This is a genomic window from Chryseobacterium sp. BLS98 (genome assembly GCF_001045445.1).
GTDB lineage: Bacteria > Bacteroidota > Bacteroidia > Flavobacteriales > Weeksellaceae > Chryseobacterium.
The window spans coordinates 692,060-749,730 of sequence record NZ_LFNF01000003.1; the positions used below are offsets into that span (position 1 = coordinate 692,060).

Consider the following 57,671-nt stretch of genomic DNA (forward strand, 5'->3'; position numbering starts at 1 on the left):
AACTTATAGGATGAGAGTGGGAGACCGTTATTCAAGCCAGCCGGAGCCTTGTAATACAGCAGGTTATGGAGAAGCTCATGATTACACAGTAGTAATAGGAGCGGCACCAAGCTGTCTGTCGCCCAATAATTTATCTTCCAGCGCTGTTACCTCGAATTCCGCTTCTATTTCCTGGACAGCCCCAACAAGTACGGTTGGAGTAGGTTATGAATATTATTATTCTACAACCAACACAGCTCCGGTAAGTACTACAGCTGCAACAGGAAGTGTGGGAGCATCAACCTTATCCACCCCTTTAAATTCGTTAACTCCTGCAACTACCTACTACGTATGGGTAAGATCAGTATGCAGTGCTGCTGACAGAAGTGGATGGTCCTTAGGAACAACATTTACCACCGATTGTGCAGTTGTAGTACCTACAACCGCATACACCAATGATTTCTCCACATTCCCTGGAAATTGCTGGGAACAGGCTTCAGGCGGAGATGCAACTACCGGACCTAATGATACGGAAGAATTATGGTATGATGGTGATTTCCTTAATGCCGGAGATGGTAACAATTCTGCTAAAATAAACCTTTACTTTACCGGAACTGCAGCCTGGCTGAAAACCGTGCCGTTCAATCTGTCAGCGGGAGGATATAGAGTTAAATTTGATTATGGAGTTACAGAATTTTTCGAGACTACTCCTTCTGCTATGGGATCTGACGATGTGGTTCAGTTTTTAGTATCCGGTGACGGAGGAACTACATGGACGGTTCTGCAAACATGGAATGCAGCCAATACACCATCCAATGCCTCTACTACTTATTCTTATAATTTGACATCTTATACGGGAGCCAATACAGTCTTTGCATTTTATGCTTCCGACGGAACTGTGAATGATACCGAAGATTATGAATTCTTTATCGATAACTTTAAAGTAGAATCTGCTACACTGGCAACATCTGAAGTTACCAAAGCCAAAGAAGATATTAAGGCCTATCCGAATCCGTTCACTGATGTATTGAATATTTCAAAAGCAGATCTGGTAAAATCAGTATCCGTTTCTGATGTTTCAGGACGATTGGTAAAAACTATTGAAAGTCCCTCTTCTACTCTTCATTTAGGAGACCTGAAGCAAGGACTGTATTTTGTTACTTTAAATATGAAAGACGGATCCAAGCAGATGATCAAGGCAATCAAAAAATAATCAGAATAAATAATATTTAAGTAAAAAGACGGTACCAGCCGTCTTTTTTATATTACTCATTACTTATCATTTATCATTTATTGGGTACCGGTTGTATATCTCCTGTGGTCATATGCTCAAAGACAGCTGGGAAAAACATCACAAGTATAAAATAGATAATGATCATCAATGCAACTAAAGCAAAAAGGATAATGACCAAGCTGTTGGGTTTATTTTTCTTTTGTGGTTCCATGATTTTTGTGGTATTTGGTTAATAGATTAATATCAATACCAAATACTAAGCTAATTTCTTGCCACACTGTTTGCAGTACCTTGCATCATCATCTATATCTTCATTGCCGCATTGGTCACAGATCTTTTCCAGATTCTGTCTTTTGTTACGCATTTCTGCCGTTACAATTCCTGTGGGAACAGCAATAATAGAGTAACCGGCAAGCATTAAAATAACGGCAAAAAATTTACCCATCGGAGTGATGGGGGATACATCTCCGTAACCTACAGTAGTTACCGTTACCACAGCCCAATAAATGGCCTGGGGAATTGTTTCAAAGCCGGGTCTTCCACCTTCCACCATAAACATCAGCGAGCCTACGATTACCGAAAAAATAATGAGGAAGAGAAGGAAAATATAGATTTTTCTGGAGCTGTTCTTTAAAGCACGCACAATCAGGTAGCCGTCATTCATAAAATCCAGAAGATTGAAAATTCTAAAAATCCTCAGCATTCTCAGCATTCTGAAAATCAGGAAATATTTTGTAATAGGAAAAAAGAAACTCAGGTAGAAAGGGACAAGAGCCAGAAAATCAATAATTCCGAAAAAGCTGAAAATATAGTTTTTCTTGTTTTTTACTACACTGATCCGCATCCAATATTCAATCGTGAAAAAGATTGAAATGATCCATTCCAGGACCAGAAATGTATAATGGAATTTTTTGTCGAGCTGGGGAACACTTTCCATCATAATAATGGCAGTGCTTATCAGGATAAGAGATAGTAGAGTAATGTCGAATAGCTTTCCAAGCTTCGTATCGGCACGGTAGATAACCCTGTAAAGAAATCTTTTCCAAAGCTTGTCTTCAGGAACAAGATTATGTTCTCTTTCCATTTTTAATGTTTTTTAAAATTAACAAATTATCGTTATTTTCGTAGCAAACATACAGAATAAAATGACAATAAGCGAAGTAATTTCAAAAATAGAAACCCGTATTACCCTGCAGCAGGCAGAAGATTTTGACAATGTAGGATTGCTGTGCGGAGTTCCGCACCGGAATGTCAGCGGAATACTTGTATGTCATGATGCTTTGGAAAATGTTGTGGATGAGGCTATTCAGAAGAACTGTAACCTGATTGTATGTTTTCATCCCATTATTTTCTCAGGATTAAAATCCCTTACCGGGAAAAATTATGTGGAAAGGGCAGTACTGAAGGCTATTGAAAACAAAGTCGCCATTTATGCCATTCATACGGCATTTGACAATGATTTATTTGGGGTAAATCATGAAATTTGCCGTCGGCTGGGGTTAAAAGACCTGAAAATCCTTCAGCCTAAAAAAAATAACCTGAAACAGTTAAGTGTCTTTGTTCCGAAAGACCATTCTGAAAAGGTAAAAGAAGCACTTTTTGCAGCAGGAGCAGGAAATATAGGCTTTTATGACGAATGCAGCTTTACATTGAACGGAAAAGGAACGTTCAGACCTGTTGAAGGTTCAAATCCTTTCTCAGGGCAGCAGGATATCCGTGAAAATGCCGACGAGGATATGATCTCTGTTATTTTTGAAGACTACAAAAAGGGAAAGATTATTTCCGCCATGAAGGCTGCTCATCCGTATGAAGAGGTAGCCTATCAAATTTATCAGTTGGATAACGAGAATCAGCATTCCGGGCTTGGAATGTATGGTGAGCTTGATGATGAAATGGATGAACAGGATTTCTTAAGAATGGTAAAAGAAAAATTTGGTCTTGAAATCATTAAACATTCCGATTTTACCCATAAAAAAATAAAGAGGGTAGGAGTTTTGGGCGGGTCCGGAGCCAGTGGTATCAAAGCCGCTTTATCCCAAAAATGTGATGCATACCTGACGGGAGATATTAAATACCACGACTATTTTCAGGCAGAATCCAAAATGTTGATCTGTGACATAGGCCATTATGAATCCGAACAATTTGTAACTCAACAATTATTTGAAATTTTATCACAAAAATTTAGTACATTTGCAATTTCAAAATCTATTGAAAAAACAAACCCAGTAAATTATTTCATTTAAATATGGCAAAAACCAACGATATTTCAGTTGAAGAAAAATTAAGAGCTTTATACGATTTGCAGATCATTGATTCAAGATTGGATGAAATCCGAAATACCAGAGGAGAATTGCCAATTGAAGTTGAAGATCTTGAAATTGAGATTGAAGGACTTGAGAAGAGAGCTGAAAAATTTCATGCAGACATTAAAGATCAGGACGATCAGATCAAAACAAAGCATGAAGTGATTAACCATGCAAAAACTTTAATTGAAAAATACAAATCTCAGCAGGATAATGTAAGAAACAATAAAGAGTTTGAAGCATTAGGAAAAGAAATAGAATTCCAGGATCTGGAAATTCAGCTTGCTGAAAAAAGAATTAAAGAATTCGGGGCTAAAATTGCTCACAAAAATGAAACGTTAAGCGAGCTTAATGATAAGATCAGTAATCTAAAAAACCATTTAAAATTCAAAAAAGAAGAATTGGATGGCCTTATTTCTGAAACTCAGAAAGAAGAAGAATACTTAATAGAACAGTCTAAAGAGTTTGCCGGTAAAATTGATGAGAGACTGCTTTCTTCATACAACAGAATCAGAAAAAGCTCTATCAACGGATTAGCAGTTGTAGGTCTTGAGAGAGGAGCTCCGAAAGGATCATTCTTCACCATTCCTCCTCAAAAGCAGATGGAAATCGCTCAAAGAAAGAAAATCATTATTGATGAGCACTCAGGAAAAATCCTTGTAGATGACGAATTGGTAATGGAAGAAAATGAAAAAATGAAATCTGTAATTAAGTTCTAATTACAATTCAAAATATTAAAAAATGTGCTTCAGAAATGAGGCACATTTTTTTGTTTAATAGGCCGGGATGTTTTAATAAAATAGCAGCGGACTTAAGCCCGTTCAAATAAAGATAAACCGATTAACGGCTTTAGGCAAAACATTTAAGAATGGCAAAAAAAAGCTGCTTCATCAGAAGCAGCTCATTATGATTAGTCATGATGCTCGTACATTTTATTGTACAGATCCATGAATTTCTCTTTTATCGCTTTTCTCTTAAGCTTTAAAGTTGGTGTAAGAAGTCCTGTATCAATTGCCCATACTTCAGGGGTAAGTTCAATTTTTTTGATTTTTTCCCAGTTTCCGAGATGTTCATTAATCCCATCGATCTCTTTTTCGATTCTTGCTTTTAATTCAGGGCTTTTTGCAATTTCTGCAGGAGTGGAACCTATATTCAGGTTATTTCTCATAGCCCAGCTTTTGGCAAATTCAAAATCGGGCTGCACCAAAGCACACGGCATTTTTTCACCATCTCCCACGACCATAATCTGCTCAATGAATTTTGAAGCTTTAGCTTGGTTCTCAATGGTCTGAGGGGCAATGTATTTTCCGCCTGAGGTTTTAAACATTTCCTTTTTACGGTCGGTGATCTGCAGGAATCCTTCACTGTCTATATGCCCGATATCTCCTGTTTTAAAATAGCCATCCTCTGTAAAAGCCTCTTTGGTCATTTCTTCATTCTTAAAATAACCTTTGAAGACAGACGGTCCTTTCACCGTAATTTCACCATCTTCCTGAATCTTTACCTGAAGATTATCCAACGGTCTGCCGACTGTACCGATCTTCATTTTTTCAAAACTGTTTACGGAAATAACCGGAGAAGTTTCGGTTAAGCCATAACCTTCTAAAATAGGAATACCAGCATTCTGAAACATCAGATTTAACCTTGTGGACAGAGCTGCAGAACCGGAAACCAAAGTGATGATTTCTCCTCCCAGTCCTTCCCTCCATTTCGAAAATACAAGTTTATCCGCAATGATTCCCTGTAATCCGGAAGGTTTGGAAATATCTTTTTTCTTACTGATTAAATTTAAAGCCCAGAAAAATATCTTTGATTTAAGTCCACCAGCTGAAGAACCCGTGTTGTAGATCTTGTCATATACCTTTTCCACCAGTCTGGGTACCACACTCATATAATGTGGTTTTACTTCTTTTACATTTTCACCCATTTTATCAATGCTTTCAGCGAAATAAACCGAAAAACCATTGTATTGGAAAAGATAAAAAAGCATTCTTTCAAAAATATGACATATAGGAAGGAAGCTCAGAACTCTTGTATCCTTGTAATCCAGACTCTTTTTCTTAGGAATTCTCGGAACAGAACCTAAAACGTTGGAAACAATATTATGATGGGTCAGCATGACTCCTTTCGGCCTTCCTGTAGTACCTGAAGTGTAAATAATGGTAGCCAGATCCTCAGAATTAATGGCATTGGAAAGATCTTCTACCTCAATCTGGGTAGAATCATCCTCGCCTAGATCCAGGATTTCTTTCCAGTTGGCAGCTCCGCTTATATTATCGAAAGTAAAAATTCCCTGAAGTGAAGGGATATTATGCTTTACCTTCATTACTTTGGCAAGAAGTTCCTTATCGGATACAAAACAATACTGTATTTCAGCATTATTAAAAATAAATTCATAATCTTCAGCAGAAATACTCGGATAAACAGGTACCGAAACTACACCGATCTGGGATAGCCCGAAATCCATCACTGCCCATTCCGTACGGGAATTGGTAGTAATCAGAGCAATCTTGTCACCAGGTTTTATACCCAGTTTCAACAATCCCCTGGATATTTTATTTCCCTGGTTAATAAACTCCAGCGTTGAGGTTTTTTTCCATTCACCCTGGTATTTGGTTACAAACATATCCGTTTTAGGGAATTTTTCTAAAGCATAGTTCGGAATATCGAATAATCTTTTGATTGTCATGATTTTTTAAGCAATTTTTAAAGAATTTTAAATATAAGCATTTTTTTTAATTGTGATCATCACAAATCATCAATCGTGAATTAATTGAATGCCTGCCATAATAAACATAAAAATACAGATGTTAGTATACTATTATTTTAGTCCGTATTACCTTCCACTCCTTATCCCATAACCTAATCCCTGCAACCTTTTCCCTAATTTCCAATTCTATTTTCAGGTTTCGTTAAAAAGTGTAAATTTACGGCTATCTAATTATTATTTTTTATGGACTTTAATTTATCGGAAGAACAGCTGATGATTCAGCAGGCTGCAAGAGATTTTGCGCAAAATGAACTACTACCTGAAGTTATTGAAAGAGACCGTGATCAGAAGTTCCCTACGGAACAGGTAAAGAAAATGGGTGAAATGGGACTTCTGGGAATGATGGTAGATCCTAAATACGGAGGAGCAGGGATGGACAGCGTTTCTTACGTTCTGGCAATGGAGGAGATCGCAAAAATAGATGCTTCTGCAGCGGTTGTAATGTCCGTAAATAACTCTCTGGTTTGTGCAGGTCTTGAAAAATTTGCTTCCGAAGAACAAAAAGTGAAATACCTTACCCCTCTTGCGAGCGGAAAAGTAATAGGTGCTTTTGCATTATCCGAGCCTGAAGCAGGTTCTGATGCTACTTCCCAAAAAACAACAGCAGAAGATAAAGGAGATTATTATCTTCTAAATGGTATTAAAAACTGGATCACCAATGGAGGTACTGCTACTTACTATATTGTAATTGCTCAGACGGATCCTGAGAAAAAGCATAAAGGAATTAATGCCTTCATCGTTGAAAGAGGGTGGGAAGGTTTTGAAGTAGGCGTGAAAGAAGACAAACTGGGAATCAGAGGAAGCGACACGCACTCTTTGATTTTCAATAATGTAAAAGTACCGAAAGAAAACAGAATCGGGGAAGACGGATTCGGATTCAACTTTGCCATGGCAGTATTGAATGGAGGAAGAATCGGTATCGCTTCTCAGGCATTGGGTATTGCTTCAGGTGCTTATGAATTGGCTCTGAAATATGCTAAAACAAGAAAAGCGTTCAAAACTGAGATCATCAACCACCAGGCAGTGGCTTTTAAACTAGCGGATATGGCTACCCAGATCACGGCGGCAAGAATGTTGTGCTTCAAAGCAGCCTGTGAGAAAGATGCCGGTAAAGATATCTCTGAAAGCGGTGCAATGGCCAAATTATATGCTTCTCAGGTGGCTATGGATACTACTATTGAAGCCGTACAGATCCACGGTGGATACGGATATGTGAAAGAATACCACGTAGAAAGAATGATGAGAGATGCGAAGATCACGCAGATTTATGAAGGTACTTCTGAAATCCAGAAAATTGTGATTTCCAGAAGCATCGCAAAATAATAACTATAAAACACATTACTTATGAAAAAAACTTTGTGGATTGTCTTAGGAGTAGTACTTCTTCTGATCGGCGTTTTTGTATGGTATAAATACTATTTCGTCTTTGGGGAAGGAGTGAAATCCGGCTATCTGAATTATGCCATGAAAAAAGGCTATGTTTTCAAAACCTATGAAGGAAAACTGATCCAGGAAGGTTTTGGAAAAGGAAAAACCGGAACCATTACAAGCTATGAATTTGAATTTTCTGTAGAAGATCCTGAAATTTTCAAGCAATTGGAGAACAACAGCGGCAAAACTTTCGATCTTCATTACAAAGAATACAATGGTGCGCTTCCGTGGAGAGGGAACACAAAGTTTATTGTGGATAAAGTAGTGAATATGAAATAAGGAAAGGCTCCCATCGGGAGCCTTTCCATTTTACAAACCACTTTTATAATATACATTTAACCAAGGTAAAGTACGGTTGATTAAATTACATACTTATTTAAAATTAATATTATACAGCACAGCATTAACTGTGAATATAAAGATACAAAGAAACCATTCTACAGGAATTTGATTTTTATTAAAATAATATTAAAATCAAATTATTGAGGAGGGTTGCCGGTTGATTTATTATTTCTCTTCCTGAAAAAATAATATCCTATTCCACCGATGAGAAATAAAGGCCATAGCGGAAGAATGAAGAGAAATATGGAGGTGATCACATTCCAGCCGGAGGAAACTGCAGCCAGGGATTTTTCACCGAAAGTTTCAGGCATTTTTTCACGTTCAGATTGATCTGTAAGGGTTACGGTGATTGTGCATAGTGTATTTTCTGCGTAGCTGTTTCCGGAAACCTGTATGCTTTTGGTCTCAATATCGCCGATGTCACTCAGGTCATTCATTAAGCCGTCAAAATTCTGCATGGGAACTTTGATATCCATATAATATACCTTTTGAGTGTTTTCGGAATAAGAAGAATTTCTGTTGGACGGTTCTGAAGCAATATAGGAAAGCTCTTCACTTTTTATAAAACCGTTATTCTTTACCGTTTCTTCCTTTACCAGTTCCTTTACCGCTTCTGCATTGTCAGCTTTTACCGAAAGAATAGCTGTTTTCACCATCTTATTTTTGAGCTCATAGGCATCATTCTGAGGTTTATCCTTGTAAACAATTTTGGTTTCTTTGATTACCTTAGGAGCCGGGACATTCACCACAATTTTTTCAGCTTTTTTCTCTGCCGAATCCCTTTTCTCAATCTTTGATTCCAGTTTTATTGAGGAAATTTTATCAGATAAAGAGTCAACCATTTTGGAGGTATTTTCTATTTTCTGCTGAATTTCGCCTTTGGTATCATCAAAATCTTTTATTCTGACATTTGCTGAATCTAAAACTTTATCTGCAGTATTGCTTATGGAATTGATGGTTTCATTCACTGCAGCTGCTGTACTGTCTGCCGCATGAATAGTATCTTCTATCTGGGACTTTGTAGTTTCCGCCTTTTTACACATAATGAAAGTGCCAGATACAGCTACCAATAATATGAACTTTTTCATAACATTAATTTTTGATGAAGTAAAATTAGTAGTGGAACGGAAACCTACTTTTGTAAATAGAAAGTATTATTCTGGTAAAATTTTAATAAACTGAAAATCATTGTATTGAATTTGTTTTACAAAAGATTTACAAAAACAGAATGAATGAAAATTATCTTCAACAATAAGTTAAATGATTAATTTTTTATAATCATCAGGTTTAAAAAATAAATATTTATAAAAAATACGTAGAATAGAAATCTGTTTTTTTTATTATTTACTGGTATTTTTCCTAGTAAATAATGATAACGGTTTATTGTGTTTTGGGATTGTTTTATAATAATTTAACATTTTTTTTGAAAAATAACATTGAAATGCTGATTCTGAATATTATAATATTTACCTTTGCTTTTTAAGATTTTATAATGAAAGACGTGTATTTTGTTCTCGTTTTTAATACTACAATCGTCTACACTTGTTGATGATGAAATTATATTATTCAATATTAAAAAGATAAGCACAGTAATAATAAGTTTAAAAAAAAGAAAAACTATATGAAAAAACAAATACTTTTGATGGGGATATTTCTTATTTCCAATGTTTTTTTAGCACAAACGAGCCGGCTTTGGAAGGAAGTCTCTCAAAAAAATTCTTCTGAAATCTTTGAAAATAAGACCGGCCTTCTTCACCCCAAAATTTATAATCTTGATTTTGATAATTTAAAGAATGCTTTAGCGAAAGCACCTAAAAGATTTGCTGTTAAAGGAAAGTCTGATATTATTATTTCTTTCCCAAATTCCAATGGTCAGTTTGAAAATTTCAAAGTAAGAGAAAACTCCAATTTCGATCCTGAATTGGCAGCAAAATACCCAGATATTAAATCCTATGTTGGGGTAGGTGAAGATGATCCTGGTTCTACTATTTATTTCAGTACTTCACCATTGGGATTATCTTCAATGGAGATTTATGGAAACAAATCAGCGGTTTTTATCGAGCCCTATACTAAAGACCTTTCAACCTATGTCGTTTATAAAAAGTCAGACAAAAAAGAGAGTTTAGATAAGTTTGAATGTACTGTGCTTGATGTTGCTCAGAAAGGTCTGGATAATTCTGATCTTACTGCAAGACCCAATGCTGATGATGGAAAATTAAGAACTTTCAGATTAGCCTTATCCTGTACAGGTGAATATACCACCTATTTCGGAGGAACAGTAGCGGGTGCACTGGCAGCGATGAACAATACAATGACTCGTGTAAACGGGGTTTTTGAAAAAGATTTCTCTGCAAGAATGATCATTATTGCCAACAATAATGCTGTAATTTATACGAATGCAGCTACAGATCCTTATTCTCCTGCAGCCCAAATGAATAACTGGAATGCTGAGTTACAGAGTAATTTGACTGCAACGATTGGAGAAGCAAACTACGATATCGGCCATTTATTTGGAGCAACCGGTGGTGGTGGAAATGCTGGTTGTATTGGTTGTGTTTGTACCAATGGATCAAAAGGAAGCGGATATACTTCGCCGGCAGATGCTATTCCATCTGGTGATAATTTTGATATTGATTATGTTGCCCATGAAATGGGGCATCAGTTTGGGGGGAATCATACATTTTCTCATAATATTGAATCAGCAGGAGTAAATATGGAGCCCGGTTCAGGATCTACAATTATGGGATATGCAGGGATTACCAACCAGGATGTGCAACAACATTCAGATCCGTTTTTCCATGCTATAAGTATTCAGCAGATTACCAATAATATTAAAACAAAAACCTGCCCTGTAGTTACCAATACCGGAAATGCTATTCCTACAGCTGATGCAGGATTAGATTATATTATTCCGAAGGGCACTCCATTTGTGCTTACAGGAACGGGTACCGACGCAAATGGAGATACTCTGACCTATATTTGGGAGCAGATGGATAAAGCTGTTTCTGGACAAACCGGAGCAAATTCTGCGGCAACTGCATCAAAAGCTTCTGGTCCTACTTTCAGATCTTGGACTCCACAAACTGTTCCTGTCAGATATTTTCCAACAATGACTTCAGTATTGGCTGGAAGCACGACCACTCAAGGTTCAGAAATTGCTGTAGAAGCTTTATCAAATGTTGCGAGAACCTATAACTTCAGGTTTACCACTCGTGACAATAGAGCGGGAGGTTCAGGAAACAATTCTGATGATATGGTAGTTACAGTGAATGCAGCTGCAGGCCCGTTTACCGTAACTTCACAAAATACTACTGGAATTGTCTGGACTCAAGGTCAGTCGTATCCAATTACATGGGATGTTGCCAATACAACAGCGGCACCGATAAGCGCACCTAATGTAACCATCCTGTTGTCAAAAGACGGCGGTCTCACGTTCTCAACTGTTTTGGTGGCAAGCACTCCTAATACGGGTTCTTATAATTATACTGTTCCAGGCGGTCTTGGCACAATTACCAATAATGCAAGAATTATGGTGAAAGCTGCTAACAATATATTCTTTAACGTCAATTTAAAGAACTTTACAATTAATTCATCAGCGGTAGTAGATCCCGGACCAGATCCAAGAAATCCGGTAATACCTACAAGAGTATACCAGGGTCTGATGATATATCCGGTGCCTTCCAATGACGGTTATGTTTATATCAAAGCTGATTTCCCAAGACAGGTTCCCCTTCGTCCATACGTTATTACTTACGAATTATTTTCAATGGATGGAAAACTGATTGTTCCTAAAAAGACCAAATATATATTTGATGAACTTCTGGAGCAGATTAACTTAAAACATTTACCTAGCGAATCCTATATGATTCATGTTACCGTAGATGGAGAAAAGATTGTTAAAAAGCTAATGATGATCCCTAAATAATAAATCATCAAAATAAAAAATAAAAAAACCGTTCTGCCGAACGGTTTTTTTATTTTTTATTACAATTTAGCTTTGTTGAAATTCGCTTATAAAATGCAGTTTCACATTCGGGAACTTTTCCTGGGTCATATGAATAGTGAACGAAGAATCTGCAAGAAATACAAGCTGGTTATACTTATCTCTTGCAAGGAAACGCTGCTTTAGTCTTGCAAATTCCTTAAACTCTTCAGACTTTTCATCAGCTTCCACCCAACATGCTTTATGCATGGAAAGAGGCTCGTAGGTACATTTGGCGCCATATTCATGCTCCAGACGGTACTGGATAACCTCATACTGAAGCGCTCCAACCGTTCCGATGATTTTTCTGTTGTTCATTTCCAGGGTAAATAACTGGGCAACCCCTTCATCCATAAGCTGGTCAATACCTTTTGCCAGCTGCTTGGCTTTAAGAGGATCATTGTTGTTGATATAACGGAAATGTTCAGGTGAAAAACTTGGAACCCCTTTGAAGCTCAGTTTTTCCCCTCCCGTAAGCGTATCTCCGATTCTGAAACTTCCGGTATCATGTAAACCAACGATATCACCTGGGAAACTTTCTTCCACTACCTCTTTTTTATCAGCGAAGAAAGCATTAGGAGAAGAGAATTTCATTTTTTTGCCTTCCCTTACCAGTAAATAATTCTCGTTTCTCTTGAATGTTCCTGAAACAATCTTTACGAATGCAAGTCTGTCCCTGTGTTTAGGATCCATATTCGCATGGATTTTGAAAACGAACCCTGTGAAAGTACTTTCTTCAGGTTTTACCAGACGGGTATCACTTTCTTTAGGCTGTGGCATCGGAGCAATATCAATGAAAGCATCCAACAGTTCACGAACCCCAAAATTATTTAAGGCAGAACCGAAAAATACAGGCTGAAGATCCCCTTTCATATAATCTTCACGATTAAATTCGGGATAAACAGATTGAATCAGGTCCAGCTCTTCTCTTAAAGTTTTTGCAGCTTTTTCACCAATAACATCATCAATGGAAGTATCGTTGATATCATCAAACTTAATAGAGTCTCCAACTTTCTGTTTTTTCTCTTCTAAGAATAATTGAATATTATCTTCCCAAATATTATAAATTCCCTGGAAGTCACTTCCCATACCGATTGGTAAAGAAAGCGGGCAAACTGTTAATCCCAGTTTTTGTTCTACTTCATCCAGCAGATCGAAGGCATCTTTACCTTCACGGTCCAGTTTATTGATGAAAACAAGCATAGGAATATTTCTCATTCTACAAACCTGAACCAGTTTTTCCGTTTGTTCCTCAACCCCTTTTGCAACGTCGATCACAACGATTACAGAGTCTACGGCAGTTAATGTTCTGTAGGTGTCCTCAGCAAAGTCTTTGTGACCCGGTGTATCCAGAATGTTGATCTTGTGATCTCTGTATTCAAAGGCCAATACGGAAGTCGCTACAGAGATCCCTCTCTGTCTTTCGATTTCCATAAAGTCGGAGGTGGCTCCTTTTTTTATTTTATTGGACTTTACCGCACCGGCTTCCTGGATAGCACCCCCGAAAAGCAGTAATTTTTCCGTAAGGGTTGTTTTTCCGGCATCCGGGTGGGAAATAATCCCGAAAGTCTTTCTTTTTTGTATTTCTTTGATTAAGTCTGACATAGTGTATTTTGAAGTTGCAAAAATCGGGATTTTTTGTGAGGTTTCAAATAATTTGGGAGAATAAGTTGTAGGATTCGGGTTTGAATATGGGAGAGCGAGAGAGTTTGAGTGTTTGAGTTTGAGAATCGGGGAGTTTAGGGCTCAGAAATGTATAATCCCGTAAATAATGAATGAACGACAAATATTAGTTGGCTGAGGCTCTCGAAGCCAACGGCAATAAAGCAAAATTGAATAATTTATATTTCTATCAAAAACCCTCAAACCCTCAAACTCTCAAATACACCAGCATCCAAGAATTTCCCTTTTTAGTTGCTTAAGCCTTTCAAAAAAATTACCTTTGTTTTTATAAACTTTTTACAGAGAAAAGTATGGAAAATAGCAGGTATCCGAAGTTTACCTTTACATGGATAGGCGGTCTTGTTTTACTGGCAGGGTTATTTATAGGAACAATGGCTGTTTCTTTTTTCGGTAGCTTCTGGAAAATTGCTTTCAGGGAAAACCTCGAACTGAAAGAATGGTTTCTGATGGTGACCAATGCAGCCGGATTCTTAACTGCTATTGCCTTTTTTGATTTTTTTATCGTAAGGCCTTCCACCGGAAAAAAGCTGAACTTCAATTTTTCCCCGACAAATTTCTATACCTACCTCCTGATATTTCCTATGATGATCGGGATGATGTTTATTTCAGAATTTATCACTTCTCTCATACCAACTACAGGCCCGTTCTGGGGGAAATATTATGAGTTTTTCTCACAGCTTATGGAGCAGCTTACCTTTGAACCGGTAGTCATGATCATTATGACTGTGATTATGGCACCTATTTTTGAAGAAATTATCTTTAGGGGAATTATTCAAAAAGGATTAATCAATAAAGGAGTAGATCCGCGGAGGGCTATCTTATATGCCTCCGTTATTTTTGGACTCGTTCATGCCAATCCCTGGCAGTTTGTAGGGGCAGTATTACTGGGATGCGTACTGGGGCTGGTATATCAGAAAACAAAATCATTGTTGCTGCCCATACTGTTGCACGGATTTAATAATCTTTGTTCTTCATTACTTGTCACGTATACCAAGAACGAAAGCTTTGCAGATGCTTTTAAAATTTCCGAATGGATTATTTTGGGTGTTGGGATGGTGCTTTTTTTATCATTTTTTTATCTCTTTACGGTAAGGAACAAAGTTCATTATTCTGAAATATAATTTTTCATGACAAAGCAAATCGGTAACTTTTCAATTGAAGAAAATGAAGAAGAAGTTTCGTTGCATTATTCCCTGTCGAAAAAAGACTGGATTGATTTTGCAATTAAACTGGTCATTGCCATACTGCCTTTATCTATAGGTTCCCTGTTTCTGTACGGAGCTATTTATAAAAATACAATATTGGAGCTGGCTATAGGAATTGGGTTTCTGCTTGCAGGCTGTGTCTTTTCTATTGATGCTGCTTCTATGATTATCAGAGTAAGAAGGAATATTGTCAGGATTTTAAAAAAAGAGGAAATACTTATCCACAGAAAGACATTGTTTACATCAGATACCTATAAGCTGCAGGATATTAAAGCATTTATTGTATCCGGTAAAGATGAGCAGGTCCGTTTTAATAGAAAATCACCGCGAAGGCTTTATGGAACGCTAGAAATAAAACTTGGTAATGGTGTTTTAAAACCGATTCTGATCGTCAATCCGAGAAAGATTTTTCGGACCTTTGATGATATATCAGATAAAGCTGATCTGCGAAACGAGGCTAAAGATATAGTGAAAGAATTAAACAGGTGTATTAAAGCAGAGTATCAGGTTAAAGACTTTATAATAGAAAATTTTTAAAACAATGGAATTATTAGTTGCCACACATAACGAACACAAGAAAGAAGAGATCCAGCAGATCCTGGGAAATGATTTTACTGTAAAAAGCCTTACAGATTATGATATTCATGAAGAGATTGTAGAAGATGGTGATTCTTTCAATGCCAATGCCCTTATCAAAGCGAAATATTGTTTCGAAAAAACAGGAATTCCCAGTTTAGGAGACGACAGCGGCCTTGTTGTGGAAGCTCTGGATGGCAGGCCGGGAATTTTTTCTGCCCGTTATGCAGGAGACCATGATTTTGCTAAAAATATCGAAAAGGTTTTAAGCGAGCTGGAAGATCAGGAAAATAGAAAAGCCTATTTCATTACCGTTCTTTGCTATTATGACGAAAATGGTGCCCGGTATTTTGAAGGAAGAGTTCATGGAAATTTACTTACAGAAAATAAAGGACACAAAGGTTTCGGCTATGATCCTATTTTCGTTCCTGAAGGTTACGACAGAACTTTTGCAGAAATGAATCCCGAAGATAAAAACAAAATAAGTCACCGCAAACAGGCATTAGACCTGTTCCTAGACTTCTTAAAAGTAAAAGAATGATATTCTATGCTTTTTAGCATTTAAACTTGGATCTGAAATTTATGTTTAGATTTTCTGTCGTACATTTGTTACAATAAACTATTGATTTGAGTACTTATTTAACGATATTAGGCTTTAATTCGGCTATTCCTACCATTAACTCTTCACCTACGGCACAGCTGTTGGAAATGGAAGAAAGGTATTTTCTGATTGATTGTGGAGAGGGAACCCAGGTACAGCTGAGAAAAGCGAAAGCAAGATTTTCAAAGATCAATCATATCTTTATATCACATCTTCACGGGGATCACTGCTTTGGCCTTCCCGGGCTTATTGCCTCTTTCCGTTTGCTGGGAAGAGATAATCCCCTGCATGTTTATGGTCCGAAAGGAATCAAGAAAATGCTGGAAACCATCTTTACGATTACAGAAACACACCGTGGTTTTGAAGTGATTTATCATGAGCTTGATAAAGATTATTCTGAAAAGATCTATGAAGACAGCAGGGTAGAAGTATATACCATTCCATTGGATCACAGGATCTACTGCAACGGGTACCTTTTTAAAGAAAAACCTAAAGACAGGCACCTGAATATGAAGGAAATTGCCAAGTACAGCGAAATAGAAACCTGTGATTATCACAACATAAAAGCAGGAAAAGATGTTATTTTGAATGATGGTTATGTCCTTAAAAATGAAGTGCTGACCCTTGATCCTGCACCTCCTGTTTCCTATGCCTTTTGCAGCGATACCCGGTATCTTGAAACGGTGATCCCGATCATTAAAAATGTAACCGCCCTGTATCACGAATCCACCTTTCTTCATGACCTGAAAGAAATGGCAGACTACACCGGACATTCCACTGCATTGGAAGCCGCGATGATCGCCCAGAAAGCTGAAGTGGGAAAACTGATCCTGGGACATTTTTCAAACCGGTATGCAGATCTTACGGTGTTTACTGATGAGGCCAGAAATATTTTCCCCAATACCTTCCTGCCGAAAGCATTGGAAAGCGTAAAAATTTAAAAACGGTATGCTCAATTTTGAAGAATTAAAAAGCTTTTTGAATGAAAAAGCAGATCAGTACAACAGTCCTGATTTCATTGAAGATGATCCCATACAGATTCCGCACCGTCTCAGTTTAAAACAGGATATCGAAATTGCAGGTTTTCTGGCAGCCACTATTTCGTGGGGAAACCGGAAATCCATTATCCGTTCGGCAGATAAGATGCTGGATATTATGGGAAATTCTCCTTATGATTTCGTATTGAATCATTCCGAAAAAGATCTGAAAACGCTTCAGGACAAAAGTATTCACAGAACATTTAATGGTGAGGATTTTGCTTACTTCATCAGGCAGTTCCATAAAATCTATAAAGAAAATGAAAGCCTGGAAAATTTATTCATCGTCAAAGATCAGGAGACGAATTTCCAGCATGCTATTGAAAGATTCAGGAGCAGTTTCCTGGAAACAGAGAAACACAGAAGCCATAAACATATCAGCTCGCCTTATAAAAACTCTTCCTCCAAAAGAATCATCATGTTTTTGCGGTGGATGGTGAGAAAGGACAAACGTGGCGTGGATTTTGGTATTTGGGAGAATATCAACCAGAAACATCTTTCGATTCCGTTAGATGTGCATACGGGGAATATTTCCAGAAAACTGGGTCTTGTTTTCAGGACGCAGAATGACTGGAAAACAGTGGAGGAACTGGATGCTGCCATCAGGAAATTTGATGAAAACGATCCTGCTAAATATGATTTTGCCCTGTTTGGTCTTGGGGTAACCAAAGAACTTTTATAACACAGAAAAGATGAAAAAGGAAAAAGAAAAAACAGAAGCTTTAGAAAAAATAGCGAATGGTATTACGTGGTGGGTAGGGTCTATCCCTTCACTTATTGTTCATACCTTATTTTTTATCATATCCTTTCTTCTGCCCATGCTCAATATTGTTGAGTTTGATAAAATGCTTCTGATCCTTACAACGGTAGTTTCTTTAGAAGCAATTTATCTGGCAATTTTTATCCAGATGTCTGTCAACAAGAGCCATGAAAAGATCGAAGACATCCAGGAAGATATTGAGGAGATCAGTGAAGATATTGAAGATATCCAGGAAGATATAGAAGAGATCAGCGAAGACATTGAAGAGATCAGCGAGGATATTGAGGAGATTAATGAGGACATTGAAGATATCCAGGAAGACATCGAAGAAATCAATGAAGACGAAGATGATGAAGACCATAATGAGAGAGCTAAAAATGTGATTCTGAAAAGCAACGTGAGCTCAAACAAAAATGAGATCAAAGCCTTGAAAGATATTATCAGCCAGCTTCAGACAGAGATAGAGCAGCTGAAAAAAGAATAAATAATAAAAAAACAACTCACAACCGATTCTAAAATACAAGCAGTTATGCCCACTGGCAGGACTGCTTTTTTATGTTAATCCATCGTCAGAAGTAAATCCTACTATTTTTGTGGAATATGTAACTATAAAATGTATTTATTGTGAATAATTTGTTTGAATTTATTTTATATGCTGTATGAATGTGGTTTTTACTTATATTTTTGCTACATTTGAACAAATGATAATAAAATGTTCAATTATAGACTGAATAATTACTTTTTAGTTACCGTGTTTCTATTGGCTTCCATGTCTGTATTTTCTCAGAAAACAGGCAGAAAGCTGCAGCCTGAAAAATTTAGTGCCCAGAGTAAAAAAGCAGGAGCATTTATAGATGTCAATGTACCTACTTATGCCCCTTCAAGTTTTACCATAGAGCAGATTGTGAAAAATGTACTGATCTCAGGAGGATCGGTCTGTGCAGCACCCAATGTGAGCAATGTAACGATTTCCCCGAATCAGCCGGCAACAGATACAGAAAGAGCTTGGGGATATTTCCATAAGGGAACGACCAATTTTCCTTTTACCGATGGAGTGGTGCTTGTTTCCGGTAAAGCAAGAAGAGCAGGAAACGGATTAGAAGGCACATTAGGAGATGTTGTTCCCGGAGCGGGAATAAATGATCCTGATCTCGTAGCAGCTGTTAATCCGCCGGTGACCCTTAAAGATGTGGTGGCTTTAGAATTTGATTTTGTTCCGAACAGCAATCAGGTGAAATTTAATTATTTATTTGCTTCAGAAGAATATACCAGCGGATATCCTTGTGGTGATTTTGCCGATAGTTTTGCGCTCCTGCTTAAAAAAGTGGGCGATCCTACCTATGAAAATTTAGCAGTTCTGCCCAACGGAGACGGACCTGTAAGTGTTACCAATATTATTCCGCATGGAGTAGGATGTGACGGGGAAACTCATAATGAACAGTACTTCGCCGGATTGAATACATTGAATATAGAAACTAATTTCATAGGAAGAACCATACCGCTGACAGCTGTTGCTACTGTAGTTCCCGGCCAGACTTATCATTTTAAAATGGTTTTGGCGGATGCTTCAGATAACGGTTATGACTCTGCCGTATTTCTGCAGGGAGGCTCTTTTGATATCGGGATGACGATCGTGGATGGTAACGGAAATCCTCTGGGAGACACATTGAATATGTGTGATAATACACCGCAGACTTTAAAAGCAATGGTGACCACAGTTCCCGGAATGACCTACAAATGGTATAAAAACGGAGTTGTGATCCCTAATGCAACCAGTGCTGTGTATATAGCTACCTCACCGGGTGTATATGAAGTAAAAACTTTCGTGGGCGGGACAGAATGCCAGAAAGCAAGCATTACCATCATAGGCGGAACCTCTCCGGCGGCCCAGAATGCAACATTGAAACTTTGTGCCACTCCTGCCCTCAGTACTTTCAATTTAGAAGATGCAAAACCGCAGATCAGTACAACGGCAGGTGCAGTATTTCGTTTTTATGCCAATCAGGCAGATGCACAGGCTCAAAACAACAACTTTATTACAAACCTTACCAACTATAACGGAACTGACGGACAGGTAATTTACGTTGTCGTTTCCAACGGTGCATTCTGCAGCAAACTTGTCACCCTGACTTTAAAAAGAGAAGAAACACCTGTTGCTCAGCTTAATGCTCCAAGGTTAAGAATCTGTGAGGGAGAATCTCTGATACTGACTGCTTCCGGCGGTGTCACCTATCAATGGGGAGATACTGCTGCAACCGGAGGAGTAAGAACCGTAAGTCCGATCCAGACAACCACTTATACCGTATATGCTATCGGGGCACAGGGATGTAAATCCTTACAGCCCGCCACCATTACTATTGACGTGGTTCCTGCCATTGTTTCCTCACTGAAAGGAGGCCAGATCTGTGAAGGAGATATGATCCTTTTGGATGCCGGATCCGGACCGGGATATACCTATGAATGGAATACCGGGGAAACCACTCAGGCTATTACCGTAGGAACGCCAGGTGAATATACGGTGACGATCAGCAACGGAGTATGTTCCAAAGAATTTAAAACCCTCGTAATACAAGCTGGCATTCCGGAAATTATAAAAGTTGATTATAATGACAACGGAACAATGGTTCTTACAGCCACTAACCCCAGCAATGGTATCTTAGAATATTCCGTAGACAACGGTTTTACATGGCAGTCTTCCAATGTATTCTCCAATGTTCCTAAAAATACAGTCATATCTATAAGGGTTAAAGTGAAGGATACCAGCTGTATAGGCTTTTTGGAATACTTTACATTCGTCATGAAGAATGTGATCACCCCTAACGGAGATAATGTGAATGATATTATTGATTTCAGCGGGGTAAGCAGCTATAAAGACTTTAACGGTCTGGTTTTCGACCGCTATGGAAAAGAAGTATTCAAAGCCGGCAAAACCCGACCTTACTGGGATGGCTATTTCCAGGGGAAACGTCTGCCTACCGCCTCTTACTGGTATCAGGTAACCTATCAGGATCCTGCCAGTAAACAGATGGCAGTGAAAACGGGATGGATTCTTCTTAAAAATTTAGAATAATCATTATATAATTTATAGAAAGGCTGGCATTTTTGTCAGCCTTTCTTATTGTTTTCAAATAAAGCAAATTTATATTGCAGAATAAATAAACTTGTAGTAGTGATAATGTAAATTGTGTTAAATTAACTTTCAATCAAAAAAAATAGTATTTTTGTTCAAAATACTATAAAATGTTAAATAGGAGGATTGGAAATTTATTTTTGGCGTTATTTTTTGCACTTATCGGGAACTTTGTTTTTGCTCAGAACATAGACAGAGCAACGATTCCTGCAAAAAAAGCTAATGCAACCTCTATGAAAGCCGGTGTTTTTATAGATGTAAATACACCCAATTATCCGGAGTCCGGCTACAGCATTACACAGCTGGTAAAAGAAGTGCTGATCTCCGGAGGAGCCTGTTCTACTTCCAATGTGAGCAATGTAAGTGTTTCACCCAATTTAACAGTAAGTGATCCCAACCGTAGCTGGGGGTTCTTTAATAAAGGTACTACAGCTTTTCCATTTGCAAAAGGTATCGTTCTTTCTACAGGATATGCTGCCAGATCGGGGAATACTTTTCAGGGCGCTTTAAGTGATCCTTTGTTCACTCCGGGAGATATTGATCTTGCCAATGCTTTAGGTATTAATAATGCCGAATTATGGGATGCTACCTATATTGAGTTTGACTTTGTACCCGCATCTACAGAAATTTCATTCAGATATTTATTTGCGTCCAAAGAATATGCTCCCGGGTTCCAGTTTGCATGTACCAAATCAGACGGATTTGCTTTGTTGTTAAAAAAGGCAACAGATCCTACCTATACCAATCTGGCAGTGCTTCCCGGAGGCGCTGGACCTGTAAGTGTTACCAATATCCACCCGGCAATTCCCGGAGGTTGTGGCGCCGTTAACCCTTCTTATTTTGCAGGGATCAATAATCCAGTGGTTGAAACTAATTTTGACGGACGTACAATACCCTTGACTGCAAAAGCCACCGTAACTCCTGGTGTAACTTACCATTTTAAAATGGTTTTGGCAGATTTTAGCGACAGAAATTATGATTCAGCTGTATTTCTGGAAGCAGGATCATTTGATATCGGGGTGAAAATTTTAGACCCTGCAGGAGTTCAGCTTCCTGACACGGTTTATATGTGCGATAACGCTCCACAGACATTTACAGCCTCTGTACAGGTTCCTAACGTTACCTATCAGTGGTTTTTAAATAATAATCCTATTCCCGGCCAGACTGGTCCGAGCTATACTGCTACACAGCCTGGAGTATACAGTGTTCAGGTATTCATCCAGGGAAATACCTGTCCCGGAACAGGAACTATTACCGTGGTGGGCGGAACTTCCCCTACGGTACAGAATGCAACCCTGACAGCTTGTTATGCCGCAGGAAATGCAACCTTTAATCTGCCTTCCGCAAATGCTTCTATCAGTACAACACCCGGTGCAACGTTTTCATACTATTTAAACCAGGCAGATGCCAATGCAGGAAATGCAAATACAATTCCCAGCCCTGCCACTTATTCGAGTCCAGGTGGGCAAACCGTCTATGTTCTTGTCAAAAATGGTTTCTGCTCCAAAGTAGCTGAGTTGCAGCTGGTAAAAGCTCCTCAGATGACAGCATCAATTCTGCCACCGGCAGTATTAACCTGTGCCAGTTCACAGACAACTTTAGATGCTTCAGCTTCTGTTTATCCTGCAGGATCTACTTTTAACTGGACAACTACAGGAGGAAATATTGTTTCAGGAGGAACTACCTTAAATCCGGTTATCAATGCTCCGGGAACCTATACTTTAACCATATCGAAAACCTATCAGCCAGGAGGTGTAATCTGTACCACTACTGCTAGCGTTACAGTTACCGGAGACAGCGCTCCACCGGTTACAGGACTTACAGCAAGTAAAATACAGATATGCAGCGGTGAATCGGTAACCTTAACGGCATCAGGAGGTACTACCTATAACTGGACAGGCCTTCCCGGAACAGGAAATACTCAAACTGTATCACCTACTGCAACTACAACTTATACAGTAACAGCGGTAGGAGCTAATGGATGCGTGTCTCAAAATCCTGCCACCATCACTATTGAAGTTTCGCAGCCTATTACTGTACAGGATGCTGTATTGCATAAATGCTATGCGCCGGGACTTACCTATGACCTGACAACGGCTCAGAGCCAGATAACCTCTGCTGGAGCTGGTGTTACCTTCACTTATTATATTAATCAGGCTGATGCTCTTGCAGGTAATGCTAATTTTATTGCAACACCTACAACTTATTCACCCCCGGGAAATCAGACCATATACGTATTGGTGAAAAACGGAGGATGTCATTATGTGGTTTCTCTTCAGTTGCTGAGGACTGCTGAAACAACACTTACGATAGCAGCGCCGCAGCAGATAACCTGTACTACACCCCAGACTACATTAGATGCTTCTACATCTGTAGTGCCTGCAGGATCTACCATTGCATGGACAGCAGCTGGAGGTGGGAATATTGTTTCAGGTGCAAATACCCTTACCCCTGTAGTTAATGCAGGAGGAACCTATATCCTTACGGTTACCAATGTATCACAGCCGGGTAATTTAACCTGTACGTATACGGCAACCGTAACCGTAACCCAGAATACAACATTGCCAACAGCTACTGTGGTGTCCTCACAGCCCAGAATATGTGTAGGCGAGTCCGTAACTTTGACGGCCTCCGGTGGGGTTACCTATAACTGGGTGGGACTTCCCGGCAACGGAAATACACAGGTGGTTTCACCGACTTTAACTACGGTATATACTGTCTATGCAGTATCTGCCAACGGTTGTATTTCTGCAACCCCGGCAACGGTTACTGTTACCGTTGGGCCGCCAACAGCGGGAGTATCGGCGTCTAAAATAAAAATCTGTGCCGGAGAATCCGTTACACTTACTGCTACAGGTGGAGTTACCTATAATTGGGTAGGGCTTCCGGGGAACGGAAATACACAGGTGGTTTCCCCTACAATTACTACGGAATACTCAGTTTATGCACTTGGAGGTAATGGTTGTAGCTCAATAAACCCGGCGAAAGTAACGATTGAAGTTGTTCCTGCCATTGTTTCTACATTGGAAGATGTATACGTCTGTGAAGGAGATACAGGAATTTTAGATGCTGGTCCAGGTACAAATTATACCTACTTATGGAATACCGGAGCAACCACTCAAACCATATCTACTAATGTTCCCGGAACTTATACCGTTACCATCAGTAACGGAACGTGTTCCAAAACGTTTACTGGAAAACTGTTAAATCCGGATCTTCCTAAATTTACAAATATCGTATATGATAACCATGTGCTTACCCTTACGGCAAGCAATCCTACGGGAGGCGTTTTAGAATATTCGATAGACGGAGGGGTAGTATGGCAGCCATCCAATATATTCTATAATGTATTGAACAATACCAACTACCATCTGATGGTAAGGGTCGTGGATGCAAAATGTGGTACAACACTGGATTACTTCACTTTTGTAATCAGCAACGCTATTACACCTAATATGGATGGAATAAATGATACAATAGATTTCTCTGGAATCAGTGGTTATAATAATTTTGCAGCATCCATCTTTGACCGCTATGGTGCACAACTCTTCAAGGCCACTAAAACCGATGCAGTCTGGCGAGGCACTTTAAAAGGTCTTAATCTGGCTACAGGCACTTACTGGTATAAAGTACAATGGGAAAACCCGGCAAGTAAAAAGCTTGAACAGCGCTCCGGCTGGATATTGCTAAAAAATAGAAACTAATACGCAAACCTTCCATATTTGGAAGGTTTGTTTTTTTTATATTAAAAAATAGATAAAAAATATAGGATATATTTAGAAATAAATTAAATTTGTTGAAACAAAAGTATTATGCGAAGAAATCTACTATTCCTTTTATTTTTCTTAGTCGTATCGACATTTTTATATTCTCAAACAGACGGGCCCCGTAAGCCTCCCAAAAATCAACCTTCAGGATCAGCTACTCAGAAAGCGGGCACTTTTATTGATGTGAATGCTCCGGGATATACGGAATCCAGCTATTCCATTACACAGCTGGTGAAAGATGTCCTGATCTCTTCAGGTACAAATACCTGCGTAACACCTGCGGTATCCAATGTAAAAATTACTCCGAACCATGCCGTATCTGATGCTGACAGATCATGGGGGTATTTCCACAAAGGAACTACCAATTTCCCCTTCAAGGATGGGATTGTGCTTTCTACAGGGAAAGCCAGAAGAGCAGGTAACGGACCGGAAGGGAACCTGAGTGATAATAACGGTGGAGGAACGGATTCCGATCTTGCACAGGCCATCGGATCTACCGGAACACTGACGGATGCTGTTCTTTTGGAATTTGACTTTGTACCTACCACTTCACAGATTAAATTTAATTATATCCTGGCATCAGAAGAGTACTCCGGTTCATTTCCATGTCAGTATGCGGATGCTTTTGCTATTTTGCTAAGACCAACATCGGGTGGACCTTACCAGAACATGGCAATATTACCTGGCGGTGCCGGTCCTGTAAGCATTACGAATATTCACCCGTTAATTTCCGGTGGCGGAGGATGCCCTGCTGTTAACGAACAGTTTTTTGGAGGCTATAATACCGGTAATGTTGAAACGAATTTTGAAGGAAGAACAATTCCTCTTACTGCAACTGCGACTGTAATGGCAGGGCAGCAATATCACTTTAAAATGGTTGTTGCAGACTATTCACCGGGAAGTTATGAAGATCATGGCTGGGACTCTGCTGTATTTTTAGAAGGAGGATCATTTAACATTGGTGTTGAGCTTTTAGACCCTAGTGGTGCCACTTTGCCTTCTGATATCAATGTATGTGATAATGAACCTCAATTAATTACTGCTTCGGTAAGCGACCCTAATTTATTGTACCAATGGTATCTGAACGGCGCTCCTATAACTGGGGCAACTACTAATACCATTACGGCTGTTCAACCGGGAACTTATACTATTGAGGTAAGTGTTCCGGGGAATCCTTGTCCGGGTAAAGCGACTATACAGATTCATGGAGGAACTACTCCACAGGCACAGGATGCTACGCTTCTGCTATGTTCCACGCCGGATATTACCACCTTTGACCTGACTGATGCTATGCCTTCAATAAGCCCGACTCCGGGAGCAGTATTCAAATTTTATGTCAATCAGGCTGATGCTGTGGCTCAGAATGGTAATTATATTCAGAATATTTTAAACTATAACGGTACAGATGGACAGATCCTGTATGTTGTAGTATCAAACGGAGGGTTCTGCAGCAAAATGATAGAGCTGACCCTGCAAAAAGAAACCACACCAAAAGCAGGTATTAAATCTTCCAGAATAAAAATATGTCCGGGAGAGTCAGTAACCCTAACTGCTGATGGAGGCGTAACCTACCAGTGGGGTAATTTCCCTGGTACCGGAAATACCCAAACTGTAACTTTATACCAAACTACGACATTTACAGTGTATGCAGTCGGGACAAAAGGTTGTCGTTCATTAAACCCTGCTTCCATAACAGTAGAGGTAACCCCTGAGATTACCTCACCTTTAAAAGATGTAGAAATGTGTTTGGGTGACCGTATTACATTAGATGCTGGTGCCGGTCCGAATTATAAATATTTATGGAGTACGGGAGCGACTACTCAGACTATTACTGCAGACAGCTGGGGTATTTACACCGTAGAAGTCGATAACGGATTCTGTAAAAAGATTTTCACGGCGAAAGTAGGAGGTGCAGCCACTCCTTTTGTGACAGCAGTTCAGTATGAAAGTGCTAAGAAAACCGTGACAATTATTGCTGAAAATCCTATGATGAACAATACGCCAAGTACTTTGGAATATTCCCTGGATAATGGAATTACATGGCAGCAGTCCAATATTTTCACCAACCTTTTAGACAATACCAACTATACTGTATTGATCAGAAGAGTAGGGACTCATTGTGTTGGAACTTTTGATTTCTATACACTTCAGATCAATAATATCATTACACCGAATAATGATGGGGTGAATGATGTATTGGATCTTAAAGCATTGGGTGAATTCAAAAATTTCACAGGATCTATATTTGACAGATATGGCGTTGAAATGTTCAGGTTCTCTAAAGAAAAACCGGTCTGGGACGGAACAGTGGGAGGAAAAAAACTTCCTACAGCGACTTATTGGTATAAGTTTAATTTCGAATACCCTAAGTCAAAAGCTCAGATGAACTGGTCCGGATGGATCATGCTTAAGAATCGTGAATAAAAGACAAAGGATACAGAAGAGCCTTTCAAGAAAACTTGAAAGGCTTTTTTATTTTTGAACTGTCTTTATTGATTCTGTTTCCAGAGATTGGCAAAACCGATAAAATCTGAAACACTGAGCTCTTCTGCTCTTTTATCTAAGAATTCATGAGTTTTTAAAGCTTCAGGAATATTCAGGATTTTCAGGGAATTTGAAAGCTTTTTTCTTCTCTGGTTAAACCCTGCTTTTACGATCTGTTTGAAAAGAACTTCATTTCCTGCCAGGCCTTCTTTTGGATTCCTTGTCAGCCGGATAACGCCTGATTTTACTTTAGGAGGCGGATTAAATACATTTTCGTGAACCGTGAACAGATAAGAGACATCGTAATATGCCTGGATCAGGACAGAAAGAATACCATAATCTTTAGTTCTGGGTACGGCTGCCGTTCGCTCGGCCACTTCTTTCTGGAACATTCCTACCATTTCAGGAATCTGCTGATAATAATCAACAATCTTGAAAAGAATCTGGGAGGAGATGTTGTATGGAAAATTACCGATGATCGCAATCTGCTCTCCATTGATAAAATGGAAATCCTGCTTCAGGAAATCTCCCACAAAAGTATTTTCCGTAATCTTAGGATAGTTGTTTTTCAGGTATTCTATAGATTCGGTATCAATCTCTGCCAGATAGACCGTCTGATCTTTTTCCAGCAGGTATTTGGTAAGAACGCCCATTCCGGGACCTACTTCCATGACGTTTTTATAGCCTTCAAAACTAAGACCTTCCACGATTTTTCTCGCGATATTTTCATCTGTCAGAAAGTGCTGTCCAAGATGTTTTTTTGCTTTTACACTCAAAGTTTTTTATGATTTTATTAACAATGATTTTCTTTATTTCGTCCCAAATTTCGGAAGATTTTTTCTATTTTAGCCAAAAATTTTAATATTAATGGCTAAATCTGTTGATGAGTTTAATAAGAAAAGGCTTCGGTCAAGCAATATTACAGTAGTAATAAGTATCGCATTAGTGCTATTTTTGTTAGGATTAATGGGGCTTATTTTAATCAATGCCCAGAAGTATTCTGATTACATAAAAGAACAGCTTGTGGTAAATGCTTATTTTGATGAAAATTTTGATGTAAAAGATTCTGTAAAAATTGCAAAACTAGAAGAAGAAACTTTTAAAAAGGTACAGACATTAGCTCCTGTAAAAAAAGCGACCTATATTTCAAGAGATATGGCGGCTAAAGAAGCCAAGAAAACGATGGGAATAGACAGTGATGCGCTTTTTGAGGAAAATATTTTTCCTTCATCTATCGAGGTGGCATTAAAACCTGAATATGTGGATCCGGCTAAAATTGATGAAGCCATTAAAGTGATTAAAGCCGTTCCGGGGATTGTAGATGTTAAAAATGACAGTACTCTGATGGTGGATGTTTATAATAACCTGAGCAGAATCCTGAAATGGATCCTGGGTTTTTCTGTTTTATTCCTGATCCTGGCAGTTGTTTTAATTAACAATTCAATCCGTCTGAAAATATTCTCCAAGAGATTTATTATCAAAACCATGCAGCTGGTAGGGGCTAAAAGAAGGTTTATCCTTAAGCCGTTTATCATTGAGGCAATTATTCTGGGAGCTATAGGATCCTTGATCGGGCTTCTGGCACTGGGGGGTGTATGGTATTACTTTACAAGCCAGATTGGTTCAGCTTTCGTACAGGATACCAACCAATATTTCTGGCTGGTTATCTTAGTGCTTGGCGTAGGAATTTTTATATCTGTCCTAAGTACCATTTTCGCTACATGGAGATTCTTAAAATCAAACGTTGACGATTTATATTACTCTTAATAATGAGCAAAAAAACAAATAAACTGACCGCTTCAGAGTTTGGCAAAGAAACCGAAGTACCACAGGAAAACACCTTTTATTTCGGGCAGCAGAACTTCAAGTGGATGCTGATAGGTCTGGCCTTTATCGTAGTAGGCTTTCTACTGATGATGGGACCGGATGCTAACACGGTAGATGGTAAATTTGATCCCAATGCATGGAATGACGGTATTTTTTCCATCCGCAGGATCAGAATTGCGCCGCTGTTTGTAGTGATAGGCTTTGCAATAGAAGTTTACGCTATTTTAAAAAGAAAATAAATTATACATTCTTTATTTAGAGATTAAAAGGTGAACGGATTTAGATAAACTTTCTAAATTCAGCATCTTTTAATCTTTAAACTTTTATATACACAAAATATGGATTTAATTAAAGCAATCATTATTGCTATTATTGAAGGGCTTACAGAGTATCTTCCTATTTCTTCTACCGCACACATGGGATTTGCAGCCAATATTATGGGTCTGCAGGAAGATGAATTTCTGAAAATGTTCCAGGTGTCTATTCAGTTTGGGGCTATTCTATCCGTTGTGGTGGCCTATTGGAAAAAGTTTTTTGATCTGAAAAATCTTCAGTTTTACTATAAGCTTGCTTTTGCTGTAGTTCCGGCATTGGTGCTGGGCTATTTATTTGATGATAAAATTGAAGCTGTTCTGGGAAACCAGATTGCTATTTCTTCAGTTTTGGTATTGGGAGGAATCGTTCTGCTTTTTGCGGACAAATGGTTCAGAAATCCTGTAATTGATGATGAAAAGGGAATTACCATCAGAAAAGCAATTACCATAGGTTTTTGGCAGTGTCTGGCGATGATGCCGGGAACCAGCCGAAGTGCTGCTTCTATCATTGGAGGGATGTCACAAGGGCTTACAAGAAAAGCTGCGGCGGAATTTTCATTTTTCCTGGCAGTTCCAACTATGCTGGCAGTAACCGTATATTCCGTTTTCCTGAAAACATGGGGTAAAGAATCCGGAAACCCTCAAAAAGGATATGAAATGATCATGGCATCTCAGGATCATATTATGATCTTTGTGATAGGAAATATTGTGGCATTTATCGTCGCATTGATCGCTATTAAAGCTTTCATCGGGGTATTGAACAAATATGGTTTCAGACCCTGGGGATGGTACCGTATCTTTGTGGGAATCGCCCTGCTAATCTATTTCTATTTCTTTAAATAAGTTTATGAAGATTAATATTATTTTAAAGCTATTGGTATTTTCCGGTTTAATTGTTTCCTGTACGCCTGCCCATACGCTGTTCGTAAAAAATAACACTGGTGAAAGAACAGAATTCTTTGTTGAACTCAAAGAAAAAAACACAGCTGAAGATGTATTAATCTGCAAAGAGCTTGTACCAGATGAAAAGCTGGACCATAAACCTTTTATGGAATATAGCAAAGGAGGAAAATGTTACCGTCAGAAAATTACATCTGTCAGTAAAACAAGCTATAAGTTCAATTTACCGGAACATTATACAGTGAATATTGCCCCTAATAATTCCGTGTATCCTTTTAAGAATATTTATTACTTCATTGGAGATAAAAAATGCTTTGTTAATGTAGAAAACGGCCCTGAATGCAGGCAGAAAGTCAATAAACTGCCAAGTTTAGTAAGTATCACCGAAATTTTAGAATAATGACTGCTGAAGAATTGCAATCAGGATATGTTTTTTTATTGGACAAACCTTTGGACTGGACTTCTTTCCAGGCTGTCAATAAAATGAAATACAAACTCAAAAGAGAGTTTAATCTTCCCAAGAAATTTAAAATAGGCCACGCCGGAACCCTTGATCCAAGAGCAACAGGCCTGCTTATTGTCTGCTGTGGGAAATTCACAAAGAAAATTCCTGAAATTCAGGATGCTCCTAAAGAATACTGGACCGAAATTAAAATAGGTGTACAGACAGAATCTTATGATACGGAAAAACCTGAAATACTTCATCAGGATATAGCCCACATTACCGAAGAACAGATAAAAGAAGTTCTTGAAAAATTTGTAGGGGAAATAGAACAGAAACCGCCGGTATATTCAGCAATAAAAGTTGACGGACAAAGAGCCTATAACCTGGCCAGAGCAGGAGAGGAAGTAGAGATGAAATCAAGGAAAACAACCATTTTCTACATTAATGATATTAAAATCAACCTTCCTTTGGTCGGCTTTACAGTAGGCTGTTCAAAAGGAACGTATATCAGAAGCCTGGCTCATGATATTGGGCAGGAATTGGGAGTAGGCGCCTACCTTACTCAACTCAGACGTACTAAAATAGGTGATTATACCATTGAAAATGCTACAACAGATTTCCTGGACAACGAATACAGATTTGAAAATTTATAATTAAAAGTCGTATTTTTACTTATCCCGGGAAATTAAAATTATACAGGTTACGGAGAAGACTAATGGAAAAAACGCGTATCAATAAATATTTATCAGAAGTCGGTTATTGCTCAAGAAGAGCAGCGGATAAGCTTTTGGAAGAGGGAAGGATAACCATTAACGGAAAAGTTCCGGAAATGGGGACCAAAGTTTCGGATGAAGATCTTGTAGAAGTAGATGGAAAACCGATCCGTGAACCTCAGGATAAGCCTGTTTACATTGCTTTTAATAAACCTGTGGGCATCGTCTGTACTACAGACACCAAACGTGAGAAAAACAATATCGTAGATTATATTAACCACCCGAAAAGAATTTTCCCCATTGGAAGGTTGGATAAGCCCAGTGAAGGCCTTATTCTGCTTACCAGCGACGGAGATATCGTTAATAAAATCCTGAGGGCAAGAAACAACCACGAAAAAGAATATATTGTACGTGTAGACAAACCCATTTCTCCTAAATTCCTTGAAAAAATGAGAAACGGAGTCCCGATTCTGGACACAGTCACTAAAAAATGTGAAGTAGAAAAGATCGATGATATGACTTTCCGGATTATCCTTACCCAGGGACTGAACAGGCAGATCCGCAGAATGTGTGAATTCCTTGGTTACGAAGTAAAGAAGCTGAAACGTATCCGTATCATGAACATTAAGCTGGATCTTCCGGTAGGGAAATGGCGCGATCTTACAGAAGAAGAATTTAATACACTCAGCAATCTCCTTTCTGATTCTGTCAAAACAATCGATTAAGTTGAGATCATTAATATAAAAAGTAAGCAGGGAAATATTTTCCTGCTTACTTTTTTATATCTGTTATTTTGTAAACGATCATAATAGGAAATATTAAAATGTTATTATTCAATAATATTCACACATTGGTGTAATATTTTTAGTTTGTTAGTGAAAATATATTATATTTATAAAGTAACTATTAAAACTAAAAAACCATGAAATTAAAATTTAATTTACTCTCCCTTATTATTTTAACAATATTTTCTAATTGTCAAAATGATAACCATAATCCGGATCTTCCGCATGATACTTCTTTTTATATTGACTATAGAAGTTTGGAAGGATTGTCGGATGGTATAGCTGTAATTGAGCTTGATCCTGAAGCCCCAAATTTCGGACATATCAGCAGCAAACTTGAACTGGGCGTTGGTGTTCTGCCTCACCATCTCTATTATAATCAGGGCGCAAATAAATTGTATACCACTGCTTTAGGAGGCAATTATCTCTACCAGATACAAACGGAAAAAGACAAAAACGGACAGCCAAAATTAGTGAATGCTACCCCTATTGATACTGGAGAGAATACCGTAGGAGAAAATTTATTTTTTACCAATGATGGAAGATATTTTATGACTTTTATGGGCGGGGCAGGAGGACCAAAAGATGGTAGTATAGGTGTTTTCAATGCCAGTAATAACCAGCTTATTAAAACAATTAAAGCTCCCATTCAAACCAATCCAAATCAATTTATTATGTACCCGCATGGTATTTCTGTTAATGAGGAAAAGGGATTAATGATGGTCACTTCAACCATTCACCCGGATCTTACTACCGGAATGGGAAATACCTGTACCTTATTAGATATGAATACTTATGAATTAAAAGAGACCTACCTGGTAGCAGACTCACAAACAGATATGTCCAGTCCGGTCGAGGTTCTGCTGCTGCGTGGAAAATTTCCACAATTTGCCCTTGCAACGACAATGCTGGGTGGCGATATCTGGATTGCTCCATACAATACCACCACCAAAAAGTATGATGCTTTTAGTAAAATATTTGACGGAAGTACACAGGGATTAGGTTGGACACTCGAAATGTACATCGATGATAACAGCAGGCTCTATGTAAGTTTTGCAGATCCTGGAAAAGTTTTGGTTTTTGATATAAGTAACCTCCCTCAGCTAAAGCTTTTAAAAACCCTTACCGCAGATAAAGGAGCACATCATATGGTTTTCTTTAAAACCAAAAAAGGAAAAGAAGTGGTAGCAGTACAAAATAACCTGCTGGATATTCCAAACTTAAATTCCGGAACCATCAGTGTTATTGAGATCGAAACGGGAAAAACATTAGGGACCATCGATTTACGTAACAAATATGGAATACTGCCTGAATCAATTGAAGGAACCAATGGTCCCAGCAGCTATATGCATCACTAAACTTAAAATAATACGCCAAATTAAAAACTATCCAAAATAGCAGAAGTTGTTTTGGGTAGTTTTTACTATGGGATTCCAGTTATTTTAGATATAATTTCATTCTTTCTTCATATTCAGGTTTTAATTTTAAAAGCTTCAGAATTTTCTTATCATCCGTGTAGGTCGTCCTGTAGAATATGATTTTATCAGCAGAATATTTGAAGTAGGGATGATCTTTCAGCCATTCTTCAGGGGCTTCCGTTAAAGTATATTTAGGAACATTTGAAATATCTAGCGAGGCAATAGAAATTAATTTTTGAACCAGATTTTTATCAATGTTATAGGTTTCTAAAATTTGTTGTTTATTGACAAAACCTCTCAGTTTTTTTCTAAAGCCGATCATGGATCCGGCACTTTTTTCATCCAAACCAAATTCCAGCAACTGCTTGAAAGTGATCAGATTTAAATCAACTTTTGAAAAATCAGTTTCCTGTTTTTGAATCAGATTGGTTGTTGGGGTAAGCTTAATATAAGGTTTTAGCTCCTGAAATTTTTCATCAGAAATAACAAAACACTTCTGTATATCTTCAAGAGATTTAAAACTTCCCCTGAGATTTCTGTCACGGTAATTAACAATTGTGCCTGCCTGCTTTTCAGAGAATCCCAGGGCCTTCCATCCATTAAGATCTAAAACGTTGGGATCAAATGTATGATACCGGATATCAGATTTTATAGCGTACTGATTCCCGGACTTTTTAAAATGATCAGGTGTTTGTGCCGGAAGCAGTAAATAGGGCTCAAGCTTGCTGTAATTTTCCGATGAAATGATAAAACATTCTTTGAATTTTTCCTTACTTACAAAACTTCCGCCCAGGTAATTTTTGTATTTTAAAATGGCTTCGGCCTGCTTTTCGCTAAAACCCATCTTCATCCACTCTGAAGAAGAAAGCCTGTCAGGATTGAATTTTTTCGAAACAACAATCTCTCTTTTCTCATTAGTGAATTTTTCAAAATGTCCCCCTTTTGCAGTTTCCGGAAGGAGGATGAAAGATTCCAGTTCGGTGAATTTTTCAGGAGAAATTGCGTAGCATTTTTTAAGCTGCTCTTTTGATGTAAACTCACCTCCTACGATTTTTTTGTAATTGAGAATAGTAGAAACCTGCTTCTCTGAAAATCCTAAATGTTTCCATTGCATTTCATCCAGGTTATTAGGATCGAAATCAGTCAGATTTGGAGAAACAGGATGCTCAATAATGAATTTAATCTCCGGAAAATTTTCTTTTTCCCTGCTGGTATACTTTTGGAAAGCCAGCAGAACGATCAGCAGCATTCCCATGAATGCAAGCTTATGGTAATAGTTTTTTCTCATCATAAAGTAAACTTATCAATAAAAATAAGTTGAAGCAATGAGGAGATACAAAAAGGACAGTTTTGTACAATAAATTCATTTAAATGATTTTTAAATTAAACCTGTGTACATAGTTGTATAGAATTATTTGAAGAAATACCGATAGAAATATTCTTTGAAAATCTCTAAAATAATTTAAAATAAGCCATTGATTTTAATACGGATGAATGTCTAGAACTTTAACTACAAATTTTACAAATTTGCACAAGTGATTGCACTTAACTATTAACAATTTAAATAAAGTCTAACCTAAATATTCGTGCAAATCAGTGAAATCTGTGGCAAATAAATTTTACTTCTTTAGAAAGAACGATAGCATAAAATTATTCAGAATCTCTGTCTGCTAGCGAAGCTTTCAGTTTCTGAAGCTCAGCTTTTATAAATTCAAGACGGTCAATGATGGTAACTGTTTCTGAAATTTTGCTGTTGGTGGTTAAAGCAATTCTTGCTCCATCCAGTGTATACCCCTTTTCTTTCACCAGATGGTAGATCATCTGCAGGTTCTTGATATCTTCAGGAGTAAAGTAACGGTTGCCTTTTTTATTTTTTTTAGGCTTAATGATAGGGAATTCCTGCTCCCAATACCGTATCAGCGAAGTGTTTACATCAAAAGCCTTGGCCACTTCTCCTATGGAATAATACAGTTTGTCAGGTAAATTTATTTTCATTTTACAAATCCTAAAAGCCAAAGATAAAAATTTTTTAAACTCGGATGCAAATATGCACCGGTATTATCTCTGTAAATGTTCTGTATAAAGGTATTCTTTTTCATTGGCTTATTCTTTTTCAGGTTGTGTTCTATCTCTTTTTACTGTAATTTTACCATCTATCCACGATCGTTTATAAACAGCAATGAATCCTATCTCCGTTCTTCATATTGAACTTTTCCAGTCCGGCAGGAATACCTCGGATTTTTATTTCAATACGATGAAGGAGCATCTGGTGGTGGGGCACCGGCATATTGAAAAGCCGCACCGGCATGATTTTTACGCTGCTGTTCTTTTTACCAGAGGAAAAGGAATTCACGAAATCGATTTTCAGAAGTATGATGTTTCAGAAGGGAGTCTGTTTTTCCTTTCTCCCGGGCAGATCCACAGCTGGGAGCTTTCGGAAGATATTGACGGATATATTTTCTTTTGCTCACAGGAATTTTATGAAATGCATTATGTCAACCAGAAACTGAGAAATTTTCCGTTTTTCGGTTCTGTGTCATTTCCCAGGAAATTACAGCTGGATATTGATGAATTGGAAAAAATAAATCGGCTGTTTCAGGAATTGGGGCAAGAGTTCCATTCCCAGAATTTGATGAAGGAAGGATTGAGTCTTTCCCTGATGTCCCAAATTTTCATCAATGCGGTAAGGCTCTTTTCAAAAGATCACGATATACACGCTTCTTCTGCCAGCCTTTCTTATTTTAAACATTACCAGGACTTTGAAAACCTGATAGAACAATATTTTTCCAGCCAGAAATCAATTTCCTATTACGCATCTTTACTGGGAATTACTCCAAAACACCTCAACCGGATTACCCAGTCCGTTGTTCAGAAAACTGCCACCGATATCATTACCGAAAGGGTAGTGCTGGAAGCCAAAAGGATGCTGATGTACCTCGATGAAAGCCTTGTGGAAATTGCTTTCCGGCTTGGCTATGAAGAATATTCCTACTTTGTAAGAGTATTCCGGAAAAGCTCCGGAATGACTCCTACGCAGTTTATGAGAAAATACAAGGTTTAAAAGTTTAAAGTTCAATATTCAAGGTTTAAGAATAGTAGAGAAAAATTTTTGACTTGGTAAGTATTGTTCTGATCCCATAACCGCATCCCGGATCACAGCAAAAGCTTAAAAGGCCCCTCAAACGTAGTTTCAAACGAATCCATCATTTCTCCTTTTTCATCAAAAACGCCAATCACCATATTCTGTTTGGAAAACTTAATGTCTTCTTCAGGAAAAGTAATGTTGATATTTCCTTTCAGGATCTGGTCGCCTTTCAGAATGATTTTTTCTGAACCGAAATAGGTAATTTCCGCATTGGCCGGAGTCATGACTTTGATGGTAAGAACCTTTTTTTCATTAGATTTATTTAAAAGAGTATAAATAAAAGTATTGGTGATTTTGCCATCTTTAATGAAAAATGTGGAACCTGCCGGTTTGATGAATTTAGCCTCCATGGAACCGCGGTCATACATCAGGAATCCCAAAAATCCGATTAATAAAGCCAGGAATACCGTTGTAGCCTTCATTCTTGAGGTAAACCTGAACGGCTCCTGGTTTTCAATTTCTGCTTCTGTGGCGTAGCGGATTAATCCTTTAGGGAGACCTACCTTATCCATGACTTCATCACAGGCATCGATGCAGGCTGTACAGTTGACACATTCCAGCTGCTGTCCGTTTCGAATATCAATACCGGTAGGACATACAACCACACACTGATGACAGTCGATGCAGTCTCCCTTTCCTGCCGTTTTTCTGGCTTCATTATTTCGCCATTTCGAACGGTTTTCGCCTCTTTTGAAATCATAATACACATTAATGGTCTGCTTGTCGATCAATACACCCTGAAGCCTTCCGTATGGGCATACCAAAGTACAAACCTGTTCTCGTAGCCATGCAAAGACAAAATAAAAGGTCATGGTGAAGAATATCATAACAAGGAATTTGACCGAATTGGCTTCCGGCCCTTCCTTCATAATCCGGAATACTTCTTCATATCCCACAATATACATGAACATGAAGTGAGCAATAAGTAATGATATGAATGCAAAAGCAGACCACTTCAGGATTCTTTTTCTGATTTTTTCAGCGTCCCATTCCTGTCTGTCTAATTTCATCTGCTTATTTCTGTCTCCTTCTATCCAGTATTCTATTTTACGGAATACCATTTCCATAAAAAGTGTTTGAGGGCACAGCCATCCGCAGAATATTCTCCCGAAAACTACGGTAAACAGCATGACGAAAATGACTGAAGTTACTGCCCCCAGCGCAAGAATAAAGAAATCCTGAAGGTAAAAGGGCTGTCCAAGGATAAAAAATCTTCTGTCTATTACATTGATCAGGAGAAACGGATTACCATTGATCTTTACAAATGGCAGCCCGAAAAATATACCCAGCATGAGATAACTTGCATAATTTCTGTAGTTGGTATATTTTCCTTTTGGCTTTCTGGGAAAGACCCATTTCCGTTTTCCCGTTTCATCCATGGTTCCTACCGAATTTCTGAATGTTTCATTTTCGGTTTCTATCAATTTATCGCTGCTTGATTCTACACTCATTGTGTTACTTTGTTAGTTTGAAAAAGTATTAAGGGGATATTTGAGGCCGGATCAAAACGATTTTTCAGTCAGTTTTAAAAAGGGAAAAAAATATTGATCTTACCGTAGCAAAGGTCTTAATAAAAGTATTTTTGAACTAATACCATCTGCTTCAAAAATAGGACGATTAGGACATTTGATGTTTTAATTTTATTATATCAAAATGAGTAAATGTATTTGAATCTTATGGCTGATGTTGTAACTTGCAGTTTTTAAACAAGGGAGTAATGAAAAAGATACGCAGTCTGGGTATAATTGGTTTGGTTTTCGCATTGATAAACTGTCAATCAGTAAATACGAGCAAAATGTTTTATGGAGATGTACAGCCGGAGAAGATTTCGGAACAATTCAGTTTTACGGAAGGACCGTCTTCAGATAAGCATGGAAATGTTTATTTTACTGACCAGCCTAATGATAAAATCTATTACTGGGACTGGAAAACCAATAAAATTATAGAGTTTTTAGGCAAAACGGGCAGGGCCAACGGAACTCATTTTGATAAAGACGGAAATCTTATCACCTGTTCCGATGATCAGGGTGAGATCTGGAAAATTTCAAAAGACAAGAAGATAGAAGTTGTTCTGAAAGGTTTCCAGGGAAAAAGACTGAACGGACCTAATGATATCTGGAATGATGCAGCAGGAGGAATGTATTTTACAGACCCTTTATATGAAAGAGATTATTGGGTGGGTTTTAAGCAGGAAATTCCTCATAAAAGTCTTTATTACAGAACAAAAGAAGGCAAAACCGTTAAACTGGAAACCTTTATGCAGCCTAACGGCATTGTAGGAAGTGAAAAGTTTAAAAAGCTTTATATTTCAGATATTGATGCAGGAAAAACCTATGTATACGATATCCTGGGAGAAGGAAAATTGTCAGAGAAAAGACTCTTCTGTGAAATGGGCTCAGACGGAATGACACTGGACAAGCATGGAAATCTTTATTTAACAGGAAAAGGAGTCCATGTTTTTGACCGTCATGGAAAGAAAATTTATCATATTCCTATCCAGGAAGACTGGACGTCTAATGTAACCTTTGGAGGGGAAAATAATGATGTACTCTTCATCACCGCCTCAAAATCTGTTTACACACTGCCGACTAAGGTGAAAGGGGTGAAGTAATTTCTGAATTTTAGGATGAATAGTTAATCGGTAGCCTGATCAATTTCACCGTTCAGGAATATCACAGCATTACTTCTGATTATTGTTTGATCTCCTTTTAATTCTACCTCCATGCTTCCCGTACGTTCAGAGCATTGGAAAGCTTTGAGGATCTTTTTATCAAGCTTCAAAGACCAGTATTTGCATAAAAAGCTTTGTACGCCTCCTGTCACAGGATCTTCATTGGAGCCTGACCATGGCCAGAAGTAACGGTATTCAAAGTCATAACCGGTTTTTGCAGACTGTGCAGTTACCAGAACCCCGCTGATTGTTGTTTTGATCTGTTTTAACGTGGCAAAATCCGGGCTTAGTTCTTCCAGCTGTTTGCTGCTTTCTATCTCCACCATCAGGATATTGTGGTCTTTATTATATTCACAATTGATAATGTCCTGTATCCCGATGGCATTTTTTAAATCATCAGGAAACGGAGATTTCTCGGTTTCATGTACAGGAAACACCATTTCAATCTGGTTATTGTTCTTTCTCAGTTCAAGAATATGCCCGAACTGGGTTTTGAATGTTAAGGTATCAAGATCCGGATATTCCGAAAACAAAACTTTCGCAGAGGCCATTGTAGCATGCCCGCATAATGGAATTTCAGTAACCGGAGAAAAGTAACGGATAGAAAAATCGGCAGTTCCTTTTTGAATGACGAATGCCGATTCCGAAAAGCCGAATTCTTTAGCAACCTGAATCATGTTTTCTTCGGGAATAGCCTCTTTTAAAATACATACAGCTGCAGGATTTCCTTTAAATAATTTATCGGTAAAAGCGTCTGCAATGAATGTTTTAATTTTCATATCTGAATTTTGTTTAATTTGATGTTCTTTAATTAATAAGCAATTTCCATTTTCACTTTCTTGCCCTTCAGCTTTTCAGTGCTTAATTTCTTTAAAACAGCAACTGTTTTATTTCTGGCAACTGCTACATAAGAAGTAGTATCCTTCACTTCAATGATACCGATGTCTTCTTTCTGCAGCTCTCCTTTTTTAATAAGATAGCCTACGATATCCACCTTGTTTACTTTATCCTTTTTCCCGGCACTGATGTAGATGGTCTGGAAAGGAGTCCTCTCCGGAACTTTATTAAAGCCGGCCACACTTTCTTCCGGAGTATTGCTTTTAATGAACGGGAAATTTTCATCCTCGGTCATGATCAGGTAAGCAAAACCTTTGGCATTCATCCTTGCGGTACGGCCGTTTCTGTGAATGAAAGCATCTTCTTTGGGAGGAAGCTGGTAATGGACAATAGATTCCACTTCAGGAACATCTAGCCCGCGGGAGGCGAGATCTGTAGTGATTAAAATCCTTGCAGAATCATTCCTGAATTTCAGAAGAGCACGTTCCCTTTCATCCTGTTCCATTCCTCCGTGGAAAGTTTCCCTCGCAATTCCTTTTTCTCTTAAAAGCTCGGAAATACGGTCTACAGCTTCACGGTGGTTGCAGAAGATGAGTGTTCTTTTGTTTCCTATTTTACATATTAAATGAAAAAGAGTATCCAGTTTTTCCTCAGGGATGGTCATTACCTTTCGCAGCTGGATATCAGGTTTTACATCATTCAGTTTCAGGAAATTAATGATTTTCTCATTTTTTAAACCTGTAAATGCAGGAATTTCATCCATAGCTGTTGCTGAGGTTAAAATTCTCTGGGAAAGACCTTTTAGTGATCCGGTAATGAATTCCATATCTTCATGAAAACCCAATTCCAAAGCTTTGTCAAATTCATCAAGAACCAATGTTTGAATGGTTTCAGGATCAAAATTATTGTTTCTTAAATGATAAACTACACGTCCCGGGGTTCCGATCAGAACTGCCGGAGCTTCAATTAAATTATTGACTTCAATTTTCTTATCATGGCCACCATAACATACGGAAACCTTAAAATCCGTTCCCATCGACTTGAAAACCTGCTCAATCTGCAATGCAAGCTCTCTTGCCGGAACTAAAATCAGAGCCTGGATTCCGGAAGCATCTTTTTTAAGGTTACGGAGAACGGGAAATAAAAAAGCGAGCGTTTTACCTGAACCAGTAGGGGAGAGCAAAACCACATCTGTATTGTTTTCTGTTGTTTTATAGGTGGATTTCTGCATCTGATTCATGTCCTGAATCTGCAGTTTTTGATAAATTGATTGTAGTTCCATGGTGCAAAGGTAGTGAATTTAGGTTGGTAGATAGTAGTTGATAGGGATTAGGGATGTAGTTGTCGTTTATATGAGGAAATATGAATTTGCTCCAGTCTTTTAATTTTTAATCTTTGGATCTTTTAATAATATTAAATCCTGACATTCAGTAATTTAATGAATAATTAAGCAAATCGAAAAGCTTTGTTAATTTCAAATAAAATCCTTATCTTTGCACCCACTTTTGTGGCGAAAAGGTTTGAAGAGTAAATTACTTATAATTAATTACTTCCGTATTTTTTAATCCGCATTTATTCAGACCATTAAAAAAGAAGGAATACAAATTTTATTAGAAAATGTCAAAAGAGACAAATTCAGCAGAGGTTTTATTAAACCAAAACGTAGCACCAGAACAATTTGATTGGGATTCATTCGAATCAGGTCTTGATGCAGATGCGAGAAAAGAAAAAAGCGATTTAGAAGAAATCTACAACGGATCTCTAAGCAGCCTGAACGATAATGACGTTATCATCGGTAAAGTTGTAAGATTGACTGATAAAGAAGCTATCGTTGACATCGATTTCAAATCTGAAGGTGTTATTTCTCTTAACGAATTCCGTTACAACCCAGGATTGAAAGTTGGTGATGATGTAGAAGTAATGGTTGACAGAAGAGAAGACAAAACTGGTCAATTACAATTATCTCACAGAAAAGCTAGAACACTTAAAGCTTGGGATAGAGTAAACGAGCTTCACGAAACTGGAGAAATCGTTAACGGTTTTGTTAAGTCTAGAACTAAAGGAGGTATGATCGTTGACGTACACGGAATCGAAGCATTCTTACCAGGTTCTCAGATTGATGTTAAGCCAATCAAAGATTACGATCAGTTCGTAGGTAAAACTATGGAGTTCAAAGTTGTGAAAATCAACCCTGAGTTCAAAAACGTAGTGGTATCTCACAAAGCATTGATCGAAGCAGATATCGAAGGTCAGAAAAAAGAAATCATCGCTCAGCTTGAAAAAGGTCAGGTTCTTGAAGGAACTGTGAAGAACATCACTTCTTACGGTGTATTCATTGACTTAGGAGGTGTAGATGGATTGATCCACATTACAGACCTTTCTTGGTCTAGAGTGAACCACCCATCTGAAATCCTTGAGGACGGACAGACTGTGAAAGTGGTTATCCTTGATTTCGATGATGAGAAAACAAGAATCCAGTTAGGTATGAAGCAATTAGAGGCTCATCCTTGGGATGCTCTTTCTGCTGACATGAAAGTTGGTGACAAAGTAAAAGGAAAAGTAGTAGTTCTTGCTGACTATGGTGCATTCGTAGAAATTGCTCCAGGTGTAGAAGGATTGATCCACGTTTCTGAAATGTCTTGGTCTACTCACTTAAGATCTGCAGGAGACTTCGTGAAGGTAGGGGATGAAGTAGAAGCTGAAGTATTAACACTAGACAGAGAAGAAAGAAAAATTTCTCTTGGTATCAAGCAATTGTCTAAAGATCCATGGGAAAATATCGAAGCTAAGTATCCGGTAGGATCTCAGCATGTAGGAACGGTAAGAAACTTCACTAACTTTGGTGTATTCGTAGAGTTAGAAGAAGGTATCGACGGATTAATCTACATCTCTGATCTTTCTTGGACTAAGAAAATCAAGCACCCATCTGAGTTCTGTGCAGTTGGTGATAAATTAGATGTTGTAGTTCTAGAACTTGACATCCAGGCTAGAAGATTATCTCTAGGTCACAAACAACTTCAGGAAAACCCTTGGGATAAATTCGAAACTAAATATGCTGAAGGTACTATCCACGCTGGTAAAGCTGTAGAAGTTCACGATAAAGGAGCTTCTGTACAGTTTGAAGACGTTGAAGTAGAAGCTTTCTGCCCTTCAAGATTATTAGAGAAAGAAGATGGATCTAAAATCAAGAAAGGTGAAGAGGCTAACTTCAAAGTAATTGAATTCAACAAAGAATTCAAGAGAGTAGTAGTATCTCATACTGGTATTTTTAGAGATGAAGAGAAGAAAAACGTAAGAGAATCTTCTAACAACAGATCTAATAATACATCTTCTTCTTCAAACAACGAAGAAAGATCAACTCTTGGAGATATCGACGCATTAGCAGAATTGAAAAGAAAAATGGAAGAAGGTAAATAATCTTTGAACCATTGATAATATGAAGCCGCTCAAATGAGCGGCTTTTTTTATGACATATTCTCTGAAATTGTCATTTTGCCGTTTATGTTTATAAATAATTGACTCAGCTGTCTTTAAGATAATCTTCTATGAAAAAGCCTATTGAAGGCTTATTGCGGAAATGATAAAAATCCTTATAATGAGAGTTTTTATATTGAAATAATTTATTTTTTAAAATAATAATTAAAAAATCTTATTAATTGTGAATTATTTGTAAATTAGCGACTTTATTAATATATATGAAAAAAGTAGCTTTACCCCTTTTATTTGCAGTATCTGCAATATTCCCTTCCATTGTTTTTGGACAAGATAATGAGAGATTAATTAAAGATTATATTTCTCAAAATAAGATTAGAGAATATAAGAAGTCTGATCTTGCGAACTTTATCATTGATAATGTTGATGAATCACAGTCGTTAAATGGAAATGTTGTAAAATTCCAACAAACATTTAACGGACTTCCTGTGTACAATGCAGGAGGGACAATGCTTGTAAGAGATAATAAAATTATTTATTATACAGATACTTTTTTAAAAGATTATAAATCGGCTGCGCCTTCTGCCGCTTCTGTAACTAAAGCTGCTGCTTTAAAGAAAATTGCACAGAATCTGGAGAAATTGCAAATTGAAAATTATCCTGTTCTTGGTTTTAGCGATGCTGATCCTGCAGATGGGAAATTTGCCAAGCAGAGACTGGTCTATGTAGAAGACGCTGGAAATCTGAAACTGGCTTATGAATTTTCTGTTCCGGAACCAGCTTCTCCAAATTACTGGAATATTCTTGTTGATGCTTCTAATGGAGAAATCTTACATAAGCAGGATTTAAATTTATCTTGCAATTTCCATAATGATGCATATTCTCATGACCATTCTTATGCACATAATGCATTCGTGGGACCTCTTAATAGAACTTCGCAGTCTGCAGTTTCTTTCTTAACGCCTGATAATGCTTCGTATAATGTTTTCCCTTTACCTATTGAAGCACCTACTTTCGGATCAAGATCTATCGTGAATAATCCATGGACTCTTCAGGCATCTCCTGAAGGATGGCATTATGACGGTACTACAAGATATACTACTACCAGAGGTAATAATGTTTATGCATATGAAGACACAGCAGCAGCAAATATTGCTGGATTATCTCCTGATGCTGGATCTTCCAGAAATTTTGATTATCCTTTTAGTATTAATGCAGATCAGTTCAGTAATCAGAATGCATCGATTACCAACTTATTTTATGTAAACAATAAAGTACACGATATTTTCTATAAGTTCGGCTTTACTCCGGCTGCCAAAAATTTTCAGAATACAAACTTTGGATTAGGTGGTACAGGAAACGATTATGTACAGGCCGAAGCACAGGATGGCGGAGGAACTAATAATGCAAACTTCTCTACGCCGTCAGATGGATCTAAGCCAAGAATGCAAATGTTTATGTGGAGTACAGTGAATAGAGTATTCTTCTATAATGCACCAAGCTCAGCTATACCACGACAGCCGGCTGCAGGAACTGCCCAATTTGGCAGTCCTTTAAATGCTACGGGTGTGACTGGGAATGTTCAATTATCGTCCGTATTAGATGGTTGTACTGCTATACCTGCAGGCTCGCTTACCGGAAAAATCGGATTAGTCGAAAGAGGTAACTGTAATTTTACTGTGAAGGTTAAAAATGCTCAGAATGCAGGAGCTAATGCTGTTATTATTTACAATAATACTCTTAATGGTAATACTATTGGTGGAATGTCCGGAGATGATACTACCATTACAATTCCTTCCGTTCTAATTACAAATGCCGAAGGAGAATATATTAAGAGTCAGCTGGCCAGCACAACAGTAAATGTAACCTTAAAAGATGATCCTGCTACTGCTATAACACCAGATGGAAGCTTTGATAATGGCATTGTAATTCATGAATACGGACATGGAATTTCTACCCGTCTTACCGGAACCAGTGTTGGGTGTCTTAACTCTTCATCAGATAAAGAGCAGATGGGAGAAGGGTGGTCAGACTTTTTTGCCATAATGTTGACAAACAAGGCAGGAGATAATGCCTCTGTTCCAAGAGGTACCGGGACATATGCGGTAGGGCAGCCAATTAGCGGAGGAGGAATCAGACCTGCAAAATATTCTCCTGATTTTACTATCAATGATTATACATACACAGATACCAATGGAATGGAATATACAAATTCTAGCGGACAGATTGTTCCGGATGTTCACTCTATTGGGTTTATATGGGCAACCATGCTTTGGGATCTTCACTGGCAATATGTTGCTAAATACGGATATTCTTCGGATGTAACTGCAAATACTACGAATGGAAGCTCGAAAGTACTTCAATTGGTAACAGATGCTTTGAAACTACAGCCATGTTATCCTACTTTTGTTGATGGCCGAGATGCTATTCTTGCAGCAGATCAGGCTACAACACAAGGAGCAGACAGATGCATGATCTGGCGAACTTTTGCTAAAAGAGGCTTGGGAGTGAATGCAAATGCAGGTTCCAAAACAAATATCAATGATCAGACTGAAGACTTCACTGTTCCTGCCGATTGTGTATTGGCTACGAATGAAGTAAAAACGGTTAAAAACAAGATTTCGATCTATCCGAATCCTGCTAAAGATGAATTCTTCATCAACTTCCCAAGCAGTACTATCGGAAAAGTGAGCCTGGAAATCTATGATATGTCCGGAAAACTGGTTTCTTCGGAAGATAAAATTTCACCGGATGCTAAAAAAGCAGTTTCTACAAGTAACCTGGTAAACGGAACCTATATGGTGAAAGTTAAAGGCCTTGGTATTGATGCTACTTCCAAGGTAATCGTTAAGAAATAATAATTTACATAATCTCTATCAGAGAGTCGCCGCAAGCTTTGCTTGCGGCGATTTTATTTATCTATCATATTGACGTCTCCGGTAATTTTAATTATTATGTTGTAACTTTGCGGGCTGTTAAAAAAATTATGAAGAAGAAAAATATACTCAAGGGAGTTTTATTCGTAGGGATCGGGGCCAGCATATACGGAATGCTGGCGACATTTGTGAAAATGGCTTATCATGACGGTTTTACAACATCAGAAGTCACTACTTCACAGTTTTTACTGGGGCTTGTAGGTCTTTTGATCCTGAATTTCATCCAGACTATAACCTCAAAGCAGAAACTTTCGTCGCCAAGCGCCAAAGAAGTAAGAATGCTGTTGCTTGCCGGAACATCTTTAGGTTGCACCAGTCTTTTCTATTATATTGCCGTTCAGTATATTAATGTTTCTATAGCCATTGTACTGCTGATGCAGTCCGTTTGGTTCAGTGTGGTGGTGGAAAGTATAAAAGAAAAAAAATTACCCAATGCGAGAAAAGTAATTTCTGTAATTATTGTGCTTGTAGGAACTATATTAGCTACAAATCTGATTAACATGGATATTGAGCTCGACTGGCACGGCGTTTTTTGGGGATTAATGGCTGCAGCTTCCTATACAATGACTATGTTTACATCCAATACGCTGGCTACACATCTTCCTGTGTTCAGAAAAAGTATTATTATGCTTTGCGGGGGAGCGGTCGTAGTTATGGCATTCCTGTTTTTTGCCCAGATCGGACCTTTATATTCAGAGGGATTAAAATCAGTATACCTTAATTTTACAGAGAATACGGAACATATCCATTCATTTAATTACTCAATATTCTGGACATACGGATTTGTGCTGGCCTTATTTGGAACCATCATTCCACCTATTTTGTTTAATATAGGCTTCCCGAATGCAGGACTTGGATTGGGAAGTATTGTTTCATCTCTGGAACTTCCGGTGTCTGTAACCATGGCTTTTGTTTTATTGGGTGAAAAAGTTTTATGGGTGCAGTGGATAGGGATTGCCCTGATTCTTTTTGCCATTGTTTTAATGAATCTGCCATCCAAAAAGGAACTGAAAGTAGTGGAAATTGCTTAAATAATTAACTAAACATTATAATGTAAAACCGTTTCTTTTGAAGCGGTTTTTTTAATTTTATTACTTTAAATAAAACGTCATATGAAATATTTCAGAAAGATAACATCAGGTATTATGCTTGTCGCGGCGCCGGCTTTTTTATTTTCACAGATAAAACCTCTGGATGCCATGTTGTCCGAATATAAATATCCTTACGAAGTTCATTTTCTCGATCTTAAGTCGCAGGACAATGTACTTAAAATGGCTTATATGGATGTTCAGCCGCAGAAACCCAATGGAAAAACAATCATGCTTCTTCATGGAAAGAATTTTAACGGGGCCTATTGGGAAAAGACGGCAAAAGACCTCTCGGATAAAGGATTCAGAGTAATTATTCCTGATCAGATCGGCTTTGGAAAGTCTTCAAAACCTAAAAGCTATCAGTTTTCTTTTTCCCAGCTTGCTGAAAACACAAAAGCGATACTGGATAAGCTGGGGATTGATAAAACAATAGTCTTGGGACATTCAATGGGAGGAATGGTCGCTGCAAGATTTACCCTTCTTTATCCTGAAAAGGTTCAGAAGTTGATTCTAGAGAATCCGATTGGTCTGGAAGATTATAAAACATTTGCTGCCTATCAGACTATTGACCAGGCGTATCAGTCCGAGTTGAAAAATACTGCTGAAACCTATAAAGCCTATCAGCTAAAATTCTACTATGATAACAAATGGAAAGAAGAATACCAGCCGTGGCTGGATCTTATTGCAGGATGGACCCTACATAAAGATTATCCGCAGGTGGCCTGGGATGCGGCTTTGACTTCAGATATGATCTACAATCAGCCTGTCTGCTATGAATTTAGAAATATCAGAACGCCCACACTTCTGATTATCGGAACAAGGGACAGAACGGCAATAGGAAAGGACAGAGCACCTAAAGATATGCAGCCTAAAATGGGACAATATCAGGAATTAGGAAAAAAGACTCAGCAGGAGATTCCCGGTTCAAAGCTGGTGGAACTTGAAAATGTAGGGCATCTTCCGCATATAGAAGTGTATCCGAAGTTTTTTAATGCGTTATATGATTTTATTAAATAGGCTTGGATGACTTAAACGTAAGATGGTCCGCCTCCTTAATCGAATCAATGTTAATTGATTCCTCCTTAGCTTCCTTAAATATGCTTTGCTGTAACTAAACTTTGCGTCAAAAACTCACAACAGCTTATTACTTTAAGGTTTTATAAAATAAAAAGAGACTATCTGCTTCAGATAGTCTCTTTTTGTATGTATTGTTGTCTGAATTACTTTTTCTTGTAAGCAGCATCTTTGATTCTAGCTTTTTTACCTCTAAGGTCTCTGAAGTAATAAATTCTAGATCTTCTAACTCTACCTCTTCTGTCAACTTCAATTTTCTGAAGTGCAGGCATGTTGATCGGGAATACTCTTTCCACACCTACATCACCACTCATTTTTCTGATGGTAAATGTTTTTGTAGCTCCTGTACCTCTTAATTGGATAACGGTACCTTTGAAGAACTGAGTTCTTGTCTTCTGTCCTTCTTTAATTTCGTAATACACAGTAATTGTGTCTCCTGCTTTGAATTCAGGGAAATCTTTTTTAGTAATGTACTGATCTTGTACGTACTTTAATAAATCCATTTTTTAATAAAATAAAATGTTAAAGCTAAGCAACTTACACGTTCTTCGTCAGAGGTTGAATAACAGGCTGCAAATATACAAAATAGTTTTTGGTTCCACCAAATAATTAATGTGCTAAAAACTATAATTTTTTCATTCCGAATCAGTCATAAACTTAACAGTTCTTTCAAATTCCCATCAGGCACAGTTTATATAGGATCTATACTTTTGCCCGAAATTGAAAAGATCAGTAATTATTTTCATAATTATCTGATTTACAAATCGAAATAAAACTATATCAAAAGTAAACTATTATGAAACATTATTTCTTCTTTTTCTGTTTTGCCGTCCAGATGGCATTCGGGCAGGCATTGTTTCCTTACCTGCAGAATCCGACGCCGAACTCAATGATTGTCAATTGGAAAACGGCCTCCAACAATGAGACAACCGTGATCTACGGAACATCTCCAACCAGTCTGAATGTGACCGTTACAGGAACAACCAATATTTTTTCCGATACAGGCTATAATAACAACTATTATTATCACACCGCAAAAATCACCAGCTTACAACCGAATACAAAATACTATTATAAAATAAAAACAGGAACCAGCGAGTCAGCAATTTATAATTTCAGAACTCTGCCTTTGCCGGGACAGGCTGCTACTGCAGATGGTAAAATACGTTTCCTGATCATGGGTGACAACCAGATTAAAGCAGAGCCGAGATATGATTCACTGACTTTAAATGCATACAAAAAGCTGAAACAGAAATTTGGGATAAATTCCGATCCTTCGGATAATGTTGCACTTACCTTTATGGTAGGGGACCAAGTGGATGTGGGGACATTGGATCATTATGAAAATGTTCACTTTAAAAAGAACATCAAATTATCTCCTTATCTTCCTATCCAGACAACGGTAGGAAATCACGAAACCTACGGAACTCTCGGGATGAATTCTTATTACGCCCATTTCTATATCGATGAAATAAAATACAAAAATATCAGCTCAGGAAATGAGAACTACTATGCCCAACAGGCAGGAAACGTTCTGTTTATAAGTTTAAGTTCAGAGCATACGGGAACTGCACAGCAGACATGGCTTTCACAGATATTAAATGAAGCCAATGCAGATCCTACGGTAGACTGGATTATTTCCCTGAGCCACAGGCCATACCAGGCAGAGCAGTATGTGGGAGATATTTCCACATGGGTGAGAAACAATGCGGTACCGTTACTGACAACTTCAAATAAATATTTAATGCACGTTGGAGCCCACCATCATTTATACCATAGAGGCCAGCTGAAAGATACCCCTAATTATCAGATTATTTCTGGAGGAACAGCGTGGGACCAGTACTGGGGAATGTCGAATGAGCAGGATTTTGATGATGTGCAGAAAACGTTGACAGACTGGACTTACCAGATTGTGGAAGTAGATGTACAGACCGGAAAAGTAGATATTGAATGCTATTCCATAGGAGGAGTTTATAACAGAAAATACAATGAGCTGGTGGATACTTTCCATAGGTATAAAAATCAGCCAAAACCTTCAAAACCATCGGTTACCAACACTTTTTCTGCACCGGTAACCTTACCTTTGACGTTGGATGGAAGCGCATTTGCCTCTTCAAATGGTGAATTGCTGAATACAACACAGTTTTTAATCAGTAAAGCATCCAATTTTTCGGTCATTGAAAAGGAATTTTACCGTGATTATGAAAACTGGTTCGGAAAAGATGGAAATGGAACACCGGACAGAACTAAAAACTTAAATGCCGGAGTTGATATTACAAAAGCTACCATTGCTGCGAACTCTATCTCAAACGGAATCTATTACGTAAAAGTTCGTTACAGGGACAGAAACCTGGAGTGGAGTGACTGGAGTGATGTAAAGCAGTTTGAAGTGTCAGGAAGTGTCGTTTCCAATCCTACATTTGCATTAGATAAAACTGAATATACTCAAAATGAAGCGATAACTGCCACTTATACCGGAGGGCCGGGAAATCAGCAGGATTGGGTAGGGATTTACAAGAAAGGGCAGACACCGGCAACAACAACTTCCCAAGGTTTTCTTTATACAAACGGCCAGACGGCAGGAACAGCTGTTTTTCCGAATGGTCTTTCCAATAAAGGTCAGTATTTTGCAGGATTTTTTGCAAACAACGGCTATACAGAAATTACCCCAAGAAAAAGCTTTTATGTAGGCCCGAAAGTAGTACTGCAGACTACAGCTGATACTTATCCTGTAGGAGGAACAGTAGTTATTAACTATAGCAACGGACCGAATCTGGTAAAAGACTGGATCGGAATTTATAAGATGGGACAGACGCCGGGAACGAATCCGTCTATTAAATGGAGCTATGTTTCTACGCCTTCAGGAACACTGAATTTTACAGGTCTTCCGAAAGGATACTACTATGCACAGTACCTGCTTGAAGACGGATATACCGGAATCGGGGATAAAGTATTCTTTAAAGTAGGGGATATTGTTACAGAACTATGGATCAACAAGCCTGTTTATACGTTGGGCGAAAACATCACTGCTTCCTGGACAGATTCTCCGGGAATTATCAAAGACTGGCTGGGAATTTATCCTCAGAGTATCCAGACTCCGGACGATAATTTTGTTTCCTATACCTATTTTGATGGAGTTACCCAGGGGACAAAAACAATCCAGGGAACAGCGCTTCCCGCAACACCGGGGAATTACTATATGGTCATGTTTACCAATGATTCTTATACCGAAGTATCCAACAGAAAGGAATTTCAGGTGATCGCCGGAACGCTGGGAACGGAAGAAGTGAAAAGTACAGAGAAAAATGTAATTCTATACCCAAATCCTACTAAACCGGGCGAACCTACATTCATCAAAAGTGATTATCCTATTGAAAAAATTGAACTGGTTTCAGCATCGGGACAATTATTATACGAATCCAAAAACATCAACAACCAGCGTTTCTCTCTGGTGAATGAAAATCTTCCGAAAGGAGTGTATTTTGTAAAAGTTCACTCAAGAAAATTATTTACTTTGAAACTGATTATACAGTAATAATAAAATATAAAAAACAAAAGAAAAGCAGGAAATACAATTTCCTGCTTTTATATTATTTGAAAAGGGCTTCTATAGAGAATCATCAAGCAAGGCATTTTCCCGTATGGTAGTTGGAGTAAAATCGTGAGGATCCGGAGTGATATCATTTGCCAGAATTTTTGAATCCTGAATAAGCTTTCCTTTAGCATCATAAAGTTTTAATAAAATCCATTTTCCGCTGCGTTCCAGCTCCTTTGTCTCGGACACGTCTTGAAGCTTAACTTTTCCGCTGATAAGAACACCGTTTTTTACACTGGATGTATAAGTAGCTTTACCGTTAATATACTGTACAATTTCGGCCGTAAAATCTAAAGTTTTCTCCTTAGGTTGTATGTAAGTGTAAATAAGGCCTCCTTTTTTATCATAAACAGAGCATTCATAGGTGTTTTGTTTTATATTGAGCTTTTTCTCTGACTTTAATTTGCTATTATCACTAAAAGACTTAGAATGCACAACCACGCCGTCTGCATAAGTTAATTCACTGTAGTCATCATACAAAATACCATTATAAGGTATATCATCTTTATAAGTTAGGGTTGATTTTAAGCTTCCATTCGCATTATAAAATTTCATTTCCTGAATGACTTGGTCTTTCAGTGTTTTTTCTGTAGCTAATTTTCCGTTTTCATCAAAAGATTTACAAAGTACAACTGAACCGTTTTTGTAAACATCGATAGTAGAAATATGAGTGTAATCCATATTGTATTCATAATCTTCACCATCCTGAGGCTTTAGCAAATGAGAATTTTTGCCAGTCTGATAGATCAGAGTTCCGATTTTTTTCCCAGAATCATCATATGTTATTTTATAGCCATCATTTTTATTTCTTTTCTCCTCCTGCAGTATCTTTCCGTTTTCTCTGAAAATAGTACCTTCCTTGATGGTACCATCACTTTTATATTTTAGAATTTTAAAAACCCTCATAGGATTAGGGTAGTACCCTACTTGTATGGAGTCCGTAGTTTCGTATTCTTTTGCCAAATTAGTATTGTTTCCAATATATTTCCCTTTATCACCATAATATTCTGTCTTGGAATTTCCCTCCTGATCAACACTTATTTCGTATCGAGTTCCTTTGATATCTTCATCATAAACCACTTTCTTATAGACGGAAGGACTTTCATAGGTCGTAATTATATTGTAATACAATTTATTTTGCAAGTCTTTATATTCATATGATTTTCCACGGTAATCACCGTTTGCACTATAGATAAAATCATTAATAAGCCTTCCTTTTTTATCGAAAATCTTAGAAGGCCCGGACGGATGAACTTCCGGATAATCTATAAGATTAGCAACTTTGCCCTCCGGTGTATACCAAGTAACTCTTCCTTGAAAAATTTCGTTACCCGGACTAGTATCAGAGGCAAGACCTTCCATCTGAAGGGTTCCATTTTTATAATAGTCTTTAATTAAAGTGAGATTACCTTTGGGTTCGGTTACGCGATAAAATTCCATTTTATCAGGAGTTGTTTTCTCCCAGTTCTTGTCAAAGTAGATTTTTTGCTGTGCATGTCCTGTAATGAAGACTAACATTGCAAAAAGTACAGGTATAAATAATTTTTTCATGATTTTTAATTGATCTTACTATAGAATTTGTGTTTTATTTTATTGATTTCAAATATAAATCAATTTAGCAATACGGATATGAAAAAAATGAGCAGGTTTTAAGAACTTGATTTAGTAACTCGGATGAATATTTTAAAAACAAAAAAGCAGAATATTTAACCGAAAAATCCTTATTATCGTAAATTTGAGAAAAATGATTAAATTTAGCCGACAGAAAAATCTAATATTTCATGATAGATAAAAGAGTAAAAAGTGCAAAGGAAGCTATAGAAGGCATTCAGGACGGAATGACTTTAATGCTGGGCGGATTCGGTCTTTGCGGTATCCCTGAAAATTCCATTAATGCTTTGGTAGAAAGCGATGTAAAAGACTTAACGTGTATTTCCAATAATGCCGGAGTTGATGATTTTGGATTAGGATTACTGCTCCATAAAAGACAAATTAAGAAGATGATCTCTTCCTATGTAGGCGAAAATGCAGAATTTGAAAGACAGATGCTTTCGGGAGAATTAGATGTTGAGCTTACTCCACAAGGAACTTTAGCAGAAAAATGCAGAGCGGCGCAGGCTGGAATACCTGCCTTTTATACTCCGGCAGGATACGGAACAGAAATCGCCGAAGGTAAAGAAGTAAAAGATTTCGACGGAAAACCTCACATTCTGGAACATGCTTACAAAGCAGACTTTTCGATTGTGAAAGCATGGAAAGGAGACCATGCCGGAAACCTTATTTTTAAAGGGTCTGCAAGGAATTTTAATCATCCTATGGCAGGTGCTGCAAAAATTACCATTGCCGAGGTAGAAGAACTGGTAGAACCGGGAGAATTAGATCCCAACCAGGTTCATATTCCGGGAATCATGATCCAGAGAATATTTCAGGGTGAAAAATTTGAAAAAAGAATAGAGCAGAGAACCGTTAGGAGTAAAGAATAATTCCTGATCATAATAATAAAAAAGCGCTGAAATTATTTTCAGCGCTTTATTTTTATGCTTGCGGGTTGAGCATTTTTCTTTCCCCGATCTGTTGTCGCCACATGGCATAATATAATCCTTTTTCAGCAATTAAACTATCATGAGAGCCCATTTCTATTACCTGTCCGCGTTCAAGAACATAAATTCTGTCGGCATGCATGATCGTACTTAAACGGTGCGCAATCAGAACTGTAATTTGTTCTCTTTCTTTCGAAATGCTTTTTATAGTAGAAGTGATTTCTTCTTCTGTAATACTGTCCAATGCAGAAGTTGCTTCATCAAAAATCAGTAAATGTGGCCTTCTTAAAAGTGCTCTTGCAATGGCAATTCTTTGTTTCTCCCCGCCGCTCAGTTTCAGACCACCTTCACCAATCACTGTTTCGATGCCTTTTTCCGCTCTTTCCAATAAGGCTGTACAGCTTGATTTCTCTAAAGCAATTGCCAGTTCAGATTCCGTAGCATTCGGATTTACAAAAAGAAGATTCTCTTTGATGGTTCCTGCAAAAAGTTGTGTATCCTGCGTTACAAAACCGATCTGGTTTCTCAGTTCATCAAAATCAAATTCTTTTCCATTGATGGTATTGTAAAAAATGCTTCCTTCCTGAGGCCTGTAAAGCCCCACCAATAATTTTACCAGAGTACTTTTCCCGGAACCGCTTGGCCCGACAAAAGCGATAGTCTCTCCGTTTTTAACATCAAAAGAGATATTATTTAAAGCTTTATACTGAGCAGACTGATGCTTAAAAGAAACATGCTTGAATTCCAGCTCTTCAATAGCTCCGATCTGTTTTGGATGAGACGGTTTTTCTTCCACATCTTTTTTCATTAAACGGTCAAAATTCTGCAGAGAAGCTTCAGCTTCACGGTAAGAGATAATGATATTCCCGATTTCCTGCATAGGCCCGAAAATAAAGAACCCGTAAAACATCAGAGACAGGTATTGTCCCGGAGTTACAATGTTTTTAAAAATTAAATACAAAAGAGTCAGGGTAATCAACTGTTGAAGGAAATTCACCATCGTTCCCTGGATAAAACTTAAAGAACGAATGCTTTTGACCTTTCTGAGCTCAAGACCGAGAATCTTGTACGTATTATTGTTCAGACGGATCACTTCCTGATTGGTTAATCCCAAACTCTTTACAATTTCAATATTTCTCAAGCTTTCCGTAGTACTTCCCGCTAAAGCAGTGGTTTCCGAAACAATATTTTTCTGAATGACCTTGATCCTTTTACTCAGTAAATTAGTAACAAATGCAATCAGGAAAATTCCGCAGATATACACCGGCATGATTGACCAATGTAGGCGGATAGCATATACAGAAACGAAAATAATACTCACCAGAATTCCAAAGAAAATATTGATGAAGTTATTGATGAATTTTACAGAATCCTCTCTTACTTTCGTTAAAATAGACAGGGTTTCTCCACTCCTTTGATCTTCAAATTCCTGATAAGGCAACGCCATTGAATGCTTTAAACCGTCTGTAAAGATTTTAGCACCGAATTTTTGAGTAATCACACTTACCGCATAATCCTGGAAAGCTTTGGCAATTCTGCTCACCATTGCTGTTCCGATCAGTAATCCTAAAAAATAAAAAGCGCCGTGATAGACTTCGCTTCCATATAAATATTCGTTCAGGTTCCTTGGTAAAAGCTTTTCCTTGTCAAAAAAATTAGGATGCGTTACCAGCTGATCCAGTATATTACCGGTAATGGCCGGGGCAAACAAAGAAAAAACCTGATTAATGGCTGCCAGTAATAAAGAAATGACAATTAACCATTTGTAGGGCTTAAGGTATCTTAAAAGTATTTTCATTTTAATAAATAATGCTGCAAAATTAGAGATATTATTTTGACTTATGGTATTAATAATTTTGAATAATAAAGACCTTTTGTATTCAAGTGAAAAGAATTAAATTGCAGTCTAAGTTTTTACTATGCTTACAAAAGAACAAATTGCCAAAAGAATTTCAAAAGAACTCAAAGACCGTTATTATGTAAACCTGGGAATCGGAATCCCTACTTTGGTTGCCAACTATGTTCCGGAAGGTATTTCCGTAGAATTCCAGAGTGAAAACGGAGTTCTCGGAATGGGGCCTTTCCCTTTCGAAGGAGAAGAAGATGCAGATATCATCAATGCCGGAAAACAGACCATTACCATTCTTCCCGGAGGCTCGTTTTTCGATTCTGCATTCAGTTTCGGGATGATCCGGGGCCAGAAAGTGGATCTCACTATCCTTGGAGCAATGGAAGTTTCAGAGAACGGAGATATTGCGAACTGGAAAATTCCAGGGAAAATGGTGAAAGGAATGGGAGGTGCCATGGATCTTGTAGCTTCCGCAGAAAATATTATCGTTGCTATGATGCACGTAAATAAAGCTGGGGAAAGCAAAATCCTTAAAAAATGTACCCTTCCGCTTACAGGAGTTAACTGTGTAAAAAGAGTAGTGACAGAATTAGCCGTACTTGACGTTACACCAGCCGGTTTTAAACTGGTGGAAAGAGCGCCGGGGGTTTCAGTAGAACATATTATACAATCAACAGAGGCAGATCTGATCATTGAAGGAGAAATTCCTGAAATGCAATTCTAATAAAAATAAAAAACCTTGTCGCAGACAAGGTTTTTTTATGCAAGAAAACTTAAATACTAATTTTTCTCCCGCAGATTTTGCAGATAACGCA

Annotated in this window: 45 protein-coding genes (1 of these 45 cut by a window edge); 31 read left to right on the plus strand and 14 right to left on the minus strand. The window is 37.9% G+C overall.

All coding sequences use genetic code 11. The features are described from left to right. Positions 1–1,192, plus strand: partial view of a GEVED domain-containing protein gene (locus tag ACM40_RS14340; protein WP_048503434.1) — the 3' portion only. 392 nt of this gene lie to the left of the window's left edge; the window shows 1,192 of its 1,584 coding nt (coding positions 393–1,584); the start codon falls outside the window, past its left edge; it ends in the stop codon at positions 1,190–1,192. A gap of 73 nt (positions 1,193–1,265) precedes the next feature. On the opposite strand, the gene ACM40_RS20615 is transcribed toward ACM40_RS14340, so the two are convergent. Continuing rightward, complete coding sequence (locus tag ACM40_RS20615; RefSeq protein WP_165579310.1) at positions 1,266–1,424, minus strand: hypothetical protein; 159 nt, start codon at positions 1,422–1,424, stop codon at positions 1,266–1,268. Between the two features lie 45 nt (positions 1,425–1,469). Further along, the gene (locus ACM40_RS14345) at positions 1,470–2,297 is read right to left on the minus strand and encodes an ion transporter (RefSeq protein ID WP_048503435.1); all 828 of its coding nucleotides are present in this window, start codon (positions 2,295–2,297) and stop codon (positions 1,470–1,472) included. Between the two features lie 61 nt (positions 2,298–2,358). On the opposite strand from ACM40_RS14345, the gene ACM40_RS14350 reads away from it, so the two are divergent. Beyond that, positions 2,359–3,456: a Nif3-like dinuclear metal center hexameric protein gene (locus ACM40_RS14350; RefSeq protein ID WP_048503436.1), complete on the plus strand. Its 1,098-nt coding sequence runs from the start codon at positions 2,359–2,361 to the stop codon at positions 3,454–3,456. 2 nt (positions 3,457–3,458) lie between these two features. Further along, positions 3,459–4,235 carry a zinc ribbon domain-containing protein gene (locus ACM40_RS14355; RefSeq protein ID WP_048503437.1) on the plus strand — a complete coding sequence of 259 codons (777 nt, stop codon included), beginning with the start codon at positions 3,459–3,461 and terminating at the stop codon, positions 4,233–4,235. Between the two features lie 191 nt (positions 4,236–4,426). Here the strand turns inward: ACM40_RS14355 and ACM40_RS14360 are convergent, their stop codons facing one another. Continuing rightward, a complete protein-coding gene (locus ACM40_RS14360; RefSeq protein WP_048503438.1) occupies positions 4,427–6,205 on the minus strand; it encodes an AMP-dependent synthetase/ligase in 1,779 nt (592 codons plus the stop codon). 264 nt (positions 6,206–6,469) lie between these two features. On the opposite strand from ACM40_RS14360, the gene ACM40_RS14365 reads away from it, so the two are divergent. Further along, positions 6,470–7,609, plus strand: coding sequence for an acyl-CoA dehydrogenase (locus tag ACM40_RS14365; RefSeq protein WP_048503439.1), 1,140 nt, complete (start codon positions 6,470–6,472; stop codon positions 7,607–7,609). Positions 7,610–7,630: 21 nt separating this feature from the next. Beyond that, the gene (locus ACM40_RS14370) at positions 7,631–7,996 is read left to right on the plus strand and encodes a hypothetical protein (RefSeq protein WP_048503440.1); all 366 of its coding nucleotides are present in this window, start codon (positions 7,631–7,633) and stop codon (positions 7,994–7,996) included. Between the two features lie 200 nt (positions 7,997–8,196). Here the strand turns inward: ACM40_RS14370 and ACM40_RS14375 are convergent, their stop codons facing one another. Then, entirely contained in the window at positions 8,197–9,147 is a 951-nt protein-coding gene (locus tag ACM40_RS14375; RefSeq protein WP_048503441.1) for a DUF4349 domain-containing protein, read from the minus strand. 533 nt (positions 9,148–9,680) lie between these two features. Between ACM40_RS14375 and ACM40_RS14380 the strand changes: the two genes are divergently transcribed. Next, a complete protein-coding gene (locus ACM40_RS14380; protein WP_083996868.1) occupies positions 9,681–11,984 on the plus strand; it encodes a reprolysin-like metallopeptidase in 2,304 nt (767 codons plus the stop codon). 66 nt (positions 11,985–12,050) lie between these two features. On the opposite strand, the gene ACM40_RS14385 is transcribed toward ACM40_RS14380, so the two are convergent. Next, a complete protein-coding gene (locus ACM40_RS14385) occupies positions 12,051–13,646 on the minus strand; it encodes a peptide chain release factor 3 (protein WP_048503442.1) in 1,596 nt (531 codons plus the stop codon). A 368-nt stretch (positions 13,647–14,014) separates the two neighbouring features. Here ACM40_RS14385 and ACM40_RS14390 point away from each other — a divergent pair, with 368 nt between their 5' ends. From ACM40_RS14390 to ACM40_RS14430, 9 genes are all read left to right on the plus strand, one after another. Continuing rightward, positions 14,015–14,845, plus strand: coding sequence for a CPBP family intramembrane glutamic endopeptidase (locus ACM40_RS14390; RefSeq protein WP_048503443.1), 831 nt, complete (start codon positions 14,015–14,017; stop codon positions 14,843–14,845). A 6-nt stretch (positions 14,846–14,851) separates the two neighbouring features. After that, on the plus strand, positions 14,852–15,466 hold the full coding sequence (locus ACM40_RS14395; protein ID WP_048503444.1) for a hypothetical protein: 615 nt from the start codon (positions 14,852–14,854) through the stop codon (positions 15,464–15,466). 4 nt (positions 15,467–15,470) lie between these two features. Next, positions 15,471–16,046, plus strand: a complete 576-nt coding sequence (rdgB, locus tag ACM40_RS14400; protein WP_048503445.1) for an RdgB/HAM1 family non-canonical purine NTP pyrophosphatase — start codon at positions 15,471–15,473, stop codon at positions 16,044–16,046. Between the two features lie 86 nt (positions 16,047–16,132). Beyond that, complete coding sequence (locus ACM40_RS14405) at positions 16,133–17,047, plus strand: ribonuclease Z (protein WP_048503446.1); 915 nt, start codon at positions 16,133–16,135, stop codon at positions 17,045–17,047. A gap of 7 nt (positions 17,048–17,054) precedes the next feature. Further along, positions 17,055–17,825 (plus strand): TIGR02757 family protein, encoded by a 771-nt coding sequence (locus ACM40_RS14410; protein ID WP_048503447.1) that lies wholly within the window; start codon positions 17,055–17,057, stop codon positions 17,823–17,825. A 10-nt stretch (positions 17,826–17,835) separates the two neighbouring features. After that, complete coding sequence (locus ACM40_RS14415; protein ID WP_048503448.1) at positions 17,836–18,387, plus strand: DUF1003 domain-containing protein; 552 nt, start codon at positions 17,836–17,838, stop codon at positions 18,385–18,387. A gap of 228 nt (positions 18,388–18,615) precedes the next feature. After that, complete coding sequence (locus ACM40_RS14420; RefSeq protein ID WP_048503449.1) at positions 18,616–20,973, plus strand: T9SS C-terminal target domain-containing protein; 2,358 nt, start codon at positions 18,616–18,618, stop codon at positions 20,971–20,973. A gap of 170 nt (positions 20,974–21,143) precedes the next feature. Next, positions 21,144–24,737, plus strand: coding sequence for a T9SS C-terminal target domain-containing protein (locus ACM40_RS14425; RefSeq protein WP_048503450.1), 3,594 nt, complete (start codon positions 21,144–21,146; stop codon positions 24,735–24,737). A 108-nt stretch (positions 24,738–24,845) separates the two neighbouring features. Next, positions 24,846–27,224, plus strand: a complete 2,379-nt coding sequence (locus tag ACM40_RS14430; protein ID WP_048503451.1) for a choice-of-anchor L domain-containing protein — start codon at positions 24,846–24,848, stop codon at positions 27,222–27,224. A 65-nt stretch (positions 27,225–27,289) separates the two neighbouring features. Here ACM40_RS14430 and rsmA read toward each other — a convergent pair whose 3' ends face one another. Then, entirely contained in the window at positions 27,290–28,060 is a 771-nt protein-coding gene (gene rsmA / locus ACM40_RS14435) for a 16S rRNA (adenine(1518)-N(6)/adenine(1519)-N(6))-dimethyltransferase RsmA (RefSeq protein WP_048503452.1), read from the minus strand. 91 nt (positions 28,061–28,151) lie between these two features. On the opposite strand from rsmA, the gene ACM40_RS14440 reads away from it, so the two are divergent. The 7 genes from ACM40_RS14440 to ACM40_RS14470 all read left to right on the plus strand — a co-directional run bounded on the left by ACM40_RS14440 (position 28,152) and on the right by ACM40_RS14470 (position 33,626). Continuing rightward, the gene (locus ACM40_RS14440; protein ID WP_048503453.1) at positions 28,152–29,051 is read left to right on the plus strand and encodes a cell division protein FtsX; all 900 of its coding nucleotides are present in this window, start codon (positions 28,152–28,154) and stop codon (positions 29,049–29,051) included. A 2-nt stretch (positions 29,052–29,053) separates the two neighbouring features. Next, the gene (locus tag ACM40_RS14445) at positions 29,054–29,350 is read left to right on the plus strand and encodes a DUF3098 domain-containing protein (protein ID WP_083996869.1); all 297 of its coding nucleotides are present in this window, start codon (positions 29,054–29,056) and stop codon (positions 29,348–29,350) included. A gap of 99 nt (positions 29,351–29,449) precedes the next feature. Further along, entirely contained in the window at positions 29,450–30,268 is an 819-nt protein-coding gene (locus tag ACM40_RS14450; protein WP_048503454.1) for an undecaprenyl-diphosphate phosphatase, read from the plus strand. A 4-nt stretch (positions 30,269–30,272) separates the two neighbouring features. Continuing rightward, entirely contained in the window at positions 30,273–30,725 is a 453-nt protein-coding gene (locus tag ACM40_RS14455) for a hypothetical protein (RefSeq protein WP_048503455.1), read from the plus strand. After that, positions 30,725–31,423, plus strand: coding sequence for a tRNA pseudouridine(55) synthase TruB (gene truB / locus ACM40_RS14460; protein ID WP_048503456.1), 699 nt, complete (start codon positions 30,725–30,727; stop codon positions 31,421–31,423). The genes ACM40_RS14455 and truB overlap by 1 nt, the downstream gene beginning before the upstream one ends. 62 nt (positions 31,424–31,485) lie before the next feature. After that, positions 31,486–32,208, plus strand: coding sequence for a 23S rRNA pseudouridine(2604) synthase RluF (gene rluF / locus ACM40_RS14465; RefSeq protein ID WP_048503457.1), 723 nt, complete (start codon positions 31,486–31,488; stop codon positions 32,206–32,208). A gap of 197 nt (positions 32,209–32,405) precedes the next feature. Continuing rightward, a complete protein-coding gene (locus ACM40_RS14470; RefSeq protein ID WP_048503458.1) occupies positions 32,406–33,626 on the plus strand; it encodes a hypothetical protein in 1,221 nt (406 codons plus the stop codon). Positions 33,627–33,705: 79 nt separating this feature from the next. On the opposite strand, the gene ACM40_RS14475 is transcribed toward ACM40_RS14470, so the two are convergent. Then, entirely contained in the window at positions 33,706–34,977 is a 1,272-nt protein-coding gene (locus ACM40_RS14475) for a helix-hairpin-helix domain-containing protein (RefSeq protein ID WP_083996870.1), read from the minus strand. A 359-nt stretch (positions 34,978–35,336) separates the two neighbouring features. After that, positions 35,337–35,681: a MerR family transcriptional regulator gene (locus ACM40_RS14480; protein WP_034704939.1), complete on the minus strand. Its 345-nt coding sequence runs from the start codon at positions 35,679–35,681 to the stop codon at positions 35,337–35,339. A gap of 184 nt (positions 35,682–35,865) precedes the next feature. On the opposite strand from ACM40_RS14480, the gene ACM40_RS14485 reads away from it, so the two are divergent. Further along, complete coding sequence (locus tag ACM40_RS14485; protein WP_048503460.1) at positions 35,866–36,747, plus strand: AraC family transcriptional regulator; 882 nt, start codon at positions 35,866–35,868, stop codon at positions 36,745–36,747. A 92-nt stretch (positions 36,748–36,839) separates the two neighbouring features. Here the strand turns inward: ACM40_RS14485 and ccoG are convergent, their stop codons facing one another. Beyond that, on the minus strand, positions 36,840–38,282 hold the full coding sequence (gene ccoG, locus ACM40_RS14490; RefSeq protein WP_048503461.1) for a cytochrome c oxidase accessory protein CcoG: 1,443 nt from the start codon (positions 38,280–38,282) through the stop codon (positions 36,840–36,842). 266 nt (positions 38,283–38,548) lie between these two features. Between ccoG and ACM40_RS14495 the strand changes: the two genes are divergently transcribed. Further along, a complete protein-coding gene (locus tag ACM40_RS14495) occupies positions 38,549–39,442 on the plus strand; it encodes an SMP-30/gluconolactonase/LRE family protein (protein ID WP_048503780.1) in 894 nt (297 codons plus the stop codon). Positions 39,443–39,465: 23 nt separating this feature from the next. Here the strand turns inward: ACM40_RS14495 and ACM40_RS14500 are convergent, their stop codons facing one another. After that, positions 39,466–40,281, minus strand: a complete 816-nt coding sequence (locus tag ACM40_RS14500; RefSeq protein ID WP_048503462.1) for a PhzF family phenazine biosynthesis protein — start codon at positions 40,279–40,281, stop codon at positions 39,466–39,468. 32 nt (positions 40,282–40,313) lie between these two features. Continuing rightward, on the minus strand, positions 40,314–41,621 hold the full coding sequence (locus ACM40_RS14505; RefSeq protein ID WP_048503463.1) for a DEAD/DEAH box helicase: 1,308 nt from the start codon (positions 41,619–41,621) through the stop codon (positions 40,314–40,316). 335 nt (positions 41,622–41,956) lie between these two features. Here ACM40_RS14505 and rpsA point away from each other — a divergent pair, with 335 nt between their 5' ends. The 4 genes from rpsA to ACM40_RS14525 all read left to right on the plus strand — a co-directional run bounded on the left by rpsA (position 41,957) and on the right by ACM40_RS14525 (position 48,815). Beyond that, the gene (gene rpsA, locus ACM40_RS14510) at positions 41,957–43,756 is read left to right on the plus strand and encodes a 30S ribosomal protein S1 (protein ID WP_048503464.1); all 1,800 of its coding nucleotides are present in this window, start codon (positions 41,957–41,959) and stop codon (positions 43,754–43,756) included. A gap of 278 nt (positions 43,757–44,034) precedes the next feature. Then, positions 44,035–46,629 carry a T9SS-dependent M36 family metallopeptidase gene (locus tag ACM40_RS14515; protein WP_048503465.1) on the plus strand — a complete coding sequence of 865 codons (2,595 nt, stop codon included), beginning with the start codon at positions 44,035–44,037 and terminating at the stop codon, positions 46,627–46,629. Positions 46,630–46,757: 128 nt separating this feature from the next. Next, positions 46,758–47,738 carry an EamA family transporter gene (locus tag ACM40_RS14520; protein WP_048503466.1) on the plus strand — a complete coding sequence of 327 codons (981 nt, stop codon included), beginning with the start codon at positions 46,758–46,760 and terminating at the stop codon, positions 47,736–47,738. An 81-nt stretch (positions 47,739–47,819) separates the two neighbouring features. Next, positions 47,820–48,815: an alpha/beta fold hydrolase gene (locus ACM40_RS14525; protein WP_053077119.1), complete on the plus strand. Its 996-nt coding sequence runs from the start codon at positions 47,820–47,822 to the stop codon at positions 48,813–48,815. A 203-nt stretch (positions 48,816–49,018) separates the two neighbouring features. Here the strand turns inward: ACM40_RS14525 and rplS are convergent, their stop codons facing one another. Beyond that, complete coding sequence (gene rplS / locus ACM40_RS14530) at positions 49,019–49,375, minus strand: 50S ribosomal protein L19 (protein ID WP_034704964.1); 357 nt, start codon at positions 49,373–49,375, stop codon at positions 49,019–49,021. Positions 49,376–49,668: 293 nt separating this feature from the next. Here rplS and ACM40_RS14535 point away from each other — a divergent pair, with 293 nt between their 5' ends. Then, a complete protein-coding gene (locus ACM40_RS14535) occupies positions 49,669–52,407 on the plus strand; it encodes a fibronectin type III domain-containing protein (protein WP_048503467.1) in 2,739 nt (912 codons plus the stop codon). Positions 52,408–52,479: 72 nt separating this feature from the next. Here ACM40_RS14535 and ACM40_RS14540 read toward each other — a convergent pair whose 3' ends face one another. Then, positions 52,480–54,018, minus strand: a complete 1,539-nt coding sequence (locus ACM40_RS14540; protein WP_117614874.1) for a hypothetical protein — start codon at positions 54,016–54,018, stop codon at positions 52,480–52,482. Positions 54,019–54,248: 230 nt separating this feature from the next. Here ACM40_RS14540 and ACM40_RS14545 point away from each other — a divergent pair, with 230 nt between their 5' ends. Continuing rightward, a complete protein-coding gene (locus tag ACM40_RS14545) occupies positions 54,249–54,950 on the plus strand; it encodes a CoA transferase subunit A (RefSeq protein ID WP_048503469.1) in 702 nt (233 codons plus the stop codon). 52 nt (positions 54,951–55,002) lie between these two features. On the opposite strand, the gene ACM40_RS14550 is transcribed toward ACM40_RS14545, so the two are convergent. Beyond that, complete coding sequence (locus tag ACM40_RS14550) at positions 55,003–56,805, minus strand: ABC transporter ATP-binding protein (RefSeq protein ID WP_048503470.1); 1,803 nt, start codon at positions 56,803–56,805, stop codon at positions 55,003–55,005. Between the two features lie 121 nt (positions 56,806–56,926). On the opposite strand from ACM40_RS14550, the gene ACM40_RS14555 reads away from it, so the two are divergent. Then, positions 56,927–57,580: a CoA transferase subunit B gene (locus tag ACM40_RS14555; protein ID WP_040995912.1), complete on the plus strand. Its 654-nt coding sequence runs from the start codon at positions 56,927–56,929 to the stop codon at positions 57,578–57,580. Positions 57,581–57,671: the final 91 nt, after the last annotated feature.

Coding starts and splice junctions, on each gene's coding strand:
- ACM40_RS14355 (WP_048503437.1), top strand. CDS start 3,459: ATGGCAAAAACCAACGATATTTCAGTTGAAGAAAAATTAAGAGCTTTA.
- ACM40_RS14545 (WP_048503469.1), top strand. CDS start 54,249: ATGATAGATAAAAGAGTAAAAAGTGCAAAGGAAGCTATAGAAGGCATT.
- rluF (WP_048503457.1), top strand. CDS start 31,486: ATGGAAAAAACGCGTATCAATAAATATTTATCAGAAGTCGGTTATTGC.
- ACM40_RS20615 (WP_165579310.1), bottom strand. CDS start 1,424: ATGGAACCACAAAAGAAAAATAAACCCAACAGCTTGGTCATTATCCTT.
- ACM40_RS14350 (WP_048503436.1), top strand. CDS start 2,359: ATGACAATAAGCGAAGTAATTTCAAAAATAGAAACCCGTATTACCCTG.
- ACM40_RS14415 (WP_048503448.1), top strand. CDS start 17,836: ATGAAAAAGGAAAAAGAAAAAACAGAAGCTTTAGAAAAAATAGCGAAT.
- ACM40_RS14425 (WP_048503450.1), top strand. CDS start 21,144: ATGTTAAATAGGAGGATTGGAAATTTATTTTTGGCGTTATTTTTTGCA.
- ACM40_RS14455 (WP_048503455.1), top strand. CDS start 30,273: ATGAAGATTAATATTATTTTAAAGCTATTGGTATTTTCCGGTTTAATT.
- ACM40_RS14440 (WP_048503453.1), top strand. CDS start 28,152: ATGGCTAAATCTGTTGATGAGTTTAATAAGAAAAGGCTTCGGTCAAGC.
- ACM40_RS14365 (WP_048503439.1), top strand. CDS start 6,470: ATGGACTTTAATTTATCGGAAGAACAGCTGATGATTCAGCAGGCTGCA.
- ACM40_RS14535 (WP_048503467.1), top strand. CDS start 49,669: ATGAAACATTATTTCTTCTTTTTCTGTTTTGCCGTCCAGATGGCATTC.
- ACM40_RS14380 (WP_083996868.1), top strand. CDS start 9,681: ATGAAAAAACAAATACTTTTGATGGGGATATTTCTTATTTCCAATGTT.
- ACM40_RS14375 (WP_048503441.1), bottom strand. CDS start 9,147: ATGAAAAAGTTCATATTATTGGTAGCTGTATCTGGCACTTTCATTATG.
- ACM40_RS14370 (WP_048503440.1), top strand. CDS start 7,631: ATGAAAAAAACTTTGTGGATTGTCTTAGGAGTAGTACTTCTTCTGATC.
- ACM40_RS14450 (WP_048503454.1), top strand. CDS start 29,450: ATGGATTTAATTAAAGCAATCATTATTGCTATTATTGAAGGGCTTACA.
- ACM40_RS14360 (WP_048503438.1), bottom strand. CDS start 6,205: ATGACAATCAAAAGATTATTCGATATTCCGAACTATGCTTTAGAAAAA.
- rplS (WP_034704964.1), bottom strand. CDS start 49,375: ATGGATTTATTAAAGTACGTACAAGATCAGTACATTACTAAAAAAGAT.
- ACM40_RS14390 (WP_048503443.1), top strand. CDS start 14,015: ATGGAAAATAGCAGGTATCCGAAGTTTACCTTTACATGGATAGGCGGT.
- ACM40_RS14500 (WP_048503462.1), bottom strand. CDS start 40,281: ATGAAAATTAAAACATTCATTGCAGACGCTTTTACCGATAAATTATTT.
- rdgB (WP_048503445.1), top strand. CDS start 15,471: ATGGAATTATTAGTTGCCACACATAACGAACACAAGAAAGAAGAGATC.
- ACM40_RS14420 (WP_048503449.1), top strand. CDS start 18,616: ATGTTCAATTATAGACTGAATAATTACTTTTTAGTTACCGTGTTTCTA.
- ACM40_RS14555 (WP_040995912.1), top strand. CDS start 56,927: ATGCTTACAAAAGAACAAATTGCCAAAAGAATTTCAAAAGAACTCAAA.
- ACM40_RS14475 (WP_083996870.1), bottom strand. CDS start 34,977: ATGATGAGAAAAAACTATTACCATAAGCTTGCATTCATGGGAATGCTG.
- ACM40_RS14550 (WP_048503470.1), bottom strand. CDS start 56,805: ATGAAAATACTTTTAAGATACCTTAAGCCCTACAAATGGTTAATTGTC.
- ACM40_RS14480 (WP_034704939.1), bottom strand. CDS start 35,681: ATGAAAATAAATTTACCTGACAAACTGTATTATTCCATAGGAGAAGTG.
- ccoG (WP_048503461.1), bottom strand. CDS start 38,282: ATGAGTGTAGAATCAAGCAGCGATAAATTGATAGAAACCGAAAATGAA.
- ACM40_RS14540 (WP_117614874.1), bottom strand. CDS start 54,018: ATGAAAAAATTATTTATACCTGTACTTTTTGCAATGTTAGTCTTCATT.
- ACM40_RS14430 (WP_048503451.1), top strand. CDS start 24,846: ATGCGAAGAAATCTACTATTCCTTTTATTTTTCTTAGTCGTATCGACA.
- ACM40_RS14495 (WP_048503780.1), top strand. CDS start 38,549: ATGAAAAAGATACGCAGTCTGGGTATAATTGGTTTGGTTTTCGCATTG.
- ACM40_RS14395 (WP_048503444.1), top strand. CDS start 14,852: ATGACAAAGCAAATCGGTAACTTTTCAATTGAAGAAAATGAAGAAGAA.
- ACM40_RS14505 (WP_048503463.1), bottom strand. CDS start 41,621: ATGGAACTACAATCAATTTATCAAAAACTGCAGATTCAGGACATGAAT.
- ACM40_RS14470 (WP_048503458.1), top strand. CDS start 32,406: ATGAAATTAAAATTTAATTTACTCTCCCTTATTATTTTAACAATATTT.
- ACM40_RS14515 (WP_048503465.1), top strand. CDS start 44,035: ATGAAAAAAGTAGCTTTACCCCTTTTATTTGCAGTATCTGCAATATTC.
- rpsA (WP_048503464.1), top strand. CDS start 41,957: ATGTCAAAAGAGACAAATTCAGCAGAGGTTTTATTAAACCAAAACGTA.
- ACM40_RS14345 (WP_048503435.1), bottom strand. CDS start 2,297: ATGGAAAGAGAACATAATCTTGTTCCTGAAGACAAGCTTTGGAAAAGA.
- ACM40_RS14485 (WP_048503460.1), top strand. CDS start 35,866: ATGAATCCTATCTCCGTTCTTCATATTGAACTTTTCCAGTCCGGCAGG.
- ACM40_RS14520 (WP_048503466.1), top strand. CDS start 46,758: ATGAAGAAGAAAAATATACTCAAGGGAGTTTTATTCGTAGGGATCGGG.
- ACM40_RS14385 (WP_048503442.1), bottom strand. CDS start 13,646: ATGTCAGACTTAATCAAAGAAATACAAAAAAGAAAGACTTTCGGGATT.
- ACM40_RS14445 (WP_083996869.1), top strand. CDS start 29,054: ATGAGCAAAAAAACAAATAAACTGACCGCTTCAGAGTTTGGCAAAGAA.
- truB (WP_048503456.1), top strand. CDS start 30,725: ATGACTGCTGAAGAATTGCAATCAGGATATGTTTTTTTATTGGACAAA.
- ACM40_RS14410 (WP_048503447.1), top strand. CDS start 17,055: ATGCTCAATTTTGAAGAATTAAAAAGCTTTTTGAATGAAAAAGCAGAT.
- ACM40_RS14525 (WP_053077119.1), top strand. CDS start 47,820: ATGAAATATTTCAGAAAGATAACATCAGGTATTATGCTTGTCGCGGCG.